At 31.8% G+C, this 57,671-nt stretch carries 46 protein-coding genes, 2 tRNA genes, 3 rRNA genes and 5 pseudogenes (2 of these 56 cut by a window edge); 22 read left to right on the top strand and 34 right to left on the bottom strand.

Annotated features, from left to right (window positions below; genetic code table 11):
• The 5 genes from napG to FBE96_RS03815 all read right to left on the bottom strand — a co-directional run.
• Positions 1-385, bottom strand: the 5' portion of a protein-coding gene (gene napG / locus FBE96_RS03835; RefSeq protein ID WP_002852504.1) for a ferredoxin-type protein NapG. Its footprint begins 356 nt before the window's first position; the window shows 385 of its 741 coding nt (coding positions 1-385); its start codon is at positions 383-385; the stop codon falls past the left edge of the window.
• Positions 386-402: 17 nt separating this feature from the next.
• Positions 403-3,177 carry a periplasmic nitrate reductase subunit alpha gene (gene napA, locus FBE96_RS03830; protein WP_002852404.1) on the bottom strand — a complete coding sequence of 925 codons (2,775 nt, stop codon included), beginning with the start codon at positions 3,175-3,177 and terminating at the stop codon, positions 403-405.
• Positions 3,178-3,423: 246 nt separating this feature from the next.
• Complete coding sequence (gene tpx / locus FBE96_RS03825) at positions 3,424-3,951, bottom strand: thiol peroxidase (RefSeq protein WP_145599618.1); 528 nt, start codon at positions 3,949-3,951, stop codon at positions 3,424-3,426.
• 98 nt (positions 3,952-4,049) lie between these two features.
• On the bottom strand, positions 4,050-4,787 hold the full coding sequence (peb2, locus tag FBE96_RS03820) for an AcfC family adhesin PEB2 (RefSeq protein WP_002858781.1): 738 nt from the start codon (positions 4,785-4,787) through the stop codon (positions 4,050-4,052).
• Positions 4,788-4,825: 38 nt separating this feature from the next.
• Positions 4,826-6,856, bottom strand: a complete 2,031-nt coding sequence (locus tag FBE96_RS03815) for an ATP-dependent helicase (protein WP_002905598.1) — start codon at positions 6,854-6,856, stop codon at positions 4,826-4,828.
• Positions 6,857-6,984: 128 nt separating this feature from the next.
• Here FBE96_RS03815 and FBE96_RS03810 point away from each other — a divergent pair, with 128 nt between their 5' ends.
• The 16 genes from FBE96_RS03810 (at position 6,985) to FBE96_RS03735 (ending at position 23,344) form a co-directional block, all read left to right on the top strand.
• Complete coding sequence (locus tag FBE96_RS03810) at positions 6,985-8,007, top strand: hypothetical protein (RefSeq protein ID WP_002896856.1); 1,023 nt, start codon at positions 6,985-6,987, stop codon at positions 8,005-8,007.
• Between the two features lie 22 nt (positions 8,008-8,029).
• Positions 8,030-10,642 carry a valine--tRNA ligase gene (locus FBE96_RS03805; RefSeq protein ID WP_002896855.1) on the top strand — a complete coding sequence of 871 codons (2,613 nt, stop codon included), beginning with the start codon at positions 8,030-8,032 and terminating at the stop codon, positions 10,640-10,642.
• A gap of 4 nt (positions 10,643-10,646) precedes the next feature.
• Entirely contained in the window at positions 10,647-11,657 is a 1,011-nt protein-coding gene (locus FBE96_RS03800; RefSeq protein WP_002852619.1) for a methionine ABC transporter ATP-binding protein, read from the top strand.
• The gene (locus tag FBE96_RS03795) at positions 11,654-12,565 is read left to right on the top strand and encodes a methionine ABC transporter permease (RefSeq protein WP_002852518.1); all 912 of its coding nucleotides are present in this window, start codon (positions 11,654-11,656) and stop codon (positions 12,563-12,565) included. Before FBE96_RS03800 ends, FBE96_RS03795 begins: the two co-directional genes overlap by 4 nt.
• A gap of 189 nt (positions 12,566-12,754) precedes the next feature.
• On the top strand, positions 12,755-13,528 hold the full coding sequence (locus tag FBE96_RS03790) for a MetQ/NlpA family ABC transporter substrate-binding protein (protein WP_002852410.1): 774 nt from the start codon (positions 12,755-12,757) through the stop codon (positions 13,526-13,528).
• Between the two features lie 48 nt (positions 13,529-13,576).
• Positions 13,577-14,347 carry a MetQ/NlpA family ABC transporter substrate-binding protein gene (locus FBE96_RS03785; protein ID WP_019260235.1) on the top strand — a complete coding sequence of 257 codons (771 nt, stop codon included), beginning with the start codon at positions 13,577-13,579 and terminating at the stop codon, positions 14,345-14,347.
• A gap of 9 nt (positions 14,348-14,356) precedes the next feature.
• Entirely contained in the window at positions 14,357-15,133 is a 777-nt protein-coding gene (locus FBE96_RS03780; protein WP_002852406.1) for a MetQ/NlpA family ABC transporter substrate-binding protein, read from the top strand.
• 83 nt (positions 15,134-15,216) lie between these two features.
• Positions 15,217-15,879 (top strand): flagellar basal body P-ring formation chaperone FlgA, encoded by a 663-nt coding sequence (gene flgA, locus FBE96_RS03775; RefSeq protein WP_002852578.1) that lies wholly within the window; start codon positions 15,217-15,219, stop codon positions 15,877-15,879.
• Positions 15,876-16,439, top strand: coding sequence for a UbiX family flavin prenyltransferase (locus FBE96_RS03770; RefSeq protein WP_002852466.1), 564 nt, complete (start codon positions 15,876-15,878; stop codon positions 16,437-16,439). Before flgA ends, FBE96_RS03770 begins: the two co-directional genes overlap by 4 nt.
• Positions 16,440-16,478: 39 nt before the next feature.
• Complete coding sequence (coaD, locus tag FBE96_RS03765) at positions 16,479-16,955, top strand: pantetheine-phosphate adenylyltransferase (RefSeq protein ID WP_002852633.1); 477 nt, start codon at positions 16,479-16,481, stop codon at positions 16,953-16,955.
• Positions 16,946-17,524 (top strand): dTMP kinase, encoded by a 579-nt coding sequence (gene tmk, locus FBE96_RS03760; protein WP_002852526.1) that lies wholly within the window; start codon positions 16,946-16,948, stop codon positions 17,522-17,524. The genes coaD and tmk overlap by 10 nt, the downstream gene beginning before the upstream one ends.
• Positions 17,521-18,747, top strand: coding sequence for a histidine--tRNA ligase (gene hisS, locus FBE96_RS03755; RefSeq protein WP_002852541.1), 1,227 nt, complete (start codon positions 17,521-17,523; stop codon positions 18,745-18,747). Before tmk ends, hisS begins: the two co-directional genes overlap by 4 nt.
• Positions 18,744-20,579 carry a biosynthetic arginine decarboxylase gene (gene speA, locus FBE96_RS03750; RefSeq protein WP_032585861.1) on the top strand — a complete coding sequence of 612 codons (1,836 nt, stop codon included), beginning with the start codon at positions 18,744-18,746 and terminating at the stop codon, positions 20,577-20,579. Before hisS ends, speA begins: the two co-directional genes overlap by 4 nt.
• Positions 20,580-21,218, top strand: a complete 639-nt coding sequence (gene cysE, locus FBE96_RS03745) for a serine O-acetyltransferase (protein ID WP_002860746.1) — start codon at positions 20,580-20,582, stop codon at positions 21,216-21,218.
• 171 nt (positions 21,219-21,389) lie between these two features.
• Positions 21,390-22,559, top strand: a complete 1,170-nt coding sequence (locus FBE96_RS03740; protein WP_002897405.1) for a pyridoxal phosphate-dependent aminotransferase — start codon at positions 21,390-21,392, stop codon at positions 22,557-22,559.
• Positions 22,560-22,564: 5 nt separating this feature from the next.
• Positions 22,565-23,344 carry an FkbM family methyltransferase gene (locus FBE96_RS03735; protein WP_002906077.1) on the top strand — a complete coding sequence of 260 codons (780 nt, stop codon included), beginning with the start codon at positions 22,565-22,567 and terminating at the stop codon, positions 23,342-23,344.
• A gap of 30 nt (positions 23,345-23,374) precedes the next feature.
• On the opposite strand, the gene FBE96_RS03730 is transcribed toward FBE96_RS03735, so the two are convergent.
• Positions 23,375-23,716, bottom strand: coding sequence for a cupin domain-containing protein (locus FBE96_RS03730; protein WP_002868516.1), 342 nt, complete (start codon positions 23,714-23,716; stop codon positions 23,375-23,377).
• 69 nt (positions 23,717-23,785) lie between these two features.
• Positions 23,786-24,808 carry an MBL fold metallo-hydrolase gene (locus FBE96_RS03725; RefSeq protein WP_002906075.1) on the bottom strand — a complete coding sequence of 341 codons (1,023 nt, stop codon included), beginning with the start codon at positions 24,806-24,808 and terminating at the stop codon, positions 23,786-23,788.
• Positions 24,809-24,912: 104 nt separating this feature from the next.
• On the opposite strand from FBE96_RS03725, the pseudogene FBE96_RS08755 reads away from it, so the two are divergent.
• Positions 24,913-25,022: pseudogene (locus tag FBE96_RS08755) on the top strand (flagellar basal body protein FliL); the annotation flags it as partial.
• A 45-nt stretch (positions 25,023-25,067) separates the two neighbouring features.
• Here FBE96_RS08755 and dnaK read toward each other — a convergent pair.
• The 4 genes from dnaK to cfrA form a co-directional block, all read right to left on the bottom strand.
• Complete coding sequence (gene dnaK, locus FBE96_RS03720) at positions 25,068-26,939, bottom strand: molecular chaperone DnaK (protein ID WP_002893252.1); 1,872 nt, start codon at positions 26,937-26,939, stop codon at positions 25,068-25,070.
• A 21-nt stretch (positions 26,940-26,960) separates the two neighbouring features.
• Positions 26,961-27,491 (bottom strand): nucleotide exchange factor GrpE, encoded by a 531-nt coding sequence (gene grpE / locus FBE96_RS03715; RefSeq protein ID WP_145599617.1) that lies wholly within the window; start codon positions 27,489-27,491, stop codon positions 26,961-26,963.
• On the bottom strand, positions 27,488-28,282 hold the full coding sequence (locus FBE96_RS03710) for an HrcA family transcriptional regulator (RefSeq protein WP_011049776.1): 795 nt from the start codon (positions 28,280-28,282) through the stop codon (positions 27,488-27,490). Before FBE96_RS03710 ends, grpE begins: the two co-directional genes overlap by 4 nt.
• 300 nt (positions 28,283-28,582) lie before the next feature.
• Positions 28,583-30,673: a TonB-dependent ferric enterobactin receptor CfrA gene (gene cfrA, locus FBE96_RS03705; protein WP_002872151.1), complete on the bottom strand. Its 2,091-nt coding sequence runs from the start codon at positions 30,671-30,673 to the stop codon at positions 28,583-28,585.
• 325 nt (positions 30,674-30,998) lie between these two features.
• Between cfrA and FBE96_RS03700 the strand changes: the two genes are divergently transcribed.
• Positions 30,999-31,697: an energy transducer TonB gene (locus FBE96_RS03700; protein ID WP_002858756.1), complete on the top strand. Its 699-nt coding sequence runs from the start codon at positions 30,999-31,001 to the stop codon at positions 31,695-31,697.
• A 91-nt stretch (positions 31,698-31,788) separates the two neighbouring features.
• Here the strand turns inward: FBE96_RS03700 and FBE96_RS03695 are convergent, their stop codons facing one another.
• From FBE96_RS03695 to FBE96_RS03635, 15 genes and pseudogenes are all read right to left on the bottom strand, one after another.
• Positions 31,789-32,172: an RNA-guided endonuclease TnpB family protein gene (locus FBE96_RS03695; protein WP_002792118.1), complete on the bottom strand. Its 384-nt coding sequence runs from the start codon at positions 32,170-32,172 to the stop codon at positions 31,789-31,791.
• A gap of 174 nt (positions 32,173-32,346) precedes the next feature.
• The gene (locus tag FBE96_RS03690; protein ID WP_002792117.1) at positions 32,347-32,610 is read right to left on the bottom strand and encodes a hypothetical protein; all 264 of its coding nucleotides are present in this window, start codon (positions 32,608-32,610) and stop codon (positions 32,347-32,349) included.
• A 428-nt stretch (positions 32,611-33,038) separates the two neighbouring features.
• Positions 33,039-33,131 carry a hypothetical protein gene (locus FBE96_RS03685; protein ID WP_002776614.1) on the bottom strand — a complete coding sequence of 31 codons (93 nt, stop codon included), beginning with the start codon at positions 33,129-33,131 and terminating at the stop codon, positions 33,039-33,041.
• A 991-nt stretch (positions 33,132-34,122) separates the two neighbouring features.
• Positions 34,123-34,239 (bottom strand): 5S ribosomal RNA (gene rrf / locus FBE96_RS03680).
• 254 nt (positions 34,240-34,493) lie between these two features.
• Positions 34,494-37,400 (bottom strand): 23S ribosomal RNA (locus FBE96_RS03675).
• Positions 37,401-37,935: 535 nt separating this feature from the next.
• Positions 37,936-38,012 (bottom strand) — tRNA-Ile (locus FBE96_RS03670).
• A gap of 8 nt (positions 38,013-38,020) precedes the next feature.
• Positions 38,021-38,096: transfer RNA gene (locus FBE96_RS03665), tRNA-Ala, on the bottom strand.
• A 102-nt stretch (positions 38,097-38,198) separates the two neighbouring features.
• Positions 38,199-39,711 (bottom strand): 16S ribosomal RNA (locus tag FBE96_RS03660).
• The 16S, 23S and 5S rRNA genes sit together here with 2 tRNA genes alongside, the layout of an rRNA operon.
• A 517-nt stretch (positions 39,712-40,228) precedes the next feature.
• Positions 40,229-40,561, bottom strand: a complete 333-nt coding sequence (locus FBE96_RS08620) for a hypothetical protein (protein WP_019260305.1) — start codon at positions 40,559-40,561, stop codon at positions 40,229-40,231.
• 75 nt (positions 40,562-40,636) lie between these two features.
• A complete protein-coding gene (locus tag FBE96_RS08615) occupies positions 40,637-41,377 on the bottom strand; it encodes a ShlB/FhaC/HecB family hemolysin secretion/activation protein (protein ID WP_019260304.1) in 741 nt (246 codons plus the stop codon).
• A gap of 40 nt (positions 41,378-41,417) precedes the next feature.
• A complete protein-coding gene (locus FBE96_RS08610; RefSeq protein WP_285895008.1) occupies positions 41,418-41,555 on the bottom strand; it encodes a hypothetical protein in 138 nt (45 codons plus the stop codon).
• A gap of 485 nt (positions 41,556-42,040) precedes the next feature.
• Positions 42,041-42,973 (bottom strand): annotated as a pseudogene (locus tag FBE96_RS08605) (hypothetical protein); the annotation flags it as partial.
• Between the two features lie 1,272 nt (positions 42,974-44,245).
• A pseudogene (locus tag FBE96_RS08600) lies at positions 44,246-44,437 on the bottom strand (hemagglutination protein); the annotation flags it as partial.
• A gap of 146 nt (positions 44,438-44,583) precedes the next feature.
• Positions 44,584-46,511, bottom strand: a pseudogene (locus tag FBE96_RS03640) (hypothetical protein).
• Positions 46,441-47,162, bottom strand: a pseudogene (locus FBE96_RS03635) (hypothetical protein). Before FBE96_RS03635 ends, FBE96_RS03640 begins: the two co-directional pseudogenes overlap by 71 nt.
• A gap of 326 nt (positions 47,163-47,488) precedes the next feature.
• On the opposite strand from FBE96_RS03635, the gene FBE96_RS03630 reads away from it, so the two are divergent.
• Positions 47,489-48,244, top strand: a complete 756-nt coding sequence (locus FBE96_RS03630) for a basic amino acid ABC transporter substrate-binding protein (RefSeq protein ID WP_002906477.1) — start codon at positions 47,489-47,491, stop codon at positions 48,242-48,244.
• Positions 48,245-48,267: 23 nt separating this feature from the next.
• Here FBE96_RS03630 and FBE96_RS03625 read toward each other — a convergent pair whose 3' ends face one another.
• Genes FBE96_RS03625 through FBE96_RS03595 form a run of 7 tightly spaced genes read right to left on the bottom strand, consistent with a single transcriptional unit; the run spans position 48,268 to position 54,700 of the window.
• The gene (locus tag FBE96_RS03625; RefSeq protein WP_002781807.1) at positions 48,268-48,906 is read right to left on the bottom strand and encodes an HAD family phosphatase; all 639 of its coding nucleotides are present in this window, start codon (positions 48,904-48,906) and stop codon (positions 48,268-48,270) included.
• Positions 48,903-49,892: an ABC transporter ATP-binding protein gene (locus FBE96_RS03620; RefSeq protein ID WP_002776579.1), complete on the bottom strand. Its 990-nt coding sequence runs from the start codon at positions 49,890-49,892 to the stop codon at positions 48,903-48,905. The genes FBE96_RS03625 and FBE96_RS03620 overlap by 4 nt, the downstream gene beginning before the upstream one ends.
• 3 nt (positions 49,893-49,895) lie before the next feature.
• Positions 49,896-50,675 carry an ABC transporter permease gene (locus FBE96_RS03615; RefSeq protein WP_002878002.1) on the bottom strand — a complete coding sequence of 260 codons (780 nt, stop codon included), beginning with the start codon at positions 50,673-50,675 and terminating at the stop codon, positions 49,896-49,898.
• The gene (locus FBE96_RS03610) at positions 50,676-51,515 is read right to left on the bottom strand and encodes an ABC transporter permease subunit (protein WP_002906482.1); all 840 of its coding nucleotides are present in this window, start codon (positions 51,513-51,515) and stop codon (positions 50,676-50,678) included.
• Positions 51,512-52,321: an alkaline phosphatase family protein gene (locus tag FBE96_RS03605; RefSeq protein WP_079264904.1), complete on the bottom strand. Its 810-nt coding sequence runs from the start codon at positions 52,319-52,321 to the stop codon at positions 51,512-51,514. Before FBE96_RS03605 ends, FBE96_RS03610 begins: the two co-directional genes overlap by 4 nt.
• A complete protein-coding gene (locus FBE96_RS03600) occupies positions 52,318-53,643 on the bottom strand; it encodes an esterase-like activity of phytase family protein (RefSeq protein WP_002906486.1) in 1,326 nt (441 codons plus the stop codon). The genes FBE96_RS03605 and FBE96_RS03600 overlap by 4 nt, the downstream gene beginning before the upstream one ends.
• 10 nt (positions 53,644-53,653) lie before the next feature.
• Positions 53,654-54,700, bottom strand: a complete 1,047-nt coding sequence (locus tag FBE96_RS03595; protein WP_002871928.1) for an extracellular solute-binding protein — start codon at positions 54,698-54,700, stop codon at positions 53,654-53,656.
• Between the two features lie 116 nt (positions 54,701-54,816).
• Here FBE96_RS03595 and corA point away from each other — a divergent pair, with 116 nt between their 5' ends.
• Together corA and mog are read left to right on the top strand one after the other, a co-directional pair.
• Entirely contained in the window at positions 54,817-55,800 is a 984-nt protein-coding gene (corA, locus tag FBE96_RS03590) for a magnesium/cobalt transporter CorA (protein ID WP_002799370.1), read from the top strand.
• A 20-nt stretch (positions 55,801-55,820) separates the two neighbouring features.
• Positions 55,821-56,363 carry a molybdopterin adenylyltransferase gene (gene mog / locus FBE96_RS03585; RefSeq protein WP_002842823.1) on the top strand — a complete coding sequence of 181 codons (543 nt, stop codon included), beginning with the start codon at positions 55,821-55,823 and terminating at the stop codon, positions 56,361-56,363.
• Here the strand turns inward: mog and FBE96_RS03580 are convergent.
• Positions 56,360-56,545: a hypothetical protein gene (locus tag FBE96_RS03580; protein ID WP_002825403.1), complete on the bottom strand. Its 186-nt coding sequence runs from the start codon at positions 56,543-56,545 to the stop codon at positions 56,360-56,362. The genes mog and FBE96_RS03580 overlap by 4 nt on opposite strands.
• A 126-nt stretch (positions 56,546-56,671) precedes the next feature.
• Between FBE96_RS03580 and FBE96_RS03575 the strand changes: the two genes are divergently transcribed.
• Positions 56,672-57,671, top strand: partial view of a M48 family metallopeptidase gene (locus FBE96_RS03575; protein ID WP_002858475.1) — the 5' portion only. Its footprint extends 188 nt past the window's final position; 1,000 of the gene's 1,188 nt are visible here — the first part of the coding sequence; its start codon is at positions 56,672-56,674; its stop codon lies off the right edge, out of view.

The raw sequence follows: 57,671 nt of genomic DNA, 5'->3' as shown, positions 1-57,671 counted from the left end.
CACTATCAACAATAGCAATACCCATTTTCAAAGATTCTATACCCTGCTCTAAATGCTTTTTATCTAAAGCATCAGTTGGACATTCTCTAATGCAAGGAATATCCTTGCAAAGATAACAAGGAATTTCTCTTGCCTTAAAAAAAGGCGTACCATTTTTTGGACTATCTAACAAGCTAGCAAGCTTTAAAGTATCATAAGGACAGGCTTTTACACAAAGCCCACAACGAATACATTTACTTAAAAATCTAGCTTCATTTTCAGCCCCAGGAGGACGCAAGGCATAATTATCATCAGCTTTTAAAGCCAAATTAGCCAAAAATCCACCTCCTGTACATAAACATGCAGCCTTAAAGGCACTAACGAAAAATTCTCTTCTACCTTTCATTTAATCAAAACCCTAAATTAAGCTTTATAAATTTTTACAGCACATTTTTTAAAGTCAGTTTGTTTTGAAAGCGGACAAGTCGCATCCAAAGTAACTTTATTGATATATACATTCTCATCAAACCACGGCACATACACAAGTCCTACAGGCGGTTTGTTTCTTCCACGCATATCTACTCTTGCTTTTACTTTACCACGACGAGATTCCACCCAAACCAAATCACCTTGATTTAAGCCTAATTTCTCTCCATCTTTCTCACTCATATAGCAAAGTGCTTCAGGCACAGCACGGTAAAGCTCAGGCACACGCATAGTCATAGTTCCACTATGCCAATGCTCTAAAACCCTTCCTGTTGCAAGCCAGAACGGATACTCTTTACTTGGTCTTTCAGGTGCTTTCATAAATGGCCTAAAGAAAATTTTAGCCTTATTTTTAATACTGTGCTCTTTTTCATCTTTAGGAGCTATTAAATCCCCATTTGTAAGCATTTTGTTAAAATCACCATAAAAAGCAAAATCTGAATTTGGAGCCGCTTTTTTAGCATAATAATCAAATTTAGTATTAAATCTCCACTGTGTTTCCTTGCCATTAACCACAGGCCATCTTAAACCCCTTACTTTATGATAGGTATCAAAATCCGCTAAATCATGTCCGTGTCCTAAGCCAAATTTACGATATTCTTCCCAAAGGTATTTTTGAACGAAAAAGCCATAGCCTGTAAATTCTTTTCCATCACTGCCTTGAATTTTTCTCTCATCACCTTTAACATCGGTATTATCAAAGCCTTTTGCGATGGCATCGTTTGGATTAAAGCTTTTTGCTTCTTTATTGGCAAATAGCACATCAAAAAGTGTATCATCTTCGCTATAACCCATAGCTTTTGCCTCTTCTAAAACGCTTGGCAAGGTAAGCTTATTATCCACTTTTTGCTCTTTCCAAACTTCTTTAAGCTTAAAGCGTTTTGCAAATTCTAAAATTTGCCAAGTATCACTCATGGCAGCACCTACAGGTAAGACTTGTTGTTTCCAATGTTGAGTTCTTCTTTCAGCATTACCATAAGCACCCCATTTTTCATAAATCATAGCGCTTGGTAAAATAAGATCAGCTACTTTTGCTGAAATTCCAGGATAACAATCACTTACAACAATAAAATTATCCATTTCTCTTGCTGCTGCAATCCAGTGATTTGCATTTGCAGTGTTTTGCCATGGATTATTCACTTGCACCCATGCAAATTTAATTTTTCCATCTTCTAAATCTCTCATGATATTAAGATAAGGAGAACCTGGTTTTGGGTTGATAGTCTTTGCAGGAACTTTCCAAATTTTTTCAGAAATTTCTCTGTGTTTTGGATTGGCTACAACCATATCTGCAGGCAAACGATGTGAGAAAGTTCCTACTTCCCTAGCTGTTCCACAGGCACTTGGCTGTCCTGTTAAAGAAAAGGCTCCACTACCTGGTTTAGCTTGCTTTCCTAGCAAAAAATGTACCATATAAGCTTGTTCATTTACCCAAGAACCTCTTGTGTGTTGATTAAAGCCCATAGTCCAAAAACTTACGACTTTGCGATTTTTCTCTATGTAAAGATTAGCTAATTCTTGAAGTTTTTTCTTAAAATCTTCCAAAGACTCATTATCATCACCTTTGGCTACTCTTGCAGTGTATTCTAAAGTATAAGGGGCTAAACCTTTTTTAAATTCGTCAAAAGAAATTTCCCAGTTTTTATCAGCCACACCTTGATGTTTCATTTCAAATTTATCACCCGCTTTAACGCCAAGATAAGATAAAGAAGTAGCCTCTTCATCATCTAAAGTGATTACATTTTCTTTTTCAACCGTATCTTTTTCACTTTCTTTAAATTTTGGATGATTTGGATTATTTCTCATACCATAACCAATATCAGCATAACCAGTTGCAAATACGCAGTGATCTTTGATAAATTTCATATCCATAGCCTCTGGATGATTATAAACAATCTCTCTTGCTATGTAGTTCCAAATAGCCAAATCTGTATTTGGTTTAAAAATAATTTCAATATCAGCAATATTTGAAGTACGGTTAGAAAAAGTGCTTAGATTAACAACTTTAACCTTATCAAGATTGCTTAGTTTTCTATCACTTACTCTTGACCAAAGGATTGGGTGCATTTCAGCCATATTAGCTCCCCAAGTGATAATAGTATCTGTAAGCTCTATATCATCATAACAGCCTGATGGCTCATCTACACCAAAAGTTTGCATAAAACCAACCACTGCAGAGGCCATACAATGTCTTGCATTTGGATCGATATTATTTGTTCTAAAACCCGCTTTTGCAAGCTTTAAAGCAGCATAACCTTCTTGGATAGTGTATTGCCCACTACCAAAAATCCCTATACCTGTAACGCCGAGTTCATTGTAGGCTTTTTTAAATTGTTTTTCCATTTCATCAAAGGCTCTTTGCCAAGAAACTTGTTGAAATTTGCCTTTTTTATCAAATTCGCCTTTTTCATTCATGCGAAGCAAAGGCATAACAAGACGATCTTCACCATACATGATCTTAGCATTAAAATAACCTTTGATACAATTAAGTCCGCGATTTACGGGTGCTGCAGGATCACCTTTTGTTGCTACGATTTTGCCATCTTTTCTGGCTATCATAATTCCACAGCCAGTTCCACAAAATCTACAAACAGCCTTATCCCATTTCCAATCTTCTTCTTGTGCACCAAGCATAGAGCTTGGAACACTAAGTCCTGCAACACTAGCAGCACTTGCAATAGCGGTATTTTTAATAAAATCCCTTCTATTCATCCTTATTCCTCCAAAATAAAAAAATCATCTTATTATAAAAAATGGAGTATAAAAATCTCTTGAAATTTTAATAAAAATAATAATTTTAAAGCTCTATTTTATAGGAGTTTTATTGTCCTTTTTATATTATTCTTACACAAAATAAATATTAAAAATAATCAACTTAACAATTAAAATATAATCAACTTAAAATAATAAAAAAATGAAGATATAAAAATTAAGCCCTAAGAATGGGCTTAATCAAAATTAATGGCAACCACAACCACCGCAGCAGCTAGAACCACCAAAAAATGCATCAAGTTTTGCAATATCTGGCATTTCTGTGATTTCATTTACAAGTTCTTTATATGCCACTTTACCCTCTTTAATCACAAATACGGCACGAGCTAAAAGCCCTTCTAAAGCACCTTCATTTATCAAAACACCATATTTTTCACCAAATTCTTTTGCCACAAAATCACTTGCAACACTTAAATTTTCAATACCTTCTGTACTGCAAAATCTTCCCATAGCAAAAGGTAAGTCCATACTTACTACAATCACTTCAGCACCATTGTAACTGGCTACTTTTTTATTAAATTCTCTAGCCTCTGTAGCACAAACTGGTGTATCTAAACTTGGAACACTTAAAATGATTTGAGTTTTACCCGCTGCACCGATTTCAATCACGCTTAAATCTTTAGCTTTAAGATTTATCTTAGGAGCATCTGCTCCAACTTCTACTGAATTTCCTTTAAGTTTTACAGGATTTCCTTTAAAATTTACTATACTCATTTAATTTCCTTTTTTGATATTTTAAACATTATTGCAATTAATGTTTTAGGAGTAATTATATCCTATAAATATTAATTATTTTTTAATTTCACTCAAAATTATTTTACTTCTTTCCAAGTATATTTTTTCCACACTTTTTGAGCTTCCTGACTCTTAATAAAATCTACAAATTCTAAAGCTTTTTTATTTTCTAAACCTTTTTTTGTAGGAGCTATTTCAGCTGCACGATAAATCACTGCATTTTTATCTTTGATAAATAAAGCTTTATCATCGCCTAAAGCCTTTGCCCAATGAGACCAAATGATTAAAGCATCAATATTTGGATTGTTATTCCACTCATCTACAGCAGCTTTGGAATTTTTAGCATAAATTTTTATATTTTTACGTAATTTTACCAAATTTTCTCTTTTTGCACTTTTTAAAGCCATATCTTCATAAAGTCCAACTTGTCCTGCACCATCAACCACCATAACATTTATGCCATCTTTTAAAATGTCTTCAAAATTTTTAATATTTTTTGGATTATTTGGACGCACGATAATACCTGATGGACGCACATTTAAAACGCTTAAATTTTCCAAACTTAAACTTGGAATTTTTTTAGCAAAATCATCCATCATTGAAGTATTGCCTGAAAAAATCAAATCTGCATTTTCTTTTGCTTTGTCTACCCAAGCTGGAGTTGGACCTGCGGTTACAATCACCTTTTCTTTTGTTTTTTCTTCAAATTTTAAAGCAAGCTCTTTTAGCACAGGAGCAGGACCACCTGGACCATAAACTAAAATTTCAGCATTTAAAAAACTTGCTGCTAAACTTAAAATTAATATTTTTTTCATAAAATAAACCTTTCTTTGATAATATAAAGGAAATTGTATCAATCTATAGTTAACTCTCCCTTGCAAAGCCCTGCTTCTATAAGAAAACGAGAAGGAGCGAAAGAAGTTTTTTTATTTTTATCATATTTAGCATAGCTTAAATAAAGTATATTTTTTGCCCTAGTTACTGCAACATAAAAAAGCCTTCTTTCTTCTTCTAAGCTTCCACCCATTCCCATAAGCTTTTGATTAGGAAAGCGACCTTGCGCAAGATCAATCACAAAAACAAGATCAAATTCCAAGCCCTTACTTGCATGTACGCTAAGCAAATTAACTCCTTTGCCACTACTCATTTCACTTGCACCTAAAGTTAAAAAATTATAATACTTATAAATATCGCTATAATTTTTTGCAAGCTCTTTTAAGACATTAAATTTTGTTTCTATTTTTTCTAAATTTTCACTCTTTCTTAATAAATCCACCTGCCCTGCTTTGTTCGTCGCTCTTTTAGTTGCAAGTTCTTCGCAAATTTCTCTATAAAAAGAATTTTCGCAAATTAAATTGACTAAAGTCAAAGAATGTTTTATTTCCATAGCTTTTTTTAAAAAAAGATAGATTTTTTCCAAATTTCTAGCGCACAAATCATTGATTTTTGAAAGTCTTAAAATAGGATGTGCGTCAAATTCACTCTCAAATTTAAAACGAGTTTCGCTAGCTAATTCTTCTAAATCTGCAAAAAGCCCAAGTTGATAATTTCTTTTTTGATGATTTTGCAAATTTACATTTTTATCAGGATCTAAAAAACCTTTTATTAAATTTCCATGCCCTAATTTTAAAAGTGCGTCAAAAATTTCTTTTGCTAAAACTCCACCCACACCTTTGGTATATTGAACCAAATGAATAAAAGCCATGATATCCTTAGGATTTACCACAAGCGCAAGCATGGAGCTAAAAGCTTTAACTTCCAAACTTTCAAAAAAACTTCCACTTCCCTTTCTCACACTTGCAACGCCCTGCTCCCTTAAAGCTACTTCAACCCCATCAGCACTTGAGTTGTTGCGAAAAATCACGGCAATTTCTTCCAAACTTACTCCGCTTGTAAGTATCATTTTGGCTATATTTTGATACTGATCAAATAATTCTTCAAAAGTAAGCAAAGATGGGGCTTTAAACTCATCATTTCTTGTAACAATAAGTTCTTTTGGATATAATCTTTCGTTATTTAAAATCACTTTATTAGCCAAAGCTAAAATACTTCTTGATGAACGGTAGTTTTTATTTAAAGAAAAAATTTTTGCATCTTTAAAACGATCTTTAAACCCACCTATGATATTAATATCCGCTCCATTAAAAGCATAAATACTTTGATCATAATCCCCTACGCAAAACAAACTTTTACTATGAAAAGCCTCTATTAAAGAACTTTGCAAAGTATTTGTGTCTTGATATTCATCTACTAAAATTTCATCAAATTCATATTTTTCTTCTTTTAAAAGATCTTTTAGATTGATAAGCAAGTCATTAAAATCCACATAATTAAAACGCTTTTTTTCATTATCATATTCTTTTAAAATATCTTCATAAATTTCAGCATAAATACTTTGATCTTCATAGTTTTGACAAAACCAAGTATAAAAATCTTGATTGTGTGCTTTGTTTTGAAACAAAGAATAAAGATCGTATAAATAACTTGATTGATAAGGTTTTATATCACTTAAATGCCTAAAAGTTCTTTTTTCATAGACACTTTTAAGTAGAGTTTTTAACTCGCTTGCTTGCTTTAAGGCTATATTTTTATCCGCATTTCTAAGTAAGGTATAAGCCGTACTATGAAAAGTTCCTGCAAGTATTTTACTGGTAATATTTTTATCAAAAAATTTCCCTAAACGCCCTATCATTTCTTTGCTGGCTTTATTTGTGAAAGTCAAAAGCATGATTTTTTGAGGTGCCACTCCCTTGCTTAAAAGATAAGAAATTCTTGCAACAATAGTAGAAGTTTTTCCCGTCCCTGCACTTGCAATAACAAGATTGTGTCCAAAATCAGCAGTAGCGGCAAGATATTGTTCATTATTTAATTTTGAAAGTGGCATTATTTTCCTTATAAAAGTTAAAATTATAAAAAAAAATTACTTAAAAATATAAAAATTTAAAATTACTTTATATTAGATTATAGTACAATGCTAAAATTATTTAACTTTCTATTTTTAAGGGATAGCAAATGAATTTGAAAATTTTTTCTATTATTGTTAGCATATTAATTGCTGTTATTGTAATATTAGGTGGAACCTATTATTATCTTTTTGAATATTCAAAACCAAAGAATTACACCTTAAATACCAACACTTACACCGAACAAAAATCGTATACCAATAACTACGATAATCCCTATTCACCCTCGATCCAAACCAACAATAGTTCATCAAATGTAAATACTAACAACAATACCATCCAAAAGCAAGAAACAAACCCATTATTAGATGAAAATCAAAGCTTAAATAACGATACATTTAATATATCAATAAGCGAAAACAATCAAAGCTTAAATAATGACACCAATACAAGTAATAATATTAATACAAATGAAAATAAGCAAATTTTAGATACGGATAAAGAAAAATTAAAACAAGAAAATAAACAAGCCAAAATAGAAGCTCTTAAAAAAGAAATCAGCAAACAACAAAAGATCTTAGAAAGAGAAAGAGCTATAAAAAAAGAACTTCAATCAAACAAATCAAACAAAAATAAATATCTAAATACCGCTAGAGAGTATCTAAGCATAGGAAAAAACAGTCGTTTAGAACCTGAGCTTAGCACAGAAAATATGAAAGTTTATATTTTAGATGGAAAATTTTTAAGCCAATACAGAATCAATCTGTTAAAAGATATGCTAAGCATTATACAAGATAATGCAAAAGATTATTATCTAAGTATTTTTGTTAAAATGCTACCAAAAGGGGAAATGAAATTAACTATCTATAACAAAGAAATTATCTTTTCAGATATGAAAAAAGCTTATAAATATATTAGTTTAGATAGATTAAGCCCATATTTAAACAATCCAAAAGAATTAAATGAACATGTAGCACGTGAAGAAATTTTAGAAAGACTTAAACTTCAAATTAAAAAAGATGGCAAAGGAAGTGATTTTTCTAAACATATCAAAAGTTTGAAAACTGGACTTAATACAGCACAATATTTCTTCCCGTTTTGTGAAATTATAGAAATTAGCTCTATTAAATAAGCTAAAACAATAAAGGCAAATAATGTATGATAAAAATTTAGAAAAAGAGTATTATCAAATTTGCGAAGAACGCGGATATTTTGAAATCGATGGCAATAAAACCATACAAGAAAAAGATAAAAATTTCTGCATTATGATGCCTCCTCCTAATGTCACTGGAGTTTTACACATAGGACATGCTTTAACTTTTACTCTACAAGATATTATGACGCGTTATAAAAGAATGGATGGCTATAAGGTTCTTTATCAACCAGGGCTTGATCACGCAGGTATTGCCACTCAAAATGTTGTAGAAAAACAACTCCTTGCTCAAGGCATTAAAAAAGAAGAACTAGGTAGAGAGGAATTTATAGAAAAAGTCTGGGAGTGGAAAGAGCAAAGCGGTGGAAAAATTTTAGACCAAATGAGAACACTAGGCATCACTCCTGCATGGAGTCGCTTGCGTTTTACTATGGATGAAGGTTTGGTTAATGCCGTAAAAAAAGCCTTTGTAGAACTTTATGATAAAAGACTTATTGTACGTGGAAACTACATGATAAATTGGTGTACCCATGATGGCGCTTTAAGTGATATAGAAGTTGAATACAAAGAAAACAAAGGAAAACTTTATCATATTAAATACTTTTTAAAAGATAGCGATGAATTTTTAGTAGTAGCCACAACGCGTCCTGAAACTTTTTTTGGCGATACTGCAGTTATGGTGCATCCTGATGATGAACGCTATACTAAATTTGTGGACAAAGAAGTGATTTTGCCTATAAGCAAAAAAGCCATTAAAATCATAGCCGATAAACATGTAGAAAAAGATTTTGGAACAGGAGTTGTAAAAGTTACTCCCGCTCATGACATGAACGATTATGAAGTAGGACTTAGACATAATTTAGATTTTATAAGTGTTTTTGATGAAAAAGGAATTTTAAACGAGCATTGTTTAGAGTTTCAAGGTTTAGAACGCTTAGAAGCAAGAGAAAGAATCGTAGCCAAACTTAAAAGTCTTGGTTTTATAGAAAAAATAGAAGAGCATAACAATCAAATAGGATATTGTTATCGTTGCAACAATATAGTTGAACCTTATATCTCCAAACAATGGTTTGTAAAAAAAGAAATCGCCCAAGAAAGTATAGAAAAAGTTGCGCTTGGAGAAAGCAAATTTTACCCAAATCACTGGATAAATAGCTTTAATGCTTGGATGAAAGATTTAAGAGATTGGTGTATTTCAAGACAACTTTGGTGGGGGCATCAAATTCCTGTGTATTATTGCGAATGCTCTCATGAATGGGCAAGCCAACATACGCCTAAAACTTGTCCAAAATGTCAAAGTCAAAATTTCAAACAAGATGAAGATGTACTTGATACTTGGTTTTCTTCAGGACTTTGGGCTATGAGTACTCTAGGCTGGGGAAATGAAAATTGGGGTAAAGATAAAATTTGGTCTGAAAAGGATTTAAAAGATTTTTACCCTAATTCTTTACTCATTACAGGTTTTGATATTTTATTTTTCTGGGTGGCTAGAATGATGTTTCAAAGCACCAATGTCTTACATCAACTTCCTTTTAAGGATATTTATTTACATGCTCTTGTGAAAGATGAGCAAGGTAGAAAAATGAGTAAAAGCCTTGGAAATGTCATCGATCCAAATGAAAGCATTAAAGAATATAGTGCTGATATTTTACGCTTTACTTTAGCACTTCTTGCTATACAAGGACGCGATATTAAACTTAGCAATGATAAACTTTTACAAGTTAGAAATTTTACAAATAAAATTTATAATGCTACAAATTATCTGCTTTTAAATGAAAGTAAATTTGAAGATTTGGAAAATATCACACTTCATTCAGAATTAGCAAAATATATTTATGCCAAATTTCAAACTTGTGTTAAGGATGTAAGAGAAAATTTAGACAATTATCGCTTTAATGATGCAGCCAATACTCTATATAAATTCTTTTGGGATGATTTTTGCGATTGGGGTATAGAGCTTAGCAAAGCCGAAAAATCGAGCGTTAAAGAACTTGGTAGTATTTTCAAAGAAGCTTTAAAACTTTTAAATCCTTTCATGCCTTTTATCAGCGAGTATTTATACCACAAACTAAGCGATACAGAACTTAAAACAAGCCCTTCTATTATGATAAGCAAATATCCAAAATTTAAAGAACAAGATAAAAATATAGAAAAAATCTTTTCTTTGCTCATAGAAAGCATAGTTAGTATCCGCCGTGCTAAAAGTTTAATCGATCTTGGAAATTCTAAAATAGAAAAAGCTTATATCAAATTTAACGATAAAAAAATCAAAGATGAAATCAAAGCTTATATGAATTTTATCATAATGCTCGCAAAGTGCGAGCAAATAGAATTTAGTGAAGAAAAATTACCAAAGGCAATATGTGATGTTAGCGAGAATTTAGAAATTTTTATTACGCTTGAAAATGTTGATTTAAGTGGTATTTTAACAAGACTTGAAAATCAAAAAAATAAGCTTGAAAAAGAAAGTTTCAAGCTTAACTCCATGCTTTCAAATGAAAAATTCATCGCTAACGCACCTAAAGAGGTGGTGGAGCAAAATAAAGAAGCTCTAGAAAATTTAAAAATTCAACTTGAAAAAATATCAGTTGAACTTCAAAATCTAAGAGGTTAAAAATTTGATAAAAATAAAAAATTTAAAAAAATATTATGGCAAGGAACTCGTGATAAACGATGTTTCTTTGGAGATTAAAAAGGGTGAAATTTACGCCATAGTAGGTCATAGTGGAGCTGGAAAATCCACTCTTTTAAGATGTATTAATGGACTTGAGAATTATCAAGAAGGAAGTTTAAAAGTCTTTGATCAAGAAATTAAAGATTTAAGTCAAAAAAAATCAAAAGAGTTAAGAATGCTTAGAAAAGATATAGGGATGATTTTTCAAAATTTTGCCCTAATGGAGCGCAAAAATGTATTTGAAAATGTTGCTATGCCTTTAAGAACACACTATACTCAGTGTAAATTTCATGCCAAGCTTTTTAATAAAGAATACATGAGCGAAAAAGAAATTGCCCAAAAAGTCAATTCCTTACTTGAAATCGTAGGGCTTGATCATAAAAACAAATCCTATCCAAGAGAACTGAGCGGAGGGCAAAAACAACGCGTTGCTATTGCTAGAGCCTTAGCTTTAAACCCAAAAATTTTACTTAGTGACGAAGCTACTTCGGCTCTTGATCCAAACACTACAAAAAATATTTTAGAGCTTATATCTAAAATCAATGCTGAATTTGGGATTACTGTTGTTTTAGTAACTCACGAAATGGATGTGGTAAAAGACATAGCTCAAAAAGCTTTATTACTTGAACATGGACAAATCATAGGAAGTGGAGCAATTGATGAGCTTTTTTTAAGGCCTAATGCCAAAATGAAAGAATTTTTAGGAGAAAGCGACTTCTTGCCTGAGCACGGACTTAATATCAAACTTTACTTTCCAAAAGAAGTTGCCCAAAATAGCGTCATCACTCATATGGCAAGAACTCTAAATATAGACTTTAACATAGTTTGGGGTAAAATAGAAAAACTGAATGGAAAAGCCTTGGGAAATTTAGTTATAAATATAAATGAAAAGGATAAAGACAAGGTTCTTGATTACATAGAAAAAAGTGGAGTATTATGGGAGGTGGCATCATGAATGAAGAAAACATCTCTATTGTCAGTGCTTTTTTTAGTAGAATTTCTCAATTTTTTAATGAATTTTCTTGGCAGGATATTAAAGAAGTGAGTTTAAGTTCTATCACGAGTTTCAATGAAAATTATGAAAACATTTTAAAACCTGCACTTAATGAAACAATTTATATGAGTTTAATGGCTGTACTATTTGGATTTTTATTGGCTATCATTCCTGGAATTTTACTTGCTATTTGGGATAAAAATGGAATTAAAGAAAATAAAATCGCTTATAGTATTTTAGATTTTATTACCAATATATTACGCGCCTTTCCATTTTTAATTCTTATAGTTGTTCTTTTACCACTTTCTAAAATCATAGTAGGCACAAGCATAGGTACAAATGCTGCCATAGTTCCTTTAGCTATCGGAATAGCTCCTTATTTGGCAAAGATGCTTGAAAGCGCTTTTAAAGAAATAGACAAAGGAATTATAGAAGCAGCAAAAAGTTATGGTGCTAGCAATATTCAAATTATCTTCAAGGTTATCTTTAGTGAAGCCCTTCCTGCTATAATTAGCGGAATTACCCTAACTTTGATCTTTACCATTGGTTTTTCTGCTCTTGCTGGAACTGTCGGTGGTGGAGGATTAGGAGATGTAGCTATTCGCTATGGTTATGAAAGATTTAACAAAGAAGTTATGATTCAAACTGTAGTTATTTTACTTATATTAGTTCAATTAGTTCAAATTCTAGGTAATTTATTTTATACTTGGGCTAAAAATAGTAAAACTACATATATCATTGCCACTCTATTGATTTTACTTGGAGTTAGTATAGTTATCAATATAAACAATGATGAAAATTTCTTTTGGCAAGTAATTGTTTTTATCTTATTTTTAGGAAGTTTGCTTTATAAAGGTTTCAAAAAATAAGGAGATTATATCTCCTTTTAAGATAAATATAAGTTTTTTTAAGTAAAATTTAAAAAAAATTAAAGGAATTAAAATGATGTATCAGATGCGTTAATCTGACTATCAACAAGTTTTTATATGCTTCTTCCTGATAGTCAGAGTGAATTTATTAAGATTAAAGCAAGCACAAAATGACTAAAAAGGAAAAAAATGAAAATCAAATCTTTATTTATAGCAAGTATTTTAACATTAAGTCTTAATGCAAATGCATTAGAAACCATCACAGTTGCAGCAACTCCCGTCCCTCATGCTGAAATCCTAGAACAAGTAAAACCTGATTTAGAAAAACAAGGCTATAAACTTGAAATCAAAGAATTTACGGATTATGTTTTGCCTAATCTAGCTGTTGATAACGGAGAAGCCGATGCAAATTTTTTCCAACATACTCCTTATTTGGAAGAATTTAATAAAAACAAAGGCACCAAACTTATCAAAGTAGCTGCCATACACATAGAACCTATGGCTGTTTACTCCAAAAAATACAAAAGTCTAGATGATATTAAAGAAGGGGTTAAAATCGCCATTCCAAATGATCCAACCAATGAAAGTAGAGCTTTAGATATTATTGCAAAAAAAGGTTTGGTAAAATTTAAAGATAAGGCTTTAAAAACACCTCTTGATATTATAGACAATCCTAAAAAAATTAAATTTGTAGAATTAAAGCCCGCACAACTTCCAAGAGCTTTGAATGATGTTGATTTTGCTGTAATTAATTCCAACTACGCTCTCTCTGCAAATCTAAATCCTGCAAAAGATAGCGTATTTATCGAAGATAAAGAAAGCCCGTATGCAAACATTCTTGTTGTAAGAGTGGGACATGAAAACGATCCAAAAATCAAAGCCTTAATCCAAGCTCTACAAAGTGATAAAATCAAACAATTTATCATAGAAAAATACAACGGATCTGTTTTACCTGCTTTTTAATTTTGTCCCTTACCTAGGGACTTTTTTCTTAAGTACAAAGGAGTTTTTATGAATTTATTTAAAATTATTATACTCGCTTGCATTCTAAATTTATCTAGCCTATTTGCACAAAACATTACTATAGGAGCCACTCCAAATCCTTTTGGTAGCTTACTAGAACTAATGAAAGATGATTTTAAAAACAAAGGGTATGATCTTAAAATAGTAGAATTTTCAGACTATATTTTGCCCAATCGTGCATTAGAGGAAAAAGAACTTGATGCAAATTTATATCAACACAAACCTTTTTTAGAAGAATACAACCTAAAAAAAGGTTCAAATTTAATTGCAACAACGCCTGTACTTATAGCTCCAGTAGGAGTTTATAGTAAAAAAATCAAAAATTTAGAAAATCTTAAAGAAGGTGCTAGAGTTGCTATACCTAATGATGCGACCAATGAAAGCAGAGCTTTAGAGCTTTTAGAGAAAGCAAAATTAATAGAGCTTAACAAAAATACTCTAAAAACCCCATTGGACATAAACAAAAATCCAAAAAAACTTAAATTTATAGAACTTAAAGCCGCACAACTTCCAAGAGCTTTAGATGATGTTGATATTGCTATAATTAATTCTAATTTCGCACTTGGAGCCGGTCTGAATCCAAGTAAAGATACTATTTTTAGGGAAGATAAAAATAGCCCTTATGTAAATTATGTTGTGGTACGCTCAGAAGGTAAAAATAGCGAAAAAACCAAAGTAATTGATGAAATTTTAAGAAGCGATAAATTTAAAGCCATCATTAATGAACATTATAAAGATATATTAATCCCAGCTTTTTAGGAGTATAATATGAATATTAAAAAAATATTTTTAAGTGTTTTATTTACAATTAGCCTTAGTTTTGGGGCAGATAAAACCATAATCATAGGTGCAACACCAACGCCTTATGCTGAAATTTTAAATTTCTCTAAACCCTTATTTCAAGAAAAAGGTTGGAAGTTAATAGTTAAGGAATTTAATGACTATAATATACCTAACATCGCTTTAAATGAAAAAGATTTAGATGCAAATTTATATCAGCATAAACCTTTTTTAGATGATTTTAATACCCACAAAGGAACAAAATTAAGTTCTTTAGGTGCTATTGTTTTAGTTCCTATGGCTATATATTCTAACTCCATAAAAGATATAAAAGACATTCCTAATGGTGCTAAAATCGCTATACCTAATGATGCTACCAATGAAAGCAGAGCTCTTGATTTACTAGCTAAAGCAAATTTAATAGAGTTTAAAAGTCAAAGCACCCTTAAAACCCCTATTGACATAAGTAAAAATCCAAAAAAACTTAAATTTATAGAGCTTAAAGCCGCACAACTTCCAAGAGCCCTAAATGATACTGATTTGGCTATTATTACCACAAACTATGCTCTTGGAGCAGGCTTAAACCCTTTAAAAGATGGTATTTTTATGGAAGATAAAGATAGTTTATATGCTATTGTTTTAGCTACAAGAAAAGGTGAAGAAACAAGTCAAAAAAGTCTTGTTATTAAAGAAATTTTAACAAGCGATAAAATTAAAAATTTTATCATAGAAAAATACAAAGGCTCTGTTATCCCTACTTTTTAACTCTATACAAAGCCTTCTAAAGGCTTTGTTAAACTTATAAAAGCTAAAATACTATTTATTGCATTATAATTCTTAGGATAAAAATGAAAATTATTTTTTTAACTTTTTTTATTGTGATAAATTATATCCAAGCAGCTAGTTTAGAAGAAATCAAAACAGCACTAGCTAAAGAATTTAGAAATAATTTTCCTAAAATTATAATTTCTCAAATTGATTTAAAAATAACATCATTGCCTAAAGATTTTGATCAATATGAATTTCTAAGAATCGCTAATGGGCGTTTTAATCAAGCACAAGGCTTTTTAAGGGCTGAATTTAAAACTCCGCAAAATATACAAAAAAATGTATTTTTTAGATATTTCATTCAAGCAAATTTAGAAGTTTTAAAAAGCGAACGCGCTATAAAAAGAGGAGATAAACTTGGAGCTTTTGACTATAAAAGCGTATTGATTGATTTTGATAAAGTTCCTTTAAATGCCTTAACCTTAGATGATGTAGATAATCTTGTAGCTAAAAGCAATATTAACAAAAACGCCATTTTAAGAGCAAATATGTTTAAAACCACAGCTTTAATACGCCGAAATGATCCTATAATCGGGGTTTTAAGCGAAGCAAATGTTGATGTTTTAATCGAACTTGTGGCTTTGCAAAGTGCAAATATGGGCGAAAGGATTCGTGCAAAAAACAAAGAAGGTAAAGTTATGCAAGGTATCGTAGTGGGTAAAAATAGGATGATTATACAATGAAAGTTTTATTGGGAATTTCTGGTTCAAGCAGTGTCAATTTAGGCTTAAAATTATTAAAAAATTTAGAAAATCAATGCGAACTTTATTGTATTTTAACCCAAGGTGCAAAACTTAACTTCAAAACTGAAAATCAAGCAAATTTAGAAGAAATTTGTCAAGAAAATTTTAAATACACTCATTTTTTAGATGATAAAAATTTAAGTCTAAGTGTAGCAAGTGGATCTTTTGGAATAGAAAAAACCATCATTGCTCCTTGTTCAATTTCAAGTTTAGCAAAAATTCACGCTGGTTTTGCAGACACTCTTTTAATGCGTGCTGCAGCAGTAGCCCTAAAAGAAAGAAAAAAACTCATCTTAGGGGTACGTGAAATGCCTTTTTCTACTTTAAATTTAGAACATATGTTAAAACTTAGCCAAATGGGAGTTATCATCGCCCCTCCTATTATCGCAAGCTATTCTAAAGCAAACAATCTAGAGCAAATGGAAAATTTTATCGCAGGTAAATGGTTAGATCTTTTAGAAATAAAACACAATTTATATGAAAAATGGCAAAATTTTTAGTTTAAATTTGTTATATTTTTAAAAAAAATTGGAGCAAAAATGACTTGTTTATATCCTGGGACTTTTGATCCTATTACCAACGGGCATTTAGATGTTATAAAACGGGCTTTAAAAATTTTTGATGAAGTCATCGTTGCCATAGCAAAAAGTGAACATAAAAAACCTTGCTATGATTTAGAAAAACGCAAAGAACTAGCCCTGCTCGCAACACAAAATTTAAAAAATGTTAAAATCATTGCTTTTGATAATTTACTTGTAGATTTAGCCAAAGAATTAAAAGTTAATACTATAATCCGTGGACTTAGAGCAGTGAGTGATTTTGAATACGAATTGCAAATTGGCTATGCAAATCACGCACTTTGGGAAGATATGGAAACCATTTATCTTATGCCAAGTCTAAAACATGCTTTTATTTCAAGTTCTATTGTGCGTTCTATAGTAGCACATGGGGGTGATGTAAGTTCTCTTGTTCCAAAAGAAATTCTACCTTTTTTAAAGGATCAATCTTGTATGTAGTTTTTGAAGGTATTGACTGCGTAGGAAAAAGTACGCAAATTTCACTTTTAAAAGAAATTTATAAAGACGCCATTTTCACACTCGAACCTGGCGGAACAGAACTTGGAAAACATTTAAGAGAAATTTTACTTAATAAAACTCATCCTATTAACAAAAGAGCTGAACTCTTGCTTTTTTTAGCTGATCGTGCTCAACATTTTGAAGAAATCTTAAAAACCAATCAAAACAAACTCATTATTAGCGATAGAAGTTTTATTTCAGGCATGGCTTATGCCAAAGATTTTGAAAACGATTTGCTTTTTGCTTTAAATAGTTTTGCTTTAGAAAATTTTTTTCCACAAAAAATTATCTTTTTAAAAGGAGATGCAAACCTTATCCAAGAACGCCTCAGTCAAAAAGAACTAGATAGTATAGAAAAACGTGGCATTGAGTATTTTTTAAGCGTGCAAGATAAACTCGAAAAAGTGCTTCATTTTTTAAAAGAAAAAATTTCTGTAGAAATTTTAACACTTGACGCAAAAGAAAGTAAAGAAAAATTACACCAACAAATAAAGGAATTTTTACAATGATTAACGCTTTAAAAGGAATGAAAGATTTATTAGATAAAGATGCATATTATTATGAAAAAGTGATTAAAATCTGCGAAGAAGTAGCTAAAAACTATGGCTTTACTTTTATCAATACACCGCATTTAGAACTTTGCACCCTTTTTAAAAGAAGCGTAGGAGAAAGTTCTGATATAGTAGGTAAAGAAATGTATGAATTTATCGATAAAGGCGAAAATCATGTTTGCATGCGTCCTGAAGGAACTGCTGGGGTGGTGCGTGCCTATATAGAAAAAAAACTCGATAAAAACACTAGTGTGAAAAGATGGTTTTATTATGGTTCTATGTTTCGTTATGAAAGACCTCAAAAGGGTCGCTTAAGAGAATTTCATCAATTTGGAGTTGAAAGCCTTGGCATACCTAATGTTTATGAAGATGCAAGCATTATTTTAATGCTAGTAGAAATTTTCTCACGCCTTGGTATTGATTTTAAACTTCAACTTAATTCTTTAGGCTGCTCACAATGCTTGCCAAAATACCGCGATAGGCTCGTTGAATTCTTAGATTCCAAAGAAGGTTTTTGTGAAGATTGTTTGCGTAGAAAAAATTTAAATCCTATTCGTGTCTTAGATTGTAAAAATGAGCATTGTCAAAATTTGCTTGAAAATGCTCCGCTTTTGATCAATAATTTATGCACCTCTTGCCAAAAAGACTTTGAAACACTGCAACAAATTTTAAAGGATAATGGAGTTAAATTTGAGTTAGATTCAAAACTTGTGAGGGGTTTGGATTATTATTCTAAAACGGCTTTTGAATTTATAAGCGATGAAATAGGAGCAAAGGCTGCTATCGCAGGTGGAGGACGCTACGATAGACTTATAGAGTATTTAGGTGGAAAAAGTGGCTATGGTATAGGTTTTGCCATGGGTATAGAAAGAATTATAACTATTTTAGAACAAAAAGAAGAAAAGATTCAAAGAGAAGGAATTTATCTTTGTGCTATGGATGAAATTTATATCCAAAAACTTTTGCATATCGCTACAAATTTAAGAAAAGAATATAAAGTACTTTTAAGCTATGAAGCAAGAAAACTAGCCAAACATCTTGAAAACGCGGATAAAAATAATACTGAAATTTTTCTTTGCATGGGAGAAAATGAAGCACAAAATGAAAGTTTGTTTTATAAAAATTTAGCAAAAAAAGAAGAAAAAATGATTAAAATTTCAGACTTAAAGAAGGTTTTATGATGGATTATGGTATTGATATTTGGGGAAATGAAAATTTCATTATCAAAAATGGTAAAGTTTGTATCAATTACGAGAAAAAACCTGCTATTATTGATATAGTTAAAGAATTAAGAGATGATGGATACAAGGGGCCTTTACTTTTAAGATTTCCTCATCTTATCCAAAAACAAATTGAAAATATTTACGGAAATTTCAATAAAGCAAGAAAGGAATTTGGCTATAAAGGAGGATTTAACGCTGTTTATCCTTTAAAGGTCAATCAATACCCTGGTTTTGTAAAAAATCTTGTAAAACTTGGAAAAGACTATAACTATGGACTTGAAGCAGGTTCTAAGGCAGAGCTTTTACTCGCTATGGCTTATAATAACGAAGGCGCACCTATTACCGTAAATGGCTTTAAAGATAGAGAACTTATCAACATAGGCTTTATTGCAGCTGAAATGGGACATAATATCACTTTAACCATAGAAGGACTTAATGAACTTGAAGCTATCATAGACATAGCTAAAGAACGCTTTAAACCTAAACCAAATATAGGCTTACGTGTACGTTTGCATTCTGCTGGAGTTGGAATTTGGGCAAAAAGCGGTGGGATTAATTCTAAATTTGGACTTACATCCACTGAACTCATAGAAGCGGTAAATTTACTCAAAGAAAACAAACTTTTAGAACAATTTACCATGATTCACTTTCATCTAGGCTCACAAATTACCGAAATTCACCCCTTGAAAAAAGCCTTAAATGAAGCAGGAAATATCTATACAGAACTTAGAAAAATGGGAGCTAAAAATCTAAAAGCTATTAATCTTGGTGGCGGTTTAGCTGTGGAATACTCACAATTTAAAAATGAAAAAAGTAGAAATTACACCCTAAGAGAATACGCTAACGATGTAGTTTTTATCCTAAAAAACATAGCCGAACAAAAAAAAGATTTAGAGCCTGATATTTTCATAGAAAGTGGACGTTTTGTAGCAGCTAATCACGCTGTTTTAATCGCTCCTGTATTAGAACTTTTTTCTCAAGAATACGCAGAAAACAAACTCATACTTAAAAAACAAAATCCAAAACTTATCAATGAGCTTTATGATCTTTATAAAAGTATAAAACCTTCCAATGCTTTAGAATACTTGCACGATAGCATAGATCATTTAGAGAGTATTTTAACTCTTTTTGATTTGGGCTATGTGGATTTACAAGATCGTTCCAATGCTGAAATTTTAACTCATTTGATTACAAAAAAAGCCATCTTGCTTTTAGGCGATAAGCAAAATCCTGCGGATTTACTTGCCATACAAGATGAAGTGCAAGAAAGGTATTTGGTAAATTTTTCGCTCTTTCAAAGCATGCCTGATTTTTGGGGTTTAGAACAGAATTTCCCCATCATGCCACTTGATCGCTTAGATGAAGAACCGACACGAAGTGCAAGTATTTGGGATATAACCTGCGATAGCGATGGAGAAATTTCATACTCTAAAGATAAACCTTTATTTTTGCACGATGTAGATGTAGAAAAAGAAAATTATTTTCTAGGGTTTTTTCTTGTAGGTGCCTATCAAGAAGTACTTGGAATGAAACACAATCTTTTTACTCATCCTACTGAAGCTATTATAAGCATCAATGAAAAAGGCTATGAAGTCGAGGGGATTATAGAAGCGCAATCCATACTTGATACCTTAGAAGATTTAGACTATGATATACACGCTATCATGGATATACTTAATGAACGCATAAGTAATTCTAAGCTTGTAAATGATAAGCAAAAAAAGCATATTTTAGGCGAACTTTATCTTTTCTTAAATGATAATGGTTATTTAAAAAGCATAGGAGTTTAGATGAATTTTTGGGGTATTATAAAAGAAGATTTTTCTCAGCCAAAGGCACAAGATCCAGCTTTTAATTCTTGTATAGAACTTTTTTTTAATTACCCTGGAGTATGGGCTGTAGTAAATTACCGCTTTGCACATTTTTTTTACATAAGAAATTTTAAACGCATTGCTAGAATGATTAGCGGAATTTCACAATTCTTAACTGGGGTAGATTTGCACCCTGGAGCAGAACTTGGAAGGCGTATTTTTATAGATCATGCCAATGGAGTGGTTATAGGTCAAACAGCAATTATAGAAGATGATGTTTTAATTTATCAAGGCGTTACTTTAGGTGGAACAAGCCTTGAAAAAGGTACTAAACGCCATCCAACTATAAAAAAAGGAGTGATCATAGGCTCAGGCGCAAAAGTACTTGGCAATATCACCATAGGAGAAAATGCCAAAATAGGCTCAAATGCTGTAGTGGTTAAAGATGTAGGTGCAAATTTAACTGCCGTTGGAATTCCTGCTTATATTATCGAAGAGCGTAAAAATAAAAATATTAGAGCCATAGATGCAAATTGCGATGACAAACTAGAAAAGTTAGAAAAGAAAATTTTAGAACTTGAAAATCTTATATTAAAACAACCTGAATCACAAAAATAATAATTTTTTATAATACATAAAATTATATGTATTATTATGCGTATTAATTTTTCCTAAAAATTAATACAAATTTTCACATTTATTGAAATTTATAACTCATTTTTAAATTAAATTTATTGTAAAAATGCAATTTTCTGCTAAAATTAAACAAAAATTATTAAGGATTGAAAAATGCTTACAAAAAGATCTCAAGTTTTAGAAGAATCTATCACTTTAGCTATCACTGCACTTGCCAATGAACTTAAAGCCAAAGGCGAGGATATCATTAGTTTTTCAGCGGGTGAACCTGATTTTGACACACCACAAACCATCAAAAATGCCGCTATAAGTGCTATTGAAAAAGGATGTGGAAAATACACTGCTGTTGCAGGAATTCCTGAAGTATTAAAAGCTATTCAAACCAAATTTAAAAAAGATAATAATCTTGATTATGAAACAAATGAAATCATCACCAATGTAGGCGCAAAACACTCTCTTTTTGAATGTATAGAATGCTTAGTAGAAAAAGATGATGAAGTGATTATCCCTAGTCCTTACTGGGTAAGCTATCCTGAAATGGTAAAATTTGCAGGTGGAAAACCTGTATTTATAGAAGGCTTAGAAGAAAATGGCTTTAAAATTACCGCTGAACAATTAAAAAAAGCTATCACAGCTAAAACCAAAGTTTTGATGCTAAATTCTCCTTCAAATCCTGTGGGATCGATTTATTCTAAAGAAGAATTAACTCAAATTGCTAAAGTTTTAGAAGGAACGCAAATTACTGTTTTAAGTGATGAAATGTATGAAAAACTTCGCTATGATGGTTTTGATTTTGTAGCTTTTGCAAGTGTAAGCGAAGATGCTTTAAAACGCACTGTGACCATTAACGGACTTAGCAAATGTGGAGCTATGCCAGGATGGCGTTTTGGCTATATGGCAAGCAAAAATAAAGCCCTAATTTCAGCCGTTAAAAGACTTCAAGGACAAAGCACTTCAAATATTTGCTCCATCACTCAACATGCAGCCATTCCTGCTTTAAATGGAGAATGTGATGAAGATATAGAAAAAATGCGTCAAGCTTTTGAAAAACGCCGTAACTTAGCCTTAGATATGCTTAAACAAATCCCAAAGATCAGTATTTATAAACCAGAAGGTGCTTTTTATCTTTTTGTAAATATACAAAAAATAGAAAAAGATTCTATGAAATTTTGCCAAAAATTACTTGAACAAGAAAAAGTTGCCGTTGTTCCAGGTATAGGTTTTGGAATGGATGGATACTTTAGACTTTCTTATGCTATAAGCGATGAATTTATCAAGAAAGGTTTAGAAAGAATAGCTTATTTCATTGCGAATTACAAATAGTTACCATGAAAAGACCTTTACCTTTTATACTTGCAGCCACAAATAATGGAACTATGATTATCAACCATCTAGATAGACATGATACACCCCAAGGAAGTTATGGAGTTGGTTTTCAATTTTTAAACTATGGTAGCTTTGATTCAGAGGAAATTGATCTGTGTGTTAATCTTTTAAAACTACGGAGAAAATACTACGAAGGCTATGTTTTTGCAATAGACTGCGGTGCAAATATTGGTGCTCATACTATTAAGTGGGCTATAGAAATGCATGACTGGGGGGGGGTATTAGCCTTTGAAGCACAAGAGAGACTTTTTTATGCTTTAGCAGGAAATATAGCAATAAACAATTGTTTTAATGCCAGAGCAATACATGCAGCCATTGGAAATCCTGAAAAAAATCAAAACGAACTTGAAATTTTAATCCCTGATTATACCCAAAAAGCTTCTTTTGGAAGTCTAGAATTAAAATCTCAAAACAATAATGAATTTATAGGACAAATACCTCAAAAAAAAGAAAAAGTTCCTTATTTAAAACTTGATAATTTCAATTTTAAAAGATTAGATCTTATTAAAATAGATGTAGAAGGTATGGAACAAGAAGTTATATTAGGATGTTTAAATCATATTAAAACTTTTAAACCCATTTTACAAATTGAAATTATCAAATCAAACATTCAAGATATTATCAATATATTAGAAAATTTAGAATATGAAATTTTTCAATCTGGAATCAATATCTTAGCTATTTACAAAGCAGATCCTGTAATTAATCATTTACGATCTTAACCCATAAGCCTTTAAACAAAAGGCTTATGACTAAGGCTTTTTAAGCACAGCATTTACCCTTTGAATACTATCTGATTTATTTAAACTCAATCTTATTATAGAATTTTCCAATCCACCTAAAGAATGCGCTACATTTGCCTCTAGGCTTATCATATCTAAAGCATTTAATTCAAATTTTTCCTTTTCCACTTCAAACCAAATTTTACCGCTTAAAACTTGAACATGTATAGCAAAAGGGGCTTTATGCTCTTTCATCACGCTATCTTTAGCTAATAAAATTTGAATTTCTTTACCTTTTTCATTATCAATTAAAACATTGATTTTCACTTCTTTTGGGCTAAATTCCGCTCCATTCCATTGAATGATTTTCACAAAATCTCCTTTTTTAGTTTTACAAAACTATAGCAAAAGCCAAAATATAAATTATAAACTTGTGTTAATTTATTCTTCTTTCCACCAAAAATCCTGTTTAAATTTAGCTCCTACTTCATAAGCCTCGCCCATTTTTGGTGTGATAAGGGGTAAATCTAAATTTTCATAAAGAAATTTTACCACCTCATTCCATGCATGAGTTCCTGCTAAAAATCTCCCCCAATGTATAGGCATGACAGCTTTTGTATTAAGATCTTTTGCTTCTTTTAAAATTTGCTCAGGAAAAGAGTGTGAATATGGCCAGGCGATATTAAATTGTCCGCTTTCAAGACAAGCTAAGTCAAAATCTCCAAAATACTCACCTATTTTTTTAAAATGTGTAAAATACCCTCCATCTGCGCTAAAAAACACTCTCTTATCTACACTTAAAAATTCCATCACAAAAGAAGCCCAAAGGGTTTTGTTTTTACCATCTCCCCTACTTGAACTGTGCTGTGCAGGTGTTGCAATGATTTTTAAATCACCAAATTCTATTCCACTCCACCAATCAAGCTCTATGATTTTTTTCTCGCTCACCCCATAGCTTTTTAGATAATTTCCCACTTTTAAAGGAGTGATAAAAAATTTAGCTTTATCTTTTAAAGCTTTTACACTCTTAGCATCTAAATGATCAAAATGCGAATGCGTGATAATCACAGCAAAAATTTCATTAAAATCATTTACATTATAAATAGGAACATTTTTAAAAGCCTTGTTAATAAAAGAAATAGGCGAAGCATGAGTGTTAAAAATAGGATCAATCAAAATTTTATACTCTTTAAAACTTATAAAAAGCGAAGAATGGCCAAGCCAAGTAATATGTGGGGTGCTAAAACCACTCAAATCAGGCTTGAAAAAAGGTAACTTAAAAGAAGGGATGGCATTTTTTGGATAAAGATAATAATACCTCAAAATTTCTTTAAAAGACACTTTAGGAGTTATAAGACTGTGCTCATTTTCATTAAGAAAAATTTCATATTTTTTACCCTGCACTTTTTTAGCTTTTGATCGTTGTGTATTGGAAATATCAAAGATTTTAAATGATAAATTCAAATTTTTCCTTTTATGTTTATTAAGATTATATCTAAAAAGTTTTTAGATTAATTTTATTTTATTGTTAATTTTTTAGTTTGCTTACACTAAAATGAATTGTCTGATTTAAATTAGAACTTCAAAAAGAATTGGTTAAAAAATCAATGAAAAATTAGGTAGCAAGCTAATAAAAGAATTATGTTTTACAGATTTTGTCATTTCTTTAAAATTTTAAAAAATTTTCAAGCCTTTTAAAAAGGCTTGAATAGAGATTTTAAGATTACTCAACTTCAGCGTCGATTACATCGTCATCTTTTTTCTTTTTATCATTTGCTGTGTTTGGCTCATCTTTTTTATACATATTTTCGGCTAACTTATGAGAAACTTCGCTTAAAGCTTTCATTTTGCTTTCAATCTCTTCTTTGCTTGCATTTTGATTTTTCAAAGTCTCACGCAAATCATCAAGAGCTTTTTGAATATTTTCTTTATCAGCAGCGGCAACTTTTTCACCCAACTCACTTAAAGATTTTTCTACTTGATGCGCCAAGCTATCAGCTGCATTTCTAGCATCTACAGCTTCTTTGCGTTTTTTGTCTTCTTCTTTGTGAAGTTCAGCATCTTTTACCATGTTATTAATCTCTTCCTCGCTAAGTCCGCTTGAACCTGTGATTTTGATCTCTTGAGCCTTACCTGTTGCTTTATCTTTTGCACTAACAGTTAAAATACCATTTGCATCGATATCAAAAGTAACTTCGATTTGTGGCATACCGCGTGGTGCTGGTGGAATTCCTTCAAGATTAAAATTTCCTAAAGATTTATTATCACGACTAAATTCTCTTTCCCCTTGTAAAACATTGATAGTTACAGCACTTTGATTATCTTCAGCGGTTGAGAAAACTTGTTCTTTTTTAGTTGGAATAGTTGTACCTTTTTCGATAATCTTAGTCATTACCCCGCCTAGAGTTTCTATACCCAAAGAGAGCGGAGTAACATCAAGTAAAAGCACATCTTTTACATCACCTTTTATAACCGCACCTTGAATCGCCGCACCGATAGCCACAACTTCATCAGGATTTACAGACTTATTAAGATCTTTATTAAAGGCTTTTTTCACTTCTTCTTGCACTAAAGGAACACGAGTAGAGCCCCCTACCATAACGATTTCTTTGATCTCATCTTTTTTAAGCCCTGCATCGCTTACTACTTCATTGATTTTAGTGATGGTTTCAGCCACTAAAGAATCAATCATACCTTCAAATTTAGCTCTAGTAAGTTTTTTAACCAAATGTTTTGGCCCACTTGCATCTGCTGTGATAAATGGTAAATTAATTTCAGTTTCATTAGCTGAGCTTAATTCTTTTTTAGCATTTTCTGCTGCTTCTTTCAAGCGTTGCAAAGCCATAACATCATTTTTAAGATCTATGCCTGTTTCATCTTTAAATTCATTAGCTAGAAAATCTATAAGTTTATTATCAAAATCATCACCACCTAAGAAAGCGTTACCACCTGTTGCTAAAACTTCTACTACATTATCGCCAGTTTCAAGCACAGTAACGTCAAAAGTTCCCCCACCTAGATCATAAACCACAATTTTTTCACTATCTTTTTTATCAAGTCCGTAAGCTAGAGCTGCTGAAGTAGGCTCATTGATAATTCTTAATACATTAAGTCCTGCGATAGTTCCCGCTTCTTTTGTCGCTTTTCTTTGTGCATCGTTAAAATACGCAGGCACAGTAATAACCGCATCTACAACACTCTCGCCCAAGAAAGCTTCAGCATCTTCTTTTAGTTTCATTAAAACTTTCGCTGAAATTTCTTGCGGAGTATAAATTTTCCCTGCAATTTCAATAGCACAAGCACCATTTCTTTCAGTAATATGATAAGGAAGTCTTGTTTTAGCTTCTTTAGCCGCGTCTTCATTGATCATCAAACCCATAATTCTTTTAATAGAATAAATAGTTTTTTCAGGGTTAGTTACCGCTTGGCGTTTTGCACTATCTCCTACTAAAACCTCGCCTTTATCTGTAAAAGCTACCACAGAAGGAGTTGTATTTTTACCTTCTTTATTTGGGATTACTTTGCTCTCGCCGCGTTCATACACAGCAACACAAGAATTGGTTGTTCCTAAATCTATACCTATAACTTTACTCATTTTTTATCCTTCTATTAAAATTTATTTTGCTACACTAACTTTGGTTGGGCGGATCACGCGATCGGCTATTTTACAACCTTTTTGAAGCACTTGAACCACTTCACCACTTTGATGGTTTTCACTATCTACATGAAACATTGCTTCGTGTAAATTAGGATCAAACTCTTTTTCATCTTTGATAAGAGTCACTCCATGTTTTTCAAGTTTCTTAAGAAATAAATCTAAAGTATTTTGCACTCCTTCTTTGATTTTTAAGCTAATTTCATCTTGGCATTCGACATTAACAGCTGCTTCTAAAGCATCTAAAACATCAAGCAAATCCTTTGCAAAGCTTTCATTTGCATAAGCCATAGCACTTAGCTTTTCTTTTTCCATTCTTTTTTTAATATTTTCAAATTCAGCGTTTGCACGCATATATTTGTCTTTTAATTCATCATAGTCTTTTTGCAATTTGTTTTGCTCAACATCTTCGATATTTTGCAAATTCTCATCTTGCAAATGTTCAGAATTTTCTGCGTTTTCGTTTTCAAATTCTTGCTTTTGCTCGCTCACGCCGCCTCCTTTATGTATTGTAATATCTTTTTATAATCCGTATAAACACTACCTGCTAAGATAATATTTACATCTTCGCCCAAAAACTGCGCATCCACCTTAAGCCCCATAAAACCTTCTTTAAATAAAGGTTCAAATTCAAGACTTTCTTTAAAATGACGGTGAATTTGACAATCTAAGAGCTTAACAAATTCATCATTTTGATAAATTTGATAAGCTCTTTCTTCATTGCTTCTATAGCAAATCAAATTTTGTCTTAAGCTAGCTATTTTTTCTACAAGATCTATAAAATGAACTCTCAAAGCTATTTTTTCTATACTAGAAAGATCAAGCCCTATAAGACTTTGTAAAAAATTCCACGCTTCTTTTTCGTATTTTAAAACCAGCTCTTCATCTTCAAAATCAAGCACTATAAATTTAGTATTAAGATCTAGTACTTCTTTAAGTACTAAACTTCTACCTCCATAAACAAGACAATAAATTTCAAATTCTTTACTTAACTCTTTCAAAAAGCTTTCGTTTTTGATATGGATATTTTTATCTTGTTCTTTTTCCCAAAAACTTTGCCAATAATTTTGCATCGTTAAAATAGTAGGAATTCTACCACTACTTATATGAAGCTGAGTGATCAAACCCTCATCGCTAAGTCTTTTAAGATAAACGCGTATAGTCGAAGCAGGTATACAAAGGTTTGAATTTAATTCATTAGAACCAATAGGTGCATTATCCAAAAGATAAGTTTGGATAATAGACTCTAAAATCAAATCCTTTTTATCTCGACTTTTCATCATGTTTTCCTTTAAAGCTAGCACTCTATTTTTTGATTGCTAGATATATTATACAACATTGAGTGTTATTTTGTCAAGTATAAATATAAAAAAATATACTTAATTTTATTTAGTCTATATAACTAAAGTTTTATTAGTTACTTTTTTATAAGGATAGGATATATTTCAAGATTGGTAAACAGGGTGATAATTAGATAAGAAATTTTAAATAGATTCGATAATTTAACTTTTTTAAAAGCACAAGATGCTATAAACAAAAAACCAAAGAAGCCTTTACAAGCTCTTTGGCTTTTCTATCAAAGCTTAAAAACTACCATTAATGGAAATATATATTCTTCTTCCTTCTTCTATGCGATTGTAAGTATTGACCCAAGTAGTAGTACCGCTATTTTGATAAGATTCCCAACCATCTGTAAAACTTTTGTTAAAAAGATTATAAATAGCTGCGTTGATACTCCATTGCTTATTGATATCATAACGCACACCCATAGAAGCTAAAAAGATATCCTTATAATATTCCCTATTGATATTAGTATCACCCATATAGCGATCTATTTGCCATTCGCCTTTTATCCAAGGGGTGAATTTATTGTAAAAGCTGTATTCAGTTTTTAACATGATATTGTGTTTTAAACTATCTTGTTCAGGTTTACCTATCACACTTTTATCTTGCGCTTCTTTAACCTCACTATCAAGATAAGTATAAGCAAAATTTACATTTAAATTATCAAGAGGGCTTATCCCTGCTCCAAGCTCTATGCCTTTATATTCGACCTTGCCATGGTTGATTGCCTTAAAACATCTATCAGCACCACAAGTACCAATTCCTGGAATCATATTGTCTTTATTATATCTTTGGGTTGAAATTTTATCTTTAAAATTTGTTAAAAAACCTGTCGCAGAAACATAAAACAAATCATTATTGTAAATAGCTGCTATTTCATAATTTAAAGATGTCTCTTCTTTTAAATCAGGATTTCCATATATAGGAAATCTACCTTGACCACTATAATTATAAGCTCCATTTATCAAACGATTTGCATAAGGAGTCCTAAAACCCGTAGATACACCGCCTTTTAAAGTAAGTTCATCAGTAGGATTATAAACTAGATAAGCTCTTGGCGAAATATTATTTCCAAAAATTTCATGATGATTGTATCTTGCTCCAAAAGTCAATCTTAAGTTATCTTTTATGCTGTACTCATCCTCTGCAAATATTGCCAATAAATACTGATCAAAATTGGTCGGATTAGCTATTTTATCTTGCATTTTTTCAAGCCTATATTCACCACCTGCGCTTAAAATATGACTTTGTCCCAAAGGAATGACAGACTTAGTATCTAAGATAATATCTTCTGCGACTATATCTCTATTTTCTCCCAAAAACGGCTGTGTAGCTTGCCCTACGACTTCACGGCCATCATTGCTTACCCTATTGTATTGCAAACCAGAAGTGATAGAAAAGTTTTCATAAACACCCTCATGGCTTAAATAAGTCACAAATTTATCAACTTCCATAATATCTGCATAACCACCCGTTAAGCTACCTGGCGCACTACCTGGGCTTGTGATGGTTCCTAATTGACCCTGTTTGTTATCGTAATGATTTCTTGAAAAATCTATATCAAATATAAAGGTATTATAATTATTAGCCAAATAACTGACTCTTGTTCCTATATTAAAATTATTTGCTTTTGTGGGACTTTGAGCTTGATCTCCTTGAACTCTTTGTCCACTTCCATTTGTAAATTCAACATTAGATTGCTGTCTGTAAAATTCTCTAAATCGAAGTGTTAGACCCAATTTGTCATTCATCAAAGGACCACTAGAATAAATACTCGTTCCATAAGTATTACCCCAATCTTTATTTTCATTTAAAAGAGCATCCAAACTTACAGAAGTTTCCCATTTATCACTTACTTTTTTGGTAATGATATTTACCACCCCGCCTAAAGCTTCAGAGCCATATAAAGTACTCATAGGACCTTTTATAACTTCTATCCTTTCTATACTAGAAATCGGAGGCAAGAAAGAATTTGAAATTTCATTAAAACCATTAGGGCCCACCTCTCCGCCAATACCCTGACGACGCCCATCAATCAAAACCAAAGTATATCCAGTAATACCCCTCATAGTGATATTATAAGAACCTGTTTTTCCCTTGCTAGCATATAAATCAACGCCTGGGATATCTGCGATAGCCTCTGCAACATCTCTATAAGGCTTACTTTGTAATTCTTTTTTACTGATAACATTGATAGTAGCAGGAGCTTCTTTAATATCTTGGGTAAAGCCAGAAGCACTAACGATTGAGCTATCTAGTTCTACATTTTGCGATATGGCATTGGAGCTTAAGAGACCAATGGCGCAAACTGATAGACATATTTTTTTCATTTTTCTCCTTTTGTCAAATATTGATTTAGAAATCAAAATATTATGATAATAATTATTAATTTAATATAAATTTTGTATCAATTGTGATAATTAGTATTAATTAAAAATTTATTTTTTCTTGCTATAATTCTTAAAAATATAAGTTTTTTTAGAGAAGTAAATAGCAAAAATTAAATATCTTTTAGATACAAGCTTGATTATTTGATTGTTATTTTTCTCTGTGAAATTTGTTTCAAAATTTATCTTTTTAAACAATTTACCATAGAATGTGTTTTAAGAAATAAAGATATTTAAATCAAAAAATAAAATCATAACGGAGTAAAAGATGAAAACATTTATAAGCAATCATAAAAACCAATCTTCTTTTATCACTTTATTTGTTTTTACACCTTTATTTTTTGTTTTTCTTTATTCTAAAGATTTTTTACACATACAACCCAATGAAATTATTAAAGAAAATAAATTTAATATGGCAATCAAACATTTTGTACAAAATTCCTCCGATATGAAACCGACACAACCCACACAAACTATACAAGAGCCTTCGAATGTGCAACCCAAAGAACCTGTGCAAGAAATAAAAAAAATAAAACCGAGAAAAGAAAAACCTATCGCTAAACCTAAAAAAATAATCCCTCCAGCAAATGCAAAGGCAATAAGTCAACCCAAAAAAGATACAAACATGCAGCAACCAATCATGCAGCAACAAACTCCACAAGCCAGCTCTTACCAAAGCGTATCTTTAACTAGTAATAGTGAGCTTTTAAAAGAAATAAAATCAGCAATCGATGAAGCCCTAATCTACCCTAGACAAGCTAGAAAAATGCGTATGAGTGGGGAGGTTCTTGTAGAATTTACCTGGACAAAAGAAAAGAAATTAGAAAATTTAAAAATACTTAAGCCTTCAAAATATGATTTTCTAAATAAAAGTGCTTTAGAAACTATACGCATAGCTTCTAAAAAATTTCCACAATATGAAAAAACTTTTCATATAAAAATACCATTGGTATATAAATTAAGCTAAATCTTTCACAATATACTCTATTTTTAATGCAAATCACTCCAGCTTTGCTAACGCTTAGAAGTAGAAGCTTCCTAGCTAAAGCTAACTAGTATTAGCTAATTCGAAAGGCTTTGAGTTTATAGTCCTCAAGGCTAATTCCTAACCCAAACGACTTTAATCCACGCTTTAAGATATTATTTGCAGCATTAATATCTCTATGTAAAGTGTTGCCACATTTTTCACAAAGATACACTCTATCTTTAAACATAAGATTTTTTTTGATATTTCCACATACACTACAAGTTTTGCTTGTATATTGTGGATTGACTTTTATAAAGAATTTGCCATTATGCTTTGCTTTATACTCTAGATATTGAGAGAATTGATAGAATGAAGTATTAAGAATAGATTTATTTAAACCACTTTTAGCTTTTATATTCTTTAATTTAGCTCTTTTACACATATTCTTAATTTGCAAATCTTCAACTGCTAGCAAGTCAAATTCTTGTATGAGTTTTGAAGTTATCTTGTGATAACTATCCTTTTTGATTTTGAACTTTTTTCATAGATTTTATTTAATTTTAATTGTGTTTTTTTGAAATTATGGCTTAACTTTGTTTTCTCCTTTTTTGTTTTTAATATTCTCCTGCTTTGTTTTCTTTGCAATCTTTTAATATTCAGCTCTACTAAGTAGCTTTGAGTTAGTAGCTATTAACTCTCCACTGCTTAAGGTAATCTCATTGATATTTAAATCAATGTCAACTGCTTTTTTAATATCAAAATCTTTGCTAGACATTAAAGAAACATTCGATTCATCATAAATGATACTAAAAGCTAAATAGTATTTATTGTGATTTTTGATAATAGTGATTTGATTAAACTTATAAGTATTTGGTAAATCTCTGTGATAACGCATTTTAAAAAATGTATTCATAAGTCTAAATATCTTAAACTTAGTAGTATCACTATCTTTGATTTTGTAGGCTTGATTATTCCAATTAAAGCTTTGCTTTGCAAATTTAGAGTTTTTAAATTTGAGAAAGCCTTTGTTTTTATCTCTAATTGCTTGCTCTAAGGCACGAGAAGATTAATCCTTGCTTGTTGGGTTACAACACTTTTATAGCTTAATTCTCTTGCTTTTATAAGGCTAGTTTTATTGATTATCTATCTTACTTGCCTTTAAATAACTCCTATCTTTTTTATCTAAATTCTTATTTTTATCCCACTCTCTTGCTGTAAATTTAAACAAATATTATAGGCTTGATATAGATGAAACATTGATGATTAATAAGCTTTTGTTGTTCTTTGTTTAGGTAGAATTCTATATTTAAAACCTTTGGTTATTTGCATTGCTTTGTTCCATTAGGGCTTTTTTTCTTTTTGGTTATATATTTTTTTAGGGTAATTATCTTCTATGCCTTGATTTTCTGCATATTTTTTAAGAGTTTCTAGCATTATTCCGCATAGGTATTCTATAAAAAATTACTGATTATGTCAAATACCTAACTAGAGCCGTACAACTAACACTGTAAGCAATTCATCTCCCACTTAAGAAGTGAGAGTTTTATTGAATAAAAAAAGATAAATTTAAAGCAAGTAATCTTTTTTTAGACAACACTAAACCCTTGCATGTATTTACAGCAATATTTATTTCATCATAAACAACCCCCAACCCATAAAACCTCAATAAACACTATAAAATAAAAGTATTTGTAAAGAACAAGCAAACAATAAATCTCAATCACCCAGACAAAAACAATCTCAACCGACCCATAAAGCAATAAATCAAGCAAGCATAATTAATTTAATTGATTAAACTAATAAATTTAATTTATAAGATTAACAATAAAAAACCATAAATTAACCAAGCTAATCCCACCCAAACCCAAACAAGCCATAAATTACACACACTTTTTTACAAACATCAATTAAATAGCAAGACTATCGATAATAAAAAATTTATCTCAAGTATAACATTCATTCTCGCCAACAAGAATAGACAATCATAGTCTATCCACCCTAACCCAACATTAACCCCTAACCCAACTAAGAAGTGTATAACAACACCAACCCATAAACCTCAATAAACACTATAAAATAAACTTGAGTGATTAAAAATCCAACCCAATTATTGAACAAACCCAACCTACATAATAAAATATAAACTAGACATATAAAGAACAATTGACACATAAAAATAGATTGAATAAATAAACCTATACAAGTAAACATAAAGATTAATTATTGATACAAAAGATTCAATAAATAAATAAAAAGAATAATTGAGATATAAAAACATATAAACTAAACAACTCAAACAACCATTAAATCAACCCAAGCTAATTAAACCTATAAACATAAAAAAATAATTAAATATAAAAACAACGATTGACGTATAAAAACTAAGATTTTAAATCTATAAGAATAAGATAAAGTAGAATTAACAAGTCCGCAATGAGCTACTTTCCCCCTGCCAGTAAGGCGTAGTATCATCACCCACGATGTGCTTAGCTTCTTGGTTCGGGATGGAGCAAGGCGTTTCCACATCTGTATAATCACGGACATTGTTATTTAAATATTCTTTGAAAGATTGAATTTAAGAATAAAACTTAATCTTTTATTCCTTTACTTTTTTCTTTATTCTCTTTCTTCTTTTCTTATCTTTTATCTTTGATAAGTTTTTATATAGAATACTTAAAAAACAATGTTAAGAGCAAGTTCTAATACAAACTCTACTTGAAAGATTTCTATTAAACTCTAAATATTATCTATATTCAAAGTCTTCTAAAAACCTTAACAAGGAAGTGATGCTTTATTAAAGATAAGCCAAACGCTCTATTAGTACTGGTCAGCTAAAGGACTTTCATCCATTACACACCCAGCCTATCAAACTAGTAGTCTTCTAGAGAGCTTAGAGAAGATTCATCTTAGAGTTGGCTTCACGCTTAGATGCTTTCAGCGTTTATCCTTTCCAAACTTAGCTACGCTGCGATGCTCTTGGCAGAACAACAGCTACACCAGTGGTTTGTTCAACCCGGTCCTCTCGTACTAGGGTCAAATCTCTTCAATCTTCTTACGCCCACGGCAGATAGGGACCGAACTGTCTCACGACGTTCTGAACCCAGCTCGCGTACCGCTTTAAATGGCGAACAGCCATACCCTTGGGACCTGCTCCAGCCCCAGGATGCGATGAGCCGACATCGAGGTGCCAAACCTCCCCGTCGATGTGAGCTCTTGGGGGAGATCAGCCTGTTATCCCCGGGGTACCTTTTATCCTTTGAGCGATGGCCCTTCCACACAGAACCACCGGATCACTAAGACCGACTTTCGTCTCTGCTTGACTTGTATGTCTTGCAGTTAAGCTGGCTTATACCTTTATACTCTACGAACGATTTCCAACCGTTCTGAGCCAACCTTTGTAAGCCTCCGTTATTATTTGGGAGGCGACCGCCCCAGTCAAACTACCCACCAGACATTGTCCCACTTGAGGATAACTCAAGCTGGTTAGCTACCCAAATAAGAAAGAGTGGTATCTCAACAATGGCTCATATACAACTGGCGTCATATACTCAAAGCCTCCCACCTATCCTGCACATTCTTATCCAAGTAGCAGTGTCAAGCTGTAGTAAAGGTCCACGGGGTCTTTCCGTCTTGCCGCGGGTAGGAGGAATTTTCACCTCCACTACAATTTCACTGGATCCCTCTTTGAGACAGCTCCCATCTCGTTACGCCATTCATGCAGGTCGGTATTTAACCGACAAGGAATTTCGCTACCTTAGGACCGTTATAGTTACGGCCGCCGTTTACTCGGGCTTCGATCAAGAGCTTCGCTAATGCTAACCCCATCAATTAACCTTCGAGCACCGGGCAGGCGTCACACCCTATACATCCTCTTACGAGTTAGCAGAGTGCTGTGTTTTTGGTAAACAGTCGGGAGGGACTCTTTGTTGTAAGTTTCCTTGCTTTCGGAGTAAATCCTAATACAAAGCTAACCACACCTTATACCGAAGATACGGTGCTATTTTGCAGAGTTCCTTAAAGAGAGTTCTTCCACGCGCCTTAGAATACTCATCCCACCCACCTGTGTCGGTTTACGGTACGGGCAACATTAGCTAAACTTAGAAACTTTTCTTGGCTCGACGGCATCAGGGGTTCTTCTATCCATCCGAAGACTTCAAAAAGCCTTTCAGTTCTCGGAGTATTGTTATACGGATTTGCCTGTATAACCTCCTACGACCTTAGACTAGCACTTCCATCCGCTAGCCCCCTTAGCCCTAAGCGTCCTTCCATCGCACACTAATGTTGGTATTGGAATATTAACCAATTTGCCATCGTCTACCCCTTTCGGACTCGACTTAGGACCCGACTAACCCTACGATGACGAGCATCGCGTAGGAAACCTTGGGTTTACGGCGTTAATGATTCTCACATTAATTATCGCTACTCATGCCTGCATGCTCACTTCTATTCGCTCCAGCACTCCTTACCGGTATACCTTCGACGCAAATAGAACGCTCTCCTACCACTTAGTAAACTAAGTCTACAGCTTCGGTACTTACTTTAGCCCCGTTATATTTTCCGCGCAAAATCACTAGACCAGTGAGCTATTACGCTTTCTTTAAAGGATGGCTGCTTCTAAGCCAACCTCCTGGTTGTTTAAGTAACTTCACATCGTTTTCCACTTAAGTAAGATTTAGGGACCTTAGCTGGTAGTCTGGGTTGTTTCCCTCTTGACGACGGATTTTATCACTCGCCGCCTGACTGCTGTGATTACATATAAGGTATTCGGAGTTTGATAGGGTTTGGTACATTGGTGTATGCCCTAGCCCATTCAGTGCTCTACCCCCTTATATTACGACACAACGCTATACCTAAATATATTTCGGAGAGAACCAGCTATCACGAAGTTTGATTGGCCTTTCACCCCTATCCACAAGTCATCCCGGGGCTTTTCAACGCCTATGGGTTCAGTCCTCCACTAGTTCTTACACTAGCTTCAACTTGCTCATGGATAGATCACTTCGTTTCGGGTCTGCAGCATCTGACTAAGCGCCCTATTCAGACTCGCTTTCGCTACGGCTTCGCGTTTGCTTAACCTTGCCAGACACCACAACTCGCAGGCTCATTATGCAAAAGGCAGTCCATCACCCTGTATTGCTACATAGGGCTCTGAATGATTGTAAGCAAATGGTTTCAGGTTCTATTTCACTCTGATCACCTCAGTTCTTTTCACCTTTCCCTCACGGTACTTGTGCACTATCGATCTGGTATTAGTATTTAGGGTTGGATCGTGGTCGACCCGGATTCAGACAGGATTCCTCGTGTCCCGCCCTACTCAGGATACTGCTAGCTAAGGTTTGTTTTTCGCATACGGGACTATCACCCTCTATGGTTATACTTTCCAGAATGTTCTGCTAAACTTACCTCTTGCACATTGCAGTCCTACAACCCCCAGTGCAAGCACTGGGTTTGCCCTCTTGCGCTTTCGCTCGCCGCTACTGACGCAATCTCTATTGATTTCTTTTCCTGAGGGTACTAAGATGTTTCAATTCCCCTCGTTCGCTCCTATATAGGTAATGCATATCTCTATACATTGGGTTGCCCCATTCGGAAATCTACGGATCAAAGCTTCTTGACAGCTCCCCGTAGCTTATCGCAGTCTAGTACGTCCTTCATCGCCTTTACCAGTCAAGGCATCCACCATTCGCTCTTAGTAGCTTACCTTTTTTACCTTTTATTATTGATTCTAAAACGCATCACTTCCTTGTTAAAGTTTTTATGATAAGACTTCTTTATCTTAAGACGGAAAGCATTCAAACACTTAATATAAAACTAAATGATTTAGTCTCAACTAAGCTGTGAGTTTGAAACTTGTCTTTAATTTATAATCCTTAAATCCAATATTCTCTTTATTCATAGAAATAAAGACAGCTAAAAGTTAAGTTAAACTAAAGAAAAGATAAATAGGTTTTATCCTTTAACAAGTCCTGTAAAATTGTTTTTATTAAAACTTGCTTGTGACTCTTAACAATGATAATTAAAAAGAACATTTAGGTTTAAAACCTAAAGGAAGTATATATATTAACATAATCATTATAAATATAAATGCATAATGTATATGCTACTTATATCTATTAAAGTATATTCTTTTATAGTTAAAGATAAAAAATAAATCTAAGTATAGAGTTTATATTTTATATTTAATCTATTTTATATACTTGCTTTAGATTTTAAAGCTTCTTTATTCAAATCTTTTTTATGGTGGGCCTAACAAGACTTGAACTTGTGACCTCACCCTTATCAGGGGTGCACTCTAACCAGCTGAGCTATAGGCCCTTAATAAATGGTGGAGAATAGCGGGATCGAACCGCTGACCTCCTGCGTGCAAAGCAGGCGCTCTCCCAGCTGAGCTAATTCCCCATAAACAATTAGCTTTATCATCAATCTTTGAAATCTAAACAAGAATCAATTGAGTTTATATATTGAAGTAATAGTTGTGAGACTTATTACTTTGTACTCTAGAAAGGAGGTGATCCAACCGCAGGTTCTCCTACGGTTACCTTGTTACGACTTCACCCCAGTCGCTGATTCCACTGTGGACGGTAACTAGTTTAGTATTCCGGCTTCGAGTGAAATCAACTCCCATGGTGTGACGGGCGGTGAGTACAAGACCCGGGAACGTATTCACCGTAGCATGGCTGATCTACGATTACTAGCGATTCCGGCTTCATGCTCTCGAGTTGCAGAGAACAATCCGAACTGGGACATATTTTATAGATTTGCTCCACCTCGCGGTATTGCGTCTCATTGTATATGCCATTGTAGCACGTGTGTCGCCCTGGGCATAAGGGCCATGATGACTTGACGTCGTCCACACCTTCCTCCTCCTTACGAAGGCAGTCTATTTAGAGTGCTCGGCCGAACCGTTAGCAACTAAATACGTGGGTTGCGCTCGTTGCGGGACTTAACCCAACATCTCACGACACGAGCTGACGACAGCCGTGCAGCACCTGTCTCTAAGTTCTAGCAAGCTAGCACCCTCTTATCTCTAAAAGGTTCTTAGGATATCAAGCCCAGGTAAGGTTCTTCGCGTATCTTCGAATTAAACCACATGCTCCACCGCTTGTGCGGGTCCCCGTCTATTCCTTTGAGTTTTAATCTTGCGACCGTACTCCCCAGGCGGTACACTTAATGCGTTAGCTGCATTACTGAGATGACTAGCACCCCAACAACTAGTGTACATCGTTTAGGGCGTGGACTACCAGGGTATCTAATCCTGTTTGCTCCCCACGCTTTCGCGCCTTAGCGTCAGTTGAGTTCCAGCAGATCGCCTTCGCAATGGGTATTCTTGGTGATATCTACGGATTTTACCCCTACACCACCAATTCCATCTGCCTCTCCCTCACTCTAGACTATCAGTTTCCCAAGCAGTTTAATGGTTAAGCCATTAGATTTCACAAGAGACTTGATAATCCGCCTACGCGCCCTTTACGCCCAGTGATTCCGAGTAACGCTTGCACCCTCCGTATTACCGCGGCTGCTGGCACGGAGTTAGCCGGTGCTTATTCCTTAGGTACCGTCAGAATTCTTCCCTAAGAAAAGGAGTTTACGCTCCGAAAAGTGTCATCCTCCACGCGGCGTTGCTGCGTCAGGGTTTCCCCCATTGCGCAATATTCCCTACTGCTGCCTCCCGTAGGAGTCTGGACCGTGTCTCAGTTCCAGTGTGACTGATCATCCTCTCAGACCAGTTAAGCGTCATAGCCTTGGTAAGCCATTACCTTACCAACTAGCTGATACTATATAGTCTCATCCTACACCGAAAAACTTTCCCTACTCAACTTGTGTTAAGCAGGAGTATAGAGTATTAGCAGTCGTTTCCAACTGTTGTCCTCTTGTGTAGGGCAGATTAACTATACCTTACTCACCCGTGCGCCACTAATCCACTTCTAGCAAGCTAGAAGCTTCATCGTTCGACTTGCATGTATTAGGCACGCCGCCAGCGTTCACTCTGAGCCAGGATCAAACTCTCCATAAAAAATTATAGATAGTTTAATCTTTTTCTTCAAAGAAAAAGTTATGAAAGATTAAAAGAAAAGTTTTTAATCTTTTTAATTATTAGATTGAATAGATTTTACATAATTGCTTATACCTAAATCTGTTCTGGCTCAATCGATCACTTATTTAGATTTCAAAGATTGACTAATAAGATTTGAATAACAATACTAATTTAAAAGAACAAAACAAAAAATCATTTTTAAAAGAAAAGTTTTTAAATTAAAAAACAAGATTTATAAAAAAGCTTTTAGTTTATAAGACAAAAACCAAAAGAGTTAATTTATAAAATCTACTAAGCTAGTGAAACTTTATAATTTAAAAGATTTTAAGTCCTTTTTTCAAAAAAGGAAATGAAAGTATAACCAATTAAACTTAAAAGTGTATTAAACAAAGGATTAAATAGTATAAATATTTGTGTAAGTATTTATATAAGTATTTGGTGGGTTGAAAAATGGGGGGGGGGGCGGGGTGTAGAAATTTCTCCAATCACCCCAAAGTTAAAAGTATTTTCCTAGGCTTACATAAACTCTTGCTCGATGTTCTCCATCGTGTTTAAACCGATGAACAGCTCTTGCAGCATCCATTTTTACATAAAAATTAGCACTTCTTGTATAGAGTATTTGCATACCCATTGCATCCATAAAATAATGATTTTTGCTTTGATATTCTTTATTTTCATACCAAGAATATCCTATATCATAAAAAGGAGTCAAGTAAAGCCCTTCTAAAGGTGTTTGAAATCTTATTCCTAAGGTGCCAGAAACAACATTATCCGCACTCCCCTCGCCTTCTAAATAAGCACGCACACCATAAGGTCCACCTAAAGACACGGATTCACTACCATCTAAAACAGCACCACCGATAACTTTTTGATAATTGAGTTGAAAAATGTGAGTTAAGCGTTCTTAGAATTGATATTTGTTGCTTAAATTTAAATTCATTTTTCCAAAATTCCCTAAATTTACTCCATTAAATCCAGACGAATCACCATCATTTTCAACATTGCCATATGTAAAATTTAAGGTATAACTTAGGACATTATTCTCCAAACCTTTATAGGTTCCTTCTATGCCTAAATTTACACTATTGCTCGCTTTTTCATTACTTACTAAACCATCAAGATAATAATCTTTAATCTTTTTATGAGTAAAACCCGAAACAAGATATAAAGAATACTCGGTATATAAAAACACAGGATAAGAAAAATTTACCCCAACATTCATAGAGTCCCCATAAAAACCAAGATTTCTATAAATTCCACCAAGAACATAATGTCCTTGAGTTGCAAATGGAGTAATTTTTAAATTTCCTATAAAAGTACTATAATTAATCCCATAATCTATTTGATTTTCATCGCTATCTTGAAGATAAAAATTTAAGTTATCCCCTTGTCTTGCTATATTGTTTAAACTTTGACTCATTCCTGCTCTAAAACGACCTGTTTCTTTAGCCCCATAGTTGTTAGAATATAAAGTTAAAGTTGCACTATCACCTTTGTTTACTTCTATAATAACATCGCTTTCTCCACAACCATCACCTGATTGTAAATTAGCATTGGTTTGGATTCCGTATATTTCATTGATTTTATAAATTTCATTTTCCACATTTTTAGTTGTGATAACTTTCCCTTTAAGATTTTTGTTCAATTTACTCTCTAAAGCATAATCTCTGACACCTGAGTTGTTTTTAATAATTACTTTTCCTAAAAGTTCCAAAAACTATGTTAATTTGCACTTTGTTAGAACTTAAATCTTGCGGTGGTATATAAGCAGTTGCCGAAGGATGGCCACTTAATTGACAATAATAAACTATAATGTTTGTTATATCTTTTAAATTTTGTAAGCTTAATTCTTGGTTGCGATATTCAGCTATTGCATCTTGAATTTATTTTTCGCTAATTCTTAATTTTTTAAATGTCAAATCTTTATTATCGATATGCAAAACATACTCTCTTACAAAAACCTTAGCTTCATTTTGATCAGTTTGTAAATTTGCAATATTTGTAGTATTTTGCTCTTTAAAATTTACAGGGCTTTTTTGATTTTTTAATGTATTTTTTAATTTTTATTTTGTGGTCCATTTGCTTCAGAAGAGCTTTCTATAAGCTCTCTTATTTTATTATTATTATTTAGCTCTTCAGCATGTGAAAATACTTACAATAAGATTAAAACAACTAAAATTTTTCTCATTTTTATTTCCTATTTTGCATTTACACAAATGTTCATTGTCTTAAAATTATCACTTACAATACAACGCAAACCACTACTTCTAGCATCTACTTCTCCTATGTCCACTTGATCATCATCTTCTTTTTTTGTGTCTACTTTAGTTTGAATTTTTATAGGAGCTTCTACAACCTTTTCAGGAATTTCAGGCGGCAATACAGAAGGTTTGTCTGGATCTTCACCCCCCCCCCTCTCCCTCTTTTTTTGTTTATCTGGCTCATAGATAGATATATTTGATTTTTCTGGCAATGAGGCTAATTTTCCTTCAAAATTATATTTTCCAGTGTACACTTTACCATCTACATCGCTTCCATTTATAGCAAAACCTTGAGAATTTAGAATCTCATTTTCAAGCTTATAGTGAAATCCTTCATTTCCACTAAGATCCGCAAACTGCTTTTCAAGAGCTTCTTTTTGTTCTAAAAGTTTTTCATGCATAACTTTAAGTGTTTCATCGCTAACTAAGCCTGATTCTTTGATTTTTTCATAGTTTTTATTTTCTTTGTCAAGTTGAGCTAAGGCTTCTTGGTATTTTTATAATTCTTCTTTAAAACTAGCGAAATAACCTTCGCCGGTTTTGATTTTATCCATAGCAGTTTTCTTTTGCGTCCATTTTTCATAAAGATTGGCGTAATTCTTATAACTTTGTTCTTGCGAACCTTGCCATAACTTTAAAAATTCTTGTTCTACTCCGGTATCTTTAAACGCATTTAAGAAATTTAAACTTTGAGTGATCTCACTGGCTTCATTTTCCCCTACCACACCCTTGCTATCTGCGTAAGTCCAAGTTTTGGTATCAAAATCATAAGTGTATTTTCCATTCATCAAATCATCTAAAATTCTTTGAAGCAATTTAGGATCAAAGTCGTCTTTGGATAATTTCACAGCATCTGTTACCTTGGTAAAAGAATCAGCAAAAGCATAAGAATTATTATCAAGATATTTTATATCGTTAAATTTCTTTCTTACAGCGCTATCAAAATCTTTTTTTCCTGTTACTTCATTATTATATTGCACAGACTTAAAAAAATTCTGTCCTTCATCAATGTAACCATTTTCTAAATTATGATAAACATAAATATTACTAAAATTATTATTTACACTAATTCCAGGATCACCAATAACTTTTCCAGCTTGTGTTTTATAGTTTCCAGCACTCAAAATTGCTCCATTTTTATAAAATAAGTAAGCATTATTAATCTTTAAATTTCCAACTTTTCCAGTAAATCCTCCTGTTTTACTATCATTCCCAGAAGTTATAAGTTTTTCTATGTCATTAACCACAACATTATTAAAATTACCACCATCAATTTGTCTGCCTATGCCACCCACATAAGAACCTTCTTTTGCTACTATACTTATATTATTAATAGCAACATTTGTAAAATTGATAGTGTTATTCCCTCCACTACCATTTCCCCAGCCTATTATTCCGCCAACTTTAGTATTTACAGCTGTATTAATAACGAGATCATGAACAGTCACATTTTCAAAACCCGTATAACTGTTTGCAATATTTTGCCCTACTATACCTCCAACATAAGCATCATAACCAGTTGAAGCAATTTTCAATCCTTGAATATTAAGGTTTCTTATATAGCTATTTTGAACAACTCCAAAAATTCCTACATATTGATTTGATGAATTAATATTAACATTTTTTAAAGCATAACCAGAACCATCGAAAGATTTAGCAAAAGCATTGCTTGTATTATCACCTACTATGTATGTTTTCACGCCACTAAAATCAATATCATCAATCAAACGAAAATGATCAAAAGCTGTTCTAAATTTTTCTTTATTTACATTCCAAAAATCAGCAAATTTATTCCATTCTGTTGCATCCGCAATACTTCCATATTTAGTCCAGTTTTTAACTTTACTACTATCATCAAAACTAAATTTACTACTAGAATTACCCAATAAAGCTCCATTTTCTTCAAAACTTGTTATGCTTTGTTGAATGATAGCTTCTTGCTCTGCTTTGGCTACGATATTTTTTGTATCTTTTACCACTCCAGCATCAACATAAACTTTATTACCTTCAAGTTTTAATACATCCAAAGTAATTTTTCCTTTATTGATTTCAACCTTATTTCCTATTAAAACAATATTATCTGCATTGATCTTTCCAAGATTTATAATATTTCCTTGCTTACTTACATCAAATACTGGAGAAAAATTCATCCCTTGAGAAATAAAATTTTGGACATCTGAATCTTTTAAAGGTGTTGTGCTAGCTACAAATTTTCCCGCAGTGATAGTTCCTGTTTTGCCAATCAAAACTCCCATGGAATTAACTAAAAAGATGTTATTGGTGCCGCCATCTAGTTTTCCATCTATCTTAGAAGCATCTTTTTGATAAGCAATGTTTAGGTAGTTTTGTTGATTTCCGTTAAATTTTACAGTTTCATTTTGTCCTATATTAAAACCACCACCCCATTGAATAACAGAGTTTTTATTGTTTCCTATGACATTCATCGTGCCATTGCTTGAACTTATACTTCCTGTTGAACCATGAGTGAATTTACCTCCTTGTGGCAAAGCATAAGCTTGAGAAAAGAGCAAAGAACTCACCGCAAATGATAAAACTATATGTTTACTCATCTTTTTCATGTTACTCTCCTTTAAAGTATGTTGATATAAATTATTTTTGCATCATCTGAAACTTCAAAGCTAAAATTTACATTTTTCAATGTACTTTTAGCCAACTTTTCTATCTTGTTGTAATTAAATTTATTTTTATTATTTTTCATTTTTTCTAACAAATTTTCTAATTCTTGTTGATTTAACAATCTATTGTCACCATCATAAATTCCAACATCACTTTGTATGAGAATATATTTTCCTTTTGTTGGTTTATTTTTAGTAAGAATTTCCATACTTCCATTTGAAGGAAGATTTATAAGTTTTTCTATAGTCAAGATAGGATTTTTTATTTTATTTGGTAAAATAAAAGTAAAATTTTCAAAGTTATTTACCACTTCTGATTTGACATCTTGAGTATCTATAATCAAACGATTATTTTTAGAAAAATCTTCTTGATGCGGTAGAATTTGAGTGATTATTTTGCCTTTTTTATTTACTTCATGAAAAACAGAACCAGAAAGCAAATCGATATTTACATCTTTAAAGAAATTTAACTCTCCACCTAAATATAAAGTATTGTTATAAGATTTAAAATTTGAAATATCCGAAGTTCCAGATGGAGCTAAAAATATAGCATCTTGATTTTTATACTCATCTATATTTAAATTAACAAGCTCCATGATATTATCATGAGAATTTGCAGACACTCCAGCTATCAACCCCACATAACCTTGTCTTTTATCTGAGGCAGTACTAAAAACTGTGTTGTTGATGATGATTTTATTAAAAGCACTTTCTTTATCTGCTTTTATGATGCACGAACTTTCCACGGCAGCCGAAGAACAATCTTTAAGCTTTATAAGATTGTTGTTTGCATTTTGAGTTGCTTTTAAAATAATTTTTGAGCCCTTTCCTAAAGAACTCGCTTCGGTTAAACTCTGAATGAGATTATAATTTATTTTATTATTTGAAACATTTTTAGCATTGATCATCAAACTTAAATTTTTAGATGATTTAATATTTTCAAAATTTACTTCATTATTGTTTGATTCATCAGCGATATAGTCTATACCATCTAGCGTAGTTTCACTTGTAATAAAAGCATATAAAGGCAATGAAATAACAGAATCTTTTATACTTAAGGTATTATTATTTGCTTTTCCGCTTAAAGTTCTTGCCGCATATACGGTAAATTTATCAGAATAATTTCGTGGAACTTTTTCATAGGTTAAATCATTTTGTATATCAATAATATTAAAATTCGCACCCTCTGTAGCAAAACCTCCGTAAAGATTGTAATAATTTTTTCCATAAAAATTATCACTGATTTTTAAAGGTTTTTTAAGGCGAAATACAATTTTATTTCCATTAGCTTCACCATCGTTAGAATACCCACCATAGAGGTTTAACGATGCATGTGTTTAATGTTTTTATTAAGATGATCTAATGAGTTAAAATGATAAACTTCTATAGAATTTTTCTCTGCATTACCCTGTAATGTTCTTTCACCGTAAATTTCTCCAAATAAAACAGCATCATAAAAAGTTATTTTATTTTGCGAATTTACCATTAAATCTAAATTTAAATTTTTAATTATTACGGAATTTTTACTTACATTGTATTTTTTAAGATTATTTACATCAGCTAAAGCACCTAAAATTTCAAAGGTCGAACGAGCTGTATACTCACCATCTGGCCCATGAAGGACGATATTGGCTGAATCGATAAGAACTTTATTGTTTTGTAAATTAGAATTTATGCCAAAAGCTCCCATTAAACGAGTAATTCTTTCATCATAAATATCCTTACCTTCTTCATCTGAAAAATACTGGGAATTATGAAGGTCAATTTTTGTATTTGACTCTAAGATTAATTTATTGTCTTTAGCTTCACTATCAAAAGCTACAGATCCTGAAATATAAGGAGCTCCATTTAAGGGCAAGGTGTAGATATTTTCTACACCCATTATTGATATAGGAGTTTTCTTTTAAAATGGTTTGATTGTTAAATCCCCCCCCCCCTTGTCAGTAAACGCCGCAGTAATTAAATACTTAAAACGATCGCCTTTTTGAGAATTATTAGGTACTCCACAATCCCCTATGCTTGGTTTGCAAAAATACACAGAAGTTAATTCTCCATTTTCTAATATAAGTTTATTATTTGTTGCATTTGTATTTTGAGCATAAGCTGTTACAATAAAAGGTATAAAAGAACTAGGAACGGCTTGAGTATCTGAAGATACGGTTCCTAAAGTGCTAAAAGCTGTTATGATCTCTTCTTTTGAAGTATCCGGAGTTAAAATTTCAAGCTTGGATAAATTTTTATTTCCAGATTTAGGGTTATTATAAATCATAGTTAAATTTGATATAGGGTATTTTGACTTAGAAGCATAGAAATTTTTTCCATTAATTTTTTTAAAAATTTCTGCTTGAGGATCATAAACTTGATTATCCTTAAAAGAATGTTCAGAAATATAAAAAATTTTTCCATCCTTGCTTGTAGCCTGAACCGCCGCAAAACAAACCGAAGAAGATAAAACCACACTACAAACGCCCAAGCCAAATTTTGCATTTGTCTTATTTGTAAAAATTTTAAAAATATTAAAATATTTTTTCATCTCATTTCTCACTAAAATAAAACCTTTTGATTTATCGCAAATTGATTATTTGCAACACTATCCCGTATGTCCTGAGTTGATTATAAAATATTAATTTGATATTTTATTTTTCAATATTTAAATTTAATGAAAATTTAACAAATTTTATATTAATATATTCTTAAATAAAATTTTATTTTAAATATTAAAAAAATACTTTTATAATTATTTAAATATTATCTAAAAGCACAACGTTAATATAACTTTTCTAAAAATTGATCCAGACTTAATTAAATATAAATTTAAAATAAGTATAATTTTAAAACATTTTATATCAAAGGAAAAAAATGAAAAAAATATTAAGCATTGCTCTAGTTGCTTTAGTTGGTTTATTTTTAGGTGCTTGTAGTGATTCTAAAAATAAAGAATCAAATGCAAGTGTAGAATTAAAGGTTGGAACTGCTCCAAATTATAAACCTTTTAATTATAAAGAAAACTCAAAACTTACAGGTTTTGATACTGATTTGGTTGAAGAGATTGCCAAAAAAAATGGTATTAAAATTGTTTGGGTTGAAACCAATTTCGATGGATTGATTCCTGCTTTAAAAGCTGGCAAAATCGATATGATTGCCTCAGCTATGAGCGCAACTGATGAAAGAAGACAAAGTGTTGATTTTACCAAACCTTACTATATGAGTAAAAATCTTTATCTTAAGCTAAAAAACAACGACTCTCTTCAAACGAAAAATGATTTAGAAGGTAAAAAAGTAGGAGTTCAACTAGGAACTTTACAAGAAAATACTGCAAAAGCTATCAAAAATGCACAAGTACAAAGCAATAAAGATTTAAACATAGCTGTTTTAGCACTAAAAAACAACAAAATCGATGCTATTGTAGCTGATCAAGATACTGCTAAAGGTTTTTTAGCTGAAAATCCACAATTGGTAAGTTTCTACCAAGAAACAGATGGAGGAGAAGGCTTTAGTTTTGCTTTTGATAAAAATAAACAAAAAGATATTATTGAAATATTTAACAAAGGCATAGATGAAGCAAAAACTGATGGATTTTATGATACTTTAATTAAAAAATATGAATTAGAATAAGCGTGAATTTTCACGCTTATAGCTTAAAAAGTTAAAATTTCATATTTTCTCTCTTTTGCAATTTTTAAAATTTTTTCATCGCCATTACATACAAAGGCTTTGCTAACAGACTCTAGTAAAGGTAAATCATTGATAGAATCACTAAAAAAATAAGAATCTTTCATCCATTTTTCATAATCTTTACCCAAATATTCCTTAAGTCTTAAAACCTTGCCTTCCTTAAAGCTATAAATCCCATAAGCTTTTCCACTAAATTTATCACCCACACGCTCGCATTTTATGGCTATGCTTTCTCTCACTCCCAAAAAAGAGGCGATTTTTCTAACTAAAAATTCAGCCGTAGCTGAAATTATAATACACCTTTGATCTTGATATTTGATTATAAGTTCTTTAGCTTTTTCATAAGGTTTTATATAAATTTTTATAAATTCATCTACTAAAGATGAAATTCTATCTTCATTTTTACCCTTAACACTTTGAAGAAAAAAAGTCATAAATTCATCCATATCAAGCTTTTTTTCTTGATATTGTTTTTGATAAAAAACGATTTTTTCTAAATATTCTTGAGGTAAAAAACCTTTTTCAACACAAAATTTAAGCCAAAGTTTAGCACTATCGCCTTGTATTAAAGTATCATCTAAATCAAATAAAACAAGTTTCATTTTAACTCTTTTGCTAAAGAAAGATTGAATTTTAAAGCGATTTTATCACCTGCTTCATAAGTACTATGAGTGCTAAAATTTAAAGTATCTACCTTAAATTCAATTTCTTGCACTCTAACCCTATAGCGTATGATATTACCTAGCAATGATTTTTCTTTGATCTTAGCCTCTAAGCCTTCGTTAGAAATTTCTATGGTTTCAGGACGCAAGGCTATATCTTTTTTAAAATCGTGTTTTAAACCCAAGCTATCAAGCTCTTTAGGGCTTAAAATATTGTAATTTCCTATAAAACTAGCCACAAAATGAGATTCTGGCAAAAGATAAAGATTGTTTGCGTTGGAATTTTGTATGATTTTACCCTCATTCATTAAAATAATCCTATCGGATAACTCTAAAGCTTCTTCTTGATCGTGCGTTACAAAAATAGTGGTGAGTTCAAGTTCTTTTTGAATTTCTTTAATTTGCACCCTTAAATGCTTACGAATTTTAGCATCAAGTGCCGATAAAGGCTCATCAAGTAAAAGTAAATCAGGTTTAGTCACCAAAGATCTTGCTAAAGCCACTCTTTGCATTTGTCCGCCTGAAAGCTTATGTGGATAAGTTTTAGCGTATTCTTCAAGCTCGACGAGTTTTAACATTTTTTTCACTCTTTTTTCTATGTCCTTTTTATCCATTTTTTTGATCTTTAAGCCAAAAGCTACATTTTCAAAAACATTAAGATTTGGAAAAAGAGCGTAATTTTGAAAAACCATGCCTATATTTCTTTTTTGAGGACTTAATTTGGTAAGATCTTTATCATTTAAAGAAATTTTTCCTCCATTAATTTGGCTAAGCCCTGCTATACACCTTAAAAGAGTGGATTTTCCACAGCCACTTGGGCCCAAAAGGGTTATAAACTCACCCTTTTTAGCACTAAAATTAATATCTTCAAAAATAATTTTATCCCCATAAGCTTTTTTAAAATTTTTAATCTTTAAATAAGCCATTTTTCACTCCTTAATCAAACTAGCTATAAAAGTTGTTATAAAAATTAATACAAAATAAACTATTACCAAAGCACTAGAATAATGCCCACTTTGATTTTTAATATTATAAAGATAAACTTGTAAAGTCTCATAAGCACTTCCTACAAGAATATTTGCGTATAAAAATTCGCCTATTAAAAAAGAAAAACTTAAAAAAACTGCCACCAAAATTCCATTTCTTAAATTAGGCAAGACAAGTTTAAAAATCGCTCCCATTAAAGAACCTCCAAGCATAGCATTAGATGCGATGAGTTCATTTAAATTGACATTAGATATAGCATTATCTAAAGCCCTATATATAAAAGGTAAAGCTATAGTAAAATAAGTAAAAATGAGTATCCAAGCGGTACCTCCTATATTGTCAGCATAAAGTTGCAAAAGCCCCACGCAGCTAACTATAGGAGGTACAGCAAAAGGCATGATAATAAGTATATTTACAAAGGCTTTTAATTTTAAAAAATAATAATTTAACACAAAAACCAAAGGAAAAACAAGAATCACAGAAAGTAAAATACTACCCACACAAACAAGCAAAGAATGCCAAAGAGCAAGTAAAAATCTTTCGTCATGAAAAAGTTCTTGATACCATTTAAGCGTAAGATCATCAGGCAAAACACTTACACCCCAAGAAGTGGAAATAGAATATAAAAAAGTAGCCATTAAAGGCAAAGCTAAAAATAAAAAAACCAAAAACAAAACTGCATAATGATAAATTTTAGCTTTTAAACTCAAATTTTCATTCATTTAAAGCACCTTAAAATTATATTTTTTAGAAAGGAAATTGGCTATAAAGGTAACAACAAGCATGATAATAGTTATAATGATGCTTAAAGCACTAGCCATATAAGGATCAAGATTGATATCGCCTGCGATTAAAGCAGCGATTCTTACAGGAGCGACATTAAAATTTCCCGAACTTAAAGCATAAATAGTCGCATAAGCTCCAAAAGCATTGGCAAATAAAATCACAAAAACACCAAACAAAGCAGGAGCGAGCAAAGGCAAAGCTATTTTTAACCAATATAAAAAATTGCCTCCACCTAACATTTTACAAGCATTTAAATGTGAATTTTCAAGACTTTTAAAAGCTGGAAGCAAAAGCAAGATTGCCAAAGGAATTTGAAAATACACATAAACAATATTTACCCCGAAATTAGCATAAACACTAACAAAAGGCTCTATGCCTAAATTTTTCAAAAACACATTAACTACACCATTGCTTCCAAGAACTATAATGAAAGCAAAAGCTAAAGGAACTCCTGAAAAATTACTTATCATAGTATTTAAAGAAAAGAGAAAATTACATATTTTTGATGGAGCTAAAACAAATAAAGAATAGCTCGCCAAAAGCCCTATTAAAAGTCCAAAAATACTAGAAATAAAACTGATTTGTAAAGAATTTATAATGCTTTGTAGATAGAATTTGGACTCAAAAATATGTATAAAATTGGCTAAAGAATAAATTTCATCCTCTTCTATATAAAAAGCATTAAAAACAATCCAAATCAAAGGTGCTATCATAAAAAAAGTAAAAACTATAAAAAAAGGTAAAATACTTAAAAAGGCTAGAAATTTTTCTTTCATTTTTTGGCCTTTAAAATTTCATCATTATATCTCTTATCGTGTTTAAGTCCTAAAATTTCACAGATACTGCCACAAATTTCATCCTGTTTTATCTTGGCTTTTTCATATGAAAAAGCACTACCAAAAGTGAAAAAAGGCACTAAAATTTCATCTTCGCTTAAGCCTCCATGACTTTTACCCTCCGTCATACCATGATCGCTTGTGATGATTACATTAATACCTTGTTCTAACCAAGTAGGCAAATACTCAGAAATCAAATTATCAACTTTTTTGGTTTTATTAGCATACTCGATAGAGTGTGAGCCAAATTTATGTCCTGCATCATCTATATTCATAGAATGTATAAGAATAAAATCTAAATTATATTTGTTTCTTAAATGCTCCCCATCTGCAAATAAATGAGAATCTAAATAATCATCTTCATAATAAAAATGTCCATAAGGCAAAGTTAAATTTTCATCTTCTATATGGCGATGTAAAGAAGGAATAAATTCTTTTTTATTATAAAGCTCAAAAACCCAATGATAAGCTGCGCCTCCAGCTTTTAAGCCTTGCTCTTTGCAAAGGTCAAAAATGCTTGTTTGTTTTGAAAAACTCAATTTATTATTAATTATCCCACTTAAAACAGGCTTTACGCCTGTTAATAAGCACTCGTATAAAGGACGAGACATACTAGGAAGTTCGCATTCTAAAGAATAAAATTTGCCTAAATTCTCTTTGCAAAGTGCATTTAAATATCCCATATTTATACTAGCGCTTTTACAGTTTAAGCCATCAAGCACAACTAAAATAACTTTGGACATCATTTACTCTTTAAAAAATCTTTTACTTCAAGTAAAATAAATTCATTATCATCAGTTTTATTAGGTTCTCTACTTGAAGAATAAGGAAAGTTATTGTCATTTTCTACAACTATATGAGAGTCATCTACTATATCCACACCTTCTATGGTTTCAAAAGGAAAAACAAATTTATCATTTACCAAAGGCTTTTTAGAAATTTTATTTCTATCCTTAATATTTAAAAGATCTATATAAGAAATTTTTTGAGCTTCATGGGTTTTATCATCTAATTTAACCTTGTAAATTCTTTTAAATTGAGCTACATTATTAAAACAATGCTTAGTATCTTCACCTTCTTTGCAAGCCTTATCTTTAGCGCCTTCTTTTTGATCTCTTTCTATGATGATGCCGTATTTATCATCTATCATATTAAAATCACCTATGGAATGGCTTTTATCTTCTAAGAAATATTTATAAGTTTTTCCGGTGAATTTTTTATTTTTTACATCAAATTCTATGATTCTTAGATATTCTTTACCTTTTTCATTCTCATAAGCGTTGTTATTATAAATGCTTCCTTCTAAAAGCAAATAAAGTTTAGAACCATCTTTAGAGCTTGCCATAGCTTCAAAGCCTTTAGAACGCTTGATATTAAATTTCTCATTTTCTCCATCAGGCTTATCGCTAAATTTTAAACTTGGATTATCAGGAGAAATAAGTTTTTTACCCTCCACATACACATCAAAAACTTCTTTTAAATTCCCATTCTTATCAAAATGAAGCAAATAAGGACCAAATTCATCACCTATATAAAATTCATCATTGATAACCTGTATACTCTCAGTATCAAAATTAGCCCCGCTTAAATACCTTTCTTTGGTTGTTTCGGTAGTGATAGGATAGGGATATTTTTTATCACTATCTTTAAAAAAAACTGTTTTTAAAAGTTCGTATTTTGAGTTTTTAAAATCAAATTTAAACTCGTGAGCATAAAGCATGGCATCATAAGAATTATACTTTTTACCCAAGCCATTATCGCTAATTACCCAAAAAACATCTTTTTTTGGAATATATTTTATCCCACTATGTCCTTGTATAGGTTGATTTTTAAAAGGTAAATAAAAATCTGTTTCCCTGTTTCCCTTAGATTTAAAAGTTCCAATTTTTTCTTCTCTAGCGATATTTGCAAATTTCCCATAAGTTTTAAAAAAATCAGGAGCATCCTTAGGAGGTTTTACTGTACTTTTAGAATCTATGATAATATGCCCTGCTAAATTGGCCTCATACTCTTGAACTCCAAATAAAACACTGCAAAGCATAGCACTTGTTAAAATAACCTTTTTCATCCAATCTCCTTTATTTCATATCCACTATAACTTTTTCTTGCCAAAGTTGTGGTAATTCTTTAGCGCTTTTTTCCCAAGCTTTTTGATCTTTGATTGCTCTTGCATTTTTGTATTGCTCACTTGGTAAAAGTTTGGCTTTTATATCATCTGGCAAGATAATATGATCAATTCTTATTGGCCTTGCATAACCTTTTGCTAGATTGATTTGTCCTTTATCAGAAAGTATAAACTCACGGGCTAATTTAGCCGTATTTGGATGTTTTGCGTATTTATTGATAATAGTTGTATAACCCGAAATAACACTACCATCAGCAGGGATTAAAACTTCATAACGATCTTTGCCCACTTTATCTCTATAGCCTAAACCATTAAAATCCCAAACTAAACCCACTTCAACTTCACCTTTTTCAAGATTGGCTATACTTACATCATTATTTACAAGTCTTCCTTGTTTGGCTAAAGTATTAAAAAAAGCTAAAGCAGGACTTAAATCTTTTTCATCCCCGCCTAAGGCATAATTAGCTGCTAAAACTGCACTCACAGCTTGAGCTGCTACACTTACATCACCCACGGTAATTTTATAATTTCCCTTAAGCAAATCTTGCCAAGTTTTAGGTATATCTTTTACTACATCTTTATTGACTATAAAAGCTATGGTTCCTGTATAAGCTAAAAGCCAATTTCCATCTTTATCTTTAGCCCAAGTTGGAATTTGATCCCAGTAGCTTGTCTTAAAAGGCTGAGCTACTCCTTGTTTAACTGCTATCTCTCCAAAAGAAGCTCCTACATCCCCTATATCACCGCTTGCATTTTTCTTTTCGGCTTTAAATTTAGCAATTTCTTGAGCTGAACTCATATCTGTATCGCTATGTTCTATGCCATAAAGATTTTTAAGATCTGCCCAAGTATCCTTCCAATTTGCCCAAGTATCAGGCATAGCTAAAGAATTTACCCTACCTTCTGCTTGCGCAGCTTTAATCAAATTCTCATCAATAGCTTGTGAATTTGAAAACAATAAGGCAACAAGACCTAAACTTAAGAAAAATTTCTTACTCATTTTTTTCCTTTCAAAAAATATTTTGAAAATTTAATGAGTTTTAGAAACATTTTAGAAACAAGTTAATTTTTAAGCAAACAAGGTTATAATTTTAAAGTCATAAACAAGGAGCGATCATGCTTTATATTTATATCAAAACTCAAAATGCTTTAGTTCAAAGAATCAATTTTAATCTCGATAGTCAAGAACTACCACAAAATATTTTATGGATTGATTTACTTCATCCAAGTGCAGCAGAAATTGCTTTTATATCAAGTGAATTTAATCTTGAGTTTCCTACAAAAGAAGAAAGGGAAGAAATAGAGCTTAGCGCAAAATATTGGGAAGATAATGCAACAATAACCATCAATGCTCATTTTTTAGTAAGAGATCTTAAAAGTGATGAAGAAGATAGAAATTTAATCAAGCTTCGCACAGAAATTGTTACTTTTGCTACCGCTAAAAATATCTTATTTACTATAAGATATAACGAATTTAGCACTTTTGAAGAAATTCAAGCAAGGATTTTAGCTAGTCCGAAGAATTTTGAAGATGGTTTTGATATTATTGATAAAATGTTTGAAGTACGCGTTGAAAAAGATGCGGATTTACTAGAATGGATAGATAAAGAAGCAAGACGCTTAAGAACAAGTGTTTTAGAAAAAAAAGATGAATATAGTTATGATGAAATGCTAAAGGATATTTCAAGTTTGCAAGAGCTTAATATGCGCGTAAGAGATTCTTTATTTGATAAGCGTCGCGCTATGACTTCTTTGTTAAAAAGCGATAAAATCGATAAAGACATAAAACAAAATCTCACTATAGTTTTAAAAGACTTAAATTCTTTGGTTGAATTTAGCGTTTCGCAACTTAATATCTTAGATAATATCCAAACCATTTTAGCCAGTCAAATCAACATAGAACAAAACAAAATCATTAAAATTTTCACCGTTGCAACTGTTGCCATGATGCCACCTACTTTAATAGGAACTGTTTATGGTATGAATTTTAAATTCATGCCCGAACTTGAACTTCACTATGCTTATCCCATAGTGCTTGGCGTGATGGTAATTTCTATCATTTTACCTTTGGTTGTTTTCAAGAAAAAAGGATGGTTATAAAAATTTATTAAGGAGAAACAATGGATACAATAAACATAGGAATTTTAACCCTAAGCGATAGAGCAAGTAGTGGTATATACGAAGATAAAGCCACTGCTGAAATTGAAAGAGTGTTAAATTCATATATAAAAAATGATATTATTTATCATAAAGAATTAATCCCTGATGATTATGATTTGATCATTAAAAAATTACTTTATCTAGCAGATGAAAAAAAATGCGATTTGATTGTTACAAGCGGAGGTACAGGTCCAGCACTTCGTGATGTAACCCCAGAAGCCACGGAAGCCGTGTGTGATAAAATGATGCCAGGTTTTGGAGAACTTATGCGCTTAGAAAGTTTAAAATATGTCCCAACAGCTATACTTTCAAGACAGAGTGCAGGAATTCGCAATAAATCTTTTATCATTAATTTACCAGGAAATCCTAAGGCTATAAAAGAATGCCTAGAGCCTGTTTTTCCGGCTATACCTTACTGTATCGATTTGATAGAAGGTGCTTATATAGAAGCAAATGATGAAGTTATTAAGGTTTTTCGCCCTAAGAAAAAATGTCAAAATTAAAATTTATTAGCTCTGATAAGTCTGCTTAATTGTCTAGCAAGCAGACTTGCCGAAGCTTCATCTTTGCTTATCTTTTGCACTTTATTTTTAAACTTACAAAGTCTGTCATCTAAAATCACATCATTGATTGGAATTTTAGGCTTTTCTTTTTGTTTTTGTGAAATCTTTTTCTTAAAAAACATTCTTTAATCCTTTTTTATAAATATATACCAACTTAGTTGAAAAGAATATTATTTTAGATTTTAAACTATTAACTTTATTTCATTATTTTAAGCTAGAATTCGCAAAAAACTAATCAAGGAAAAATAATGACTTTAATTGCAATTTTATGTCTTTACACAGCACTTTTATCTTGGATTTCCTATGCTCAAATTCGTTTCTTAGAAAGAGAAAAAGACAAACAAGCTCAAATTTTAAGCGAAAAAGACTATCAAAATGCAGCAGATATTGCCATCGAAAATGAAAAATTTAAACTATTTTCCAATTTTTATAATTTAATCATCAGTATTGCATGGATAGGTTTTGGATTTTTATACCTTAAAGAATTACTTATCTTAAACAACACTCGTTTTGAAAATACTTTATTTTTATTATCTTTTTTAATAATCACAAGTATTTTAAATCTACCTTTAAGTATTTATGAAAGTTTTATCAAAGATAAAGCCCATGGTTTTTCAAATATGACTGTAAAACTTTTTATCAAAGATACTATGAAAAGTCTTATTTTAACTTTAATATTTGGATTTTTAATCCTTTATACTTTGCTTTTTTGCTATGATTTTTTTGGAACTTTTTGGTGGATTGCGGCCTTTATTTTTGCCTTTTGTATTATAGTGATTATAAATCTCATCTACCCTACCTTAATAGCACCTATTTTTAATAAAATGAAAAAACTAGACGATGAAAATTTGCTGAAAAAAATCAGCTCTTTGATGAAACAATGTGGGTTTAGTGCAAATGGGGTTTATGTTATTGATGCAAGCAAAAGAGATAAGCGTTTAAATGCTTATTTTGGTGGACTTTTTAAAAGCAAAAGAGTGGTGCTTTTTGATACATTATTAAAAGCCTTAAATGAAAGAGAACTTTTAGCTGTTTTAGGACATGAGCTTGGACATTTTGTTCATAAGGATATTATCAAAGCTTTATTTAACGGCGCTATAACTATGTTTTTACTTTTTTTTGTTTTTGCAAATTTACCTGAATTTGTTTACTTAGAAAGTCATCTAGAAGGAGTAAATGGTGGCGTGTTTGCTCTTTTGTTTATCTTGGCGAATATTTTTAGCTTTTTAATCTCTCCTATGCTTAATG

It is taken from the genome of Campylobacter sp. CFSAN093241, assembly GCF_012889595.1.
Lineage (GTDB): Bacteria > Campylobacterota > Campylobacteria > Campylobacterales > Campylobacteraceae > Campylobacter_D > Campylobacter_D jejuni.
The sequence above is the reverse complement of the archived record's forward strand: the minus strand, read 5'-3'. Positions and strand labels throughout refer to the sequence as shown.

Excerpts from the sequence above, each read along its gene's own strand:
- napA (WP_002852404.1), bottom strand. The coding sequence starts at position 3,177 with ATGAATAGAAGGGATTTTATTAAAAATACCGCTATTGCAAGTGCTGCT.
- tpx (WP_145599618.1), bottom strand. The coding sequence starts at position 3,951 with ATGAGTATAGTAAATTTTAAAGGAAATCCTGTAAAACTTAAAGGAAAT.
- peb2 (WP_002858781.1), bottom strand. The coding sequence starts at position 4,787 with ATGAAAAAAATATTAATTTTAAGTTTAGCAGCAAGTTTTTTAAATGCT.
- FBE96_RS03815 (WP_002905598.1), bottom strand. The coding sequence starts at position 6,856 with ATGCCACTTTCAAAATTAAATAATGAACAATATCTTGCCGCTACTGCT.
- FBE96_RS03810 (WP_002896856.1), top strand. The coding sequence starts at position 6,985 with ATGAATTTGAAAATTTTTTCTATTATTGTTAGCATATTAATTGCTGTT.
- FBE96_RS03805 (WP_002896855.1), top strand. The coding sequence starts at position 8,030 with ATGTATGATAAAAATTTAGAAAAAGAGTATTATCAAATTTGCGAAGAA.
- FBE96_RS03795 (WP_002852518.1), top strand. The coding sequence starts at position 11,654 with ATGAATGAAGAAAACATCTCTATTGTCAGTGCTTTTTTTAGTAGAATT.
- FBE96_RS03790 (WP_002852410.1), top strand. The coding sequence starts at position 12,755 with ATGAAAATCAAATCTTTATTTATAGCAAGTATTTTAACATTAAGTCTT.
- FBE96_RS03785 (WP_019260235.1), top strand. The coding sequence starts at position 13,577 with ATGAATTTATTTAAAATTATTATACTCGCTTGCATTCTAAATTTATCT.
- FBE96_RS03780 (WP_002852406.1), top strand. The coding sequence starts at position 14,357 with ATGAATATTAAAAAAATATTTTTAAGTGTTTTATTTACAATTAGCCTT.
- flgA (WP_002852578.1), top strand. The coding sequence starts at position 15,217 with ATGAAAATTATTTTTTTAACTTTTTTTATTGTGATAAATTATATCCAA.
- FBE96_RS03770 (WP_002852466.1), top strand. The coding sequence starts at position 15,876 with ATGAAAGTTTTATTGGGAATTTCTGGTTCAAGCAGTGTCAATTTAGGC.
- coaD (WP_002852633.1), top strand. The coding sequence starts at position 16,479 with ATGACTTGTTTATATCCTGGGACTTTTGATCCTATTACCAACGGGCAT.
- hisS (WP_002852541.1), top strand. The coding sequence starts at position 17,521 with ATGATTAACGCTTTAAAAGGAATGAAAGATTTATTAGATAAAGATGCA.
- speA (WP_032585861.1), top strand. The coding sequence starts at position 18,744 with ATGATGGATTATGGTATTGATATTTGGGGAAATGAAAATTTCATTATC.
- cysE (WP_002860746.1), top strand. The coding sequence starts at position 20,580 with ATGAATTTTTGGGGTATTATAAAAGAAGATTTTTCTCAGCCAAAGGCA.
- FBE96_RS03740 (WP_002897405.1), top strand. The coding sequence starts at position 21,390 with ATGCTTACAAAAAGATCTCAAGTTTTAGAAGAATCTATCACTTTAGCT.
- FBE96_RS03735 (WP_002906077.1), top strand. The coding sequence starts at position 22,565 with ATGAAAAGACCTTTACCTTTTATACTTGCAGCCACAAATAATGGAACT.
- dnaK (WP_002893252.1), bottom strand. The coding sequence starts at position 26,939 with ATGAGTAAAGTTATAGGTATAGATTTAGGAACAACCAATTCTTGTGTT.
- FBE96_RS03710 (WP_011049776.1), bottom strand. The coding sequence starts at position 28,282 with ATGATGAAAAGTCGAGATAAAAAGGATTTGATTTTAGAGTCTATTATC.
- cfrA (WP_002872151.1), bottom strand. The coding sequence starts at position 30,673 with ATGAAAAAAATATGTCTATCAGTTTGCGCCATTGGTCTCTTAAGCTCC.
- FBE96_RS03700 (WP_002858756.1), top strand. The coding sequence starts at position 30,999 with ATGAAAACATTTATAAGCAATCATAAAAACCAATCTTCTTTTATCACT.
- FBE96_RS03690 (WP_002792117.1), bottom strand. The coding sequence starts at position 32,610 with ATGAATACATTTTTTAAAATGCGTTATCACAGAGATTTACCAAATACT.
- FBE96_RS03685 (WP_002776614.1), bottom strand. The coding sequence starts at position 33,131 with ATGCTAGAAACTCTTAAAAAATATGCAGAAAATCAAGGCATAGAAGAT.
- FBE96_RS03630 (WP_002906477.1), top strand. The coding sequence starts at position 47,489 with ATGAAAAAAATATTAAGCATTGCTCTAGTTGCTTTAGTTGGTTTATTT.
- FBE96_RS03625 (WP_002781807.1), bottom strand. The coding sequence starts at position 48,906 with ATGAAACTTGTTTTATTTGATTTAGATGATACTTTAATACAAGGCGAT.
- FBE96_RS03620 (WP_002776579.1), bottom strand. The coding sequence starts at position 49,892 with ATGGCTTATTTAAAGATTAAAAATTTTAAAAAAGCTTATGGGGATAAA.
- FBE96_RS03615 (WP_002878002.1), bottom strand. The coding sequence starts at position 50,675 with ATGAATGAAAATTTGAGTTTAAAAGCTAAAATTTATCATTATGCAGTT.
- FBE96_RS03610 (WP_002906482.1), bottom strand. The coding sequence starts at position 51,515 with ATGAAAGAAAAATTTCTAGCCTTTTTAAGTATTTTACCTTTTTTTATA.
- FBE96_RS03605 (WP_079264904.1), bottom strand. The coding sequence starts at position 52,321 with ATGATGTCCAAAGTTATTTTAGTTGTGCTTGATGGCTTAAACTGTAAA.
- FBE96_RS03600 (WP_002906486.1), bottom strand. The coding sequence starts at position 53,643 with ATGAAAAAGGTTATTTTAACAAGTGCTATGCTTTGCAGTGTTTTATTT.
- FBE96_RS03595 (WP_002871928.1), bottom strand. The coding sequence starts at position 54,700 with ATGAGTAAGAAATTTTTCTTAAGTTTAGGTCTTGTTGCCTTATTGTTT.
- corA (WP_002799370.1), top strand. The coding sequence starts at position 54,817 with ATGCTTTATATTTATATCAAAACTCAAAATGCTTTAGTTCAAAGAATC.
- mog (WP_002842823.1), top strand. The coding sequence starts at position 55,821 with ATGGATACAATAAACATAGGAATTTTAACCCTAAGCGATAGAGCAAGT.
- FBE96_RS03580 (WP_002825403.1), bottom strand. The coding sequence starts at position 56,545 with ATGTTTTTTAAGAAAAAGATTTCACAAAAACAAAAAGAAAAGCCTAAA.